The organism is Roseovarius sp. MMSF_3350 (genome assembly GCF_030733425.1).
GTDB lineage: Bacteria > Pseudomonadota > Alphaproteobacteria > Rhodobacterales > Rhodobacteraceae > Roseovarius.
Genome location: NZ_JASHIZ010000025.1, coordinates 1 through 54,991, shown reverse-complemented (window position 1 = coordinate 54,991; position 54,991 = coordinate 1). Strand labels below are relative to the sequence as shown.

General features: G+C 64.5%; 58 protein-coding genes and 1 tRNA gene (1 of these 59 cut by a window edge). 21 read left to right on the top strand and 38 right to left on the bottom strand.

Annotation, left to right across the window (positions count from 1 at the left end):
* The 5 genes from RBB31_RS18845 to RBB31_RS18825 all read right to left on the bottom strand — a co-directional run.
* Positions 1-1,450: the 5' portion of a monovalent cation/H+ antiporter subunit D gene (locus RBB31_RS18845; protein ID WP_306130804.1), read on the bottom strand. Its footprint begins 200 nt before the window's first position; only the first 1,450 of its 1,650 coding nucleotides appear in the window; the start codon lies at positions 1,448-1,450; its stop codon lies off the left edge, out of view.
* The gene (locus RBB31_RS18840) at positions 1,447-1,806 is read right to left on the bottom strand and encodes a Na+/H+ antiporter subunit C (RefSeq protein ID WP_306130803.1); all 360 of its coding nucleotides are present in this window, start codon (positions 1,804-1,806) and stop codon (positions 1,447-1,449) included. Before RBB31_RS18840 ends, RBB31_RS18845 begins: the two co-directional genes overlap by 4 nt.
* Positions 1,806-4,682, bottom strand: a complete 2,877-nt coding sequence (locus RBB31_RS18835; protein ID WP_306130802.1) for a monovalent cation/H+ antiporter subunit A — start codon at positions 4,680-4,682, stop codon at positions 1,806-1,808. Before RBB31_RS18835 ends, RBB31_RS18840 begins: the two co-directional genes overlap by 1 nt.
* 178 nt (positions 4,683-4,860) lie before the next feature.
* The gene (locus tag RBB31_RS18830) at positions 4,861-5,925 is read right to left on the bottom strand and encodes a Hint domain-containing protein (protein WP_306130801.1); all 1,065 of its coding nucleotides are present in this window, start codon (positions 5,923-5,925) and stop codon (positions 4,861-4,863) included.
* Positions 5,926-6,023: 98 nt separating this feature from the next.
* Positions 6,024-6,950 (bottom strand): lipid A-modifier LpxR family protein, encoded by a 927-nt coding sequence (locus tag RBB31_RS18825; protein WP_306130800.1) that lies wholly within the window; start codon positions 6,948-6,950, stop codon positions 6,024-6,026.
* Positions 6,951-7,286: 336 nt separating this feature from the next.
* Between RBB31_RS18825 and RBB31_RS18820 the strand changes: the two genes are divergently transcribed.
* The gene (locus RBB31_RS18820) at positions 7,287-8,069 is read left to right on the top strand and encodes an arylmalonate decarboxylase (RefSeq protein ID WP_306130799.1); all 783 of its coding nucleotides are present in this window, start codon (positions 7,287-7,289) and stop codon (positions 8,067-8,069) included.
* A gap of 105 nt (positions 8,070-8,174) precedes the next feature.
* Here the strand turns inward: RBB31_RS18820 and RBB31_RS18815 are convergent, their stop codons facing one another.
* The 9 genes from RBB31_RS18815 to RBB31_RS18775 all read right to left on the bottom strand — a co-directional run bounded on the left by RBB31_RS18815 (position 8,175) and on the right by RBB31_RS18775 (position 14,333).
* Entirely contained in the window at positions 8,175-8,762 is a 588-nt protein-coding gene (locus RBB31_RS18815; RefSeq protein WP_306130798.1) for a GNAT family N-acetyltransferase, read from the bottom strand.
* Positions 8,762-9,163, bottom strand: coding sequence for a ketosteroid isomerase-related protein (locus tag RBB31_RS18810; RefSeq protein WP_306130797.1), 402 nt, complete (start codon positions 9,161-9,163; stop codon positions 8,762-8,764). Before RBB31_RS18810 ends, RBB31_RS18815 begins: the two co-directional genes overlap by 1 nt.
* The gene (locus RBB31_RS18805) at positions 9,160-9,621 is read right to left on the bottom strand and encodes a low molecular weight phosphatase family protein (RefSeq protein WP_306130796.1); all 462 of its coding nucleotides are present in this window, start codon (positions 9,619-9,621) and stop codon (positions 9,160-9,162) included. Before RBB31_RS18805 ends, RBB31_RS18810 begins: the two co-directional genes overlap by 4 nt.
* A gap of 5 nt (positions 9,622-9,626) precedes the next feature.
* Positions 9,627-10,106: a UPF0262 family protein gene (locus RBB31_RS18800; RefSeq protein ID WP_152475813.1), complete on the bottom strand. Its 480-nt coding sequence runs from the start codon at positions 10,104-10,106 to the stop codon at positions 9,627-9,629.
* A 124-nt stretch (positions 10,107-10,230) separates the two neighbouring features.
* On the bottom strand, positions 10,231-11,535 hold the full coding sequence (gene hisD, locus RBB31_RS18795; RefSeq protein WP_306130795.1) for a histidinol dehydrogenase: 1,305 nt from the start codon (positions 11,533-11,535) through the stop codon (positions 10,231-10,233).
* A gap of 81 nt (positions 11,536-11,616) precedes the next feature.
* Positions 11,617-12,384, bottom strand: a complete 768-nt coding sequence (locus RBB31_RS18790; RefSeq protein WP_306130794.1) for a hypothetical protein — start codon at positions 12,382-12,384, stop codon at positions 11,617-11,619.
* 31 nt (positions 12,385-12,415) lie between these two features.
* A complete protein-coding gene (locus RBB31_RS18785; RefSeq protein ID WP_306130793.1) occupies positions 12,416-12,892 on the bottom strand; it encodes a DUF2948 family protein in 477 nt (158 codons plus the stop codon).
* Complete coding sequence (gene murA / locus RBB31_RS18780) at positions 12,889-14,157, bottom strand: UDP-N-acetylglucosamine 1-carboxyvinyltransferase (RefSeq protein ID WP_306130792.1); 1,269 nt, start codon at positions 14,155-14,157, stop codon at positions 12,889-12,891. The genes RBB31_RS18785 and murA overlap by 4 nt, the downstream gene beginning before the upstream one ends.
* Positions 14,158-14,162: 5 nt before the next feature.
* Positions 14,163-14,333: a hypothetical protein gene (locus RBB31_RS18775; RefSeq protein ID WP_306130791.1), complete on the bottom strand. Its 171-nt coding sequence runs from the start codon at positions 14,331-14,333 to the stop codon at positions 14,163-14,165.
* Between the two features lie 89 nt (positions 14,334-14,422).
* Here RBB31_RS18775 and RBB31_RS18770 point away from each other — a divergent pair.
* From RBB31_RS18770 to RBB31_RS18740, 7 genes are all read left to right on the top strand, one after another.
* Positions 14,423-14,497, top strand: a tRNA-Thr gene (locus tag RBB31_RS18770).
* Positions 14,498-14,765: 268 nt separating this feature from the next.
* Positions 14,766-15,812 carry a rod shape-determining protein gene (locus tag RBB31_RS18765; protein WP_057792035.1) on the top strand — a complete coding sequence of 349 codons (1,047 nt, stop codon included), beginning with the start codon at positions 14,766-14,768 and terminating at the stop codon, positions 15,810-15,812.
* A gap of 85 nt (positions 15,813-15,897) precedes the next feature.
* Positions 15,898-16,839 carry a rod shape-determining protein MreC gene (gene mreC, locus RBB31_RS18760; RefSeq protein ID WP_306130790.1) on the top strand — a complete coding sequence of 314 codons (942 nt, stop codon included), beginning with the start codon at positions 15,898-15,900 and terminating at the stop codon, positions 16,837-16,839.
* Entirely contained in the window at positions 16,832-17,371 is a 540-nt protein-coding gene (locus RBB31_RS18755; RefSeq protein WP_306130789.1) for a rod shape-determining protein MreD, read from the top strand. The genes mreC and RBB31_RS18755 overlap by 8 nt, the downstream gene beginning before the upstream one ends.
* Positions 17,368-19,311, top strand: a complete 1,944-nt coding sequence (gene mrdA, locus RBB31_RS18750; protein ID WP_306130788.1) for a penicillin-binding protein 2 — start codon at positions 17,368-17,370, stop codon at positions 19,309-19,311. The genes RBB31_RS18755 and mrdA overlap by 4 nt, the downstream gene beginning before the upstream one ends.
* Before the next feature lie 10 nt (positions 19,312-19,321).
* Positions 19,322-20,461, top strand: coding sequence for a rod shape-determining protein RodA (gene rodA / locus RBB31_RS18745; RefSeq protein ID WP_306130787.1), 1,140 nt, complete (start codon positions 19,322-19,324; stop codon positions 20,459-20,461).
* Positions 20,462-20,466: 5 nt separating this feature from the next.
* Complete coding sequence (locus RBB31_RS18740) at positions 20,467-21,402, top strand: glyoxylate/hydroxypyruvate reductase A (RefSeq protein ID WP_306130786.1); 936 nt, start codon at positions 20,467-20,469, stop codon at positions 21,400-21,402.
* Positions 21,403-21,494: 92 nt separating this feature from the next.
* On the opposite strand, the gene RBB31_RS18735 is transcribed toward RBB31_RS18740, so the two are convergent.
* Genes RBB31_RS18735 through pncA form a run of 3 tightly spaced genes read right to left on the bottom strand, consistent with a single transcriptional unit; the run spans position 21,495 to position 23,443 of the window.
* Positions 21,495-22,271, bottom strand: a complete 777-nt coding sequence (locus tag RBB31_RS18735) for an SseB family protein (protein WP_306130785.1) — start codon at positions 22,269-22,271, stop codon at positions 21,495-21,497.
* A complete protein-coding gene (locus tag RBB31_RS18730; protein WP_306130784.1) occupies positions 22,264-22,854 on the bottom strand; it encodes a uracil-DNA glycosylase family protein in 591 nt (196 codons plus the stop codon). Before RBB31_RS18730 ends, RBB31_RS18735 begins: the two co-directional genes overlap by 8 nt.
* Positions 22,847-23,443 (bottom strand): bifunctional nicotinamidase/pyrazinamidase, encoded by a 597-nt coding sequence (gene pncA, locus RBB31_RS18725; RefSeq protein ID WP_306130783.1) that lies wholly within the window; start codon positions 23,441-23,443, stop codon positions 22,847-22,849. Before pncA ends, RBB31_RS18730 begins: the two co-directional genes overlap by 8 nt.
* A 160-nt stretch (positions 23,444-23,603) precedes the next feature.
* On the opposite strand from pncA, the gene RBB31_RS18720 reads away from it, so the two are divergent.
* From RBB31_RS18720 to RBB31_RS18710, 3 genes are read left to right on the top strand one after another with little or no spacing between them, the layout of a single operon-like run.
* A complete protein-coding gene (locus tag RBB31_RS18720) occupies positions 23,604-24,152 on the top strand; it encodes an NADPH-dependent FMN reductase (protein ID WP_306130782.1) in 549 nt (182 codons plus the stop codon).
* Between the two features lie 47 nt (positions 24,153-24,199).
* Positions 24,200-25,120 (top strand): rhodanese-related sulfurtransferase, encoded by a 921-nt coding sequence (locus RBB31_RS18715; protein ID WP_306130781.1) that lies wholly within the window; start codon positions 24,200-24,202, stop codon positions 25,118-25,120.
* 51 nt (positions 25,121-25,171) lie between these two features.
* Positions 25,172-26,131, top strand: coding sequence for an SIS domain-containing protein (locus RBB31_RS18710; protein WP_306130780.1), 960 nt, complete (start codon positions 25,172-25,174; stop codon positions 26,129-26,131).
* Between the two features lie 59 nt (positions 26,132-26,190).
* On the opposite strand, the gene RBB31_RS18705 is transcribed toward RBB31_RS18710, so the two are convergent.
* From RBB31_RS18705 to RBB31_RS18680, 6 genes are all read right to left on the bottom strand, one after another.
* Positions 26,191-27,381, bottom strand: a complete 1,191-nt coding sequence (locus tag RBB31_RS18705) for a DegT/DnrJ/EryC1/StrS aminotransferase family protein (protein WP_306130779.1) — start codon at positions 27,379-27,381, stop codon at positions 26,191-26,193.
* On the bottom strand, positions 27,378-28,310 hold the full coding sequence (locus RBB31_RS18700) for a GDP-L-fucose synthase (RefSeq protein WP_306130778.1): 933 nt from the start codon (positions 28,308-28,310) through the stop codon (positions 27,378-27,380). Before RBB31_RS18700 ends, RBB31_RS18705 begins: the two co-directional genes overlap by 4 nt.
* On the bottom strand, positions 28,307-29,365 hold the full coding sequence (gene gmd / locus RBB31_RS18695; RefSeq protein ID WP_306130777.1) for a GDP-mannose 4,6-dehydratase: 1,059 nt from the start codon (positions 29,363-29,365) through the stop codon (positions 28,307-28,309). Before gmd ends, RBB31_RS18700 begins: the two co-directional genes overlap by 4 nt.
* A 157-nt stretch (positions 29,366-29,522) precedes the next feature.
* Entirely contained in the window at positions 29,523-30,263 is a 741-nt protein-coding gene (locus tag RBB31_RS18690; protein ID WP_306130776.1) for an SDR family oxidoreductase, read from the bottom strand.
* A 72-nt stretch (positions 30,264-30,335) separates the two neighbouring features.
* Positions 30,336-31,502 carry a winged helix-turn-helix domain-containing protein gene (locus RBB31_RS18685; RefSeq protein WP_306130775.1) on the bottom strand — a complete coding sequence of 389 codons (1,167 nt, stop codon included), beginning with the start codon at positions 31,500-31,502 and terminating at the stop codon, positions 30,336-30,338.
* Positions 31,499-32,278, bottom strand: a complete 780-nt coding sequence (locus RBB31_RS18680) for a hypothetical protein (RefSeq protein WP_306130774.1) — start codon at positions 32,276-32,278, stop codon at positions 31,499-31,501. The genes RBB31_RS18685 and RBB31_RS18680 overlap by 4 nt, the downstream gene beginning before the upstream one ends.
* A 259-nt stretch (positions 32,279-32,537) precedes the next feature.
* Here RBB31_RS18680 and panB point away from each other — a divergent pair, with 259 nt between their 5' ends.
* Together panB and panC are read left to right on the top strand one after the other, a co-directional pair.
* Positions 32,538-33,365: a 3-methyl-2-oxobutanoate hydroxymethyltransferase gene (gene panB / locus RBB31_RS18675; protein WP_306130773.1), complete on the top strand. Its 828-nt coding sequence runs from the start codon at positions 32,538-32,540 to the stop codon at positions 33,363-33,365.
* The gene (panC, locus tag RBB31_RS18670; RefSeq protein ID WP_306130772.1) at positions 33,362-34,204 is read left to right on the top strand and encodes a pantoate--beta-alanine ligase; all 843 of its coding nucleotides are present in this window, start codon (positions 33,362-33,364) and stop codon (positions 34,202-34,204) included. Before panB ends, panC begins: the two co-directional genes overlap by 4 nt.
* A 69-nt stretch (positions 34,205-34,273) precedes the next feature.
* On the opposite strand, the gene RBB31_RS18665 is transcribed toward panC, so the two are convergent.
* The 4 genes from RBB31_RS18665 to RBB31_RS18650 all read right to left on the bottom strand — a co-directional run bounded on the left by RBB31_RS18665 (position 34,274) and on the right by RBB31_RS18650 (position 37,314).
* Positions 34,274-34,621 (bottom strand): hypothetical protein, encoded by a 348-nt coding sequence (locus tag RBB31_RS18665; protein WP_306130771.1) that lies wholly within the window; start codon positions 34,619-34,621, stop codon positions 34,274-34,276.
* Positions 34,622-34,723: 102 nt separating this feature from the next.
* A complete protein-coding gene (locus RBB31_RS18660; RefSeq protein WP_306130770.1) occupies positions 34,724-36,010 on the bottom strand; it encodes an acetylornithine deacetylase/succinyl-diaminopimelate desuccinylase family protein in 1,287 nt (428 codons plus the stop codon).
* 181 nt (positions 36,011-36,191) lie between these two features.
* Positions 36,192-36,854 (bottom strand): phosphoglycolate phosphatase, encoded by a 663-nt coding sequence (gene gph, locus RBB31_RS18655; protein WP_306130769.1) that lies wholly within the window; start codon positions 36,852-36,854, stop codon positions 36,192-36,194.
* A 22-nt stretch (positions 36,855-36,876) separates the two neighbouring features.
* Positions 36,877-37,314 carry a DUF1330 domain-containing protein gene (locus RBB31_RS18650; protein WP_306130768.1) on the bottom strand — a complete coding sequence of 146 codons (438 nt, stop codon included), beginning with the start codon at positions 37,312-37,314 and terminating at the stop codon, positions 36,877-36,879.
* Between the two features lie 116 nt (positions 37,315-37,430).
* Between RBB31_RS18650 and RBB31_RS18645 the strand changes: the two genes are divergently transcribed.
* A complete protein-coding gene (locus RBB31_RS18645; RefSeq protein ID WP_306130767.1) occupies positions 37,431-38,030 on the top strand; it encodes a hypothetical protein in 600 nt (199 codons plus the stop codon).
* A gap of 63 nt (positions 38,031-38,093) precedes the next feature.
* Here RBB31_RS18645 and RBB31_RS18640 read toward each other — a convergent pair whose 3' ends face one another.
* Entirely contained in the window at positions 38,094-38,786 is a 693-nt protein-coding gene (locus RBB31_RS18640; protein ID WP_306130766.1) for an NAD-dependent deacylase, read from the bottom strand.
* A gap of 278 nt (positions 38,787-39,064) precedes the next feature.
* Here RBB31_RS18640 and hisD (RBB31_RS18635) point away from each other — a divergent pair, with 278 nt between their 5' ends.
* The 4 genes from hisD (RBB31_RS18635) to RBB31_RS18620 all read left to right on the top strand — a co-directional run bounded on the left by hisD (RBB31_RS18635) (position 39,065) and on the right by RBB31_RS18620 (position 42,745).
* Positions 39,065-40,372 carry a histidinol dehydrogenase gene (hisD, locus tag RBB31_RS18635; RefSeq protein WP_306130765.1) on the top strand — a complete coding sequence of 436 codons (1,308 nt, stop codon included), beginning with the start codon at positions 39,065-39,067 and terminating at the stop codon, positions 40,370-40,372.
* 6 nt (positions 40,373-40,378) lie between these two features.
* Positions 40,379-41,383 carry a D-cysteine desulfhydrase gene (locus RBB31_RS18630; protein ID WP_306130764.1) on the top strand — a complete coding sequence of 335 codons (1,005 nt, stop codon included), beginning with the start codon at positions 40,379-40,381 and terminating at the stop codon, positions 41,381-41,383.
* Positions 41,384-41,390: 7 nt separating this feature from the next.
* Complete coding sequence (locus tag RBB31_RS18625) at positions 41,391-42,071, top strand: aspartate/glutamate racemase family protein (RefSeq protein WP_306130763.1); 681 nt, start codon at positions 41,391-41,393, stop codon at positions 42,069-42,071.
* An 89-nt stretch (positions 42,072-42,160) separates the two neighbouring features.
* Positions 42,161-42,745 carry a helix-hairpin-helix domain-containing protein gene (locus tag RBB31_RS18620; protein WP_306130762.1) on the top strand — a complete coding sequence of 195 codons (585 nt, stop codon included), beginning with the start codon at positions 42,161-42,163 and terminating at the stop codon, positions 42,743-42,745.
* Between the two features lie 135 nt (positions 42,746-42,880).
* Here RBB31_RS18620 and RBB31_RS18615 read toward each other — a convergent pair whose 3' ends face one another.
* From RBB31_RS18615 to ubiA, 4 genes are all read right to left on the bottom strand, one after another.
* Positions 42,881-43,966, bottom strand: coding sequence for a TonB family protein (locus RBB31_RS18615; RefSeq protein WP_306130761.1), 1,086 nt, complete (start codon positions 43,964-43,966; stop codon positions 42,881-42,883).
* Positions 43,967-44,198: 232 nt separating this feature from the next.
* A complete protein-coding gene (locus RBB31_RS18610) occupies positions 44,199-44,522 on the bottom strand; it encodes a hypothetical protein (protein ID WP_152475849.1) in 324 nt (107 codons plus the stop codon).
* Positions 44,509-46,431 (bottom strand): OmpA family protein, encoded by a 1,923-nt coding sequence (locus RBB31_RS18605; RefSeq protein ID WP_306130760.1) that lies wholly within the window; start codon positions 46,429-46,431, stop codon positions 44,509-44,511. Before RBB31_RS18605 ends, RBB31_RS18610 begins: the two co-directional genes overlap by 14 nt.
* Before the next feature lie 63 nt (positions 46,432-46,494).
* Positions 46,495-47,460, bottom strand: coding sequence for a 4-hydroxybenzoate octaprenyltransferase (ubiA, locus tag RBB31_RS18600; RefSeq protein WP_306130759.1), 966 nt, complete (start codon positions 47,458-47,460; stop codon positions 46,495-46,497).
* An 11-nt stretch (positions 47,461-47,471) separates the two neighbouring features.
* Here ubiA and RBB31_RS18595 point away from each other — a divergent pair, with 11 nt between their 5' ends.
* The 3 genes from RBB31_RS18595 (at position 47,472) to RBB31_RS18585 (ending at position 50,143) form a co-directional block, all read left to right on the top strand.
* Entirely contained in the window at positions 47,472-48,200 is a 729-nt protein-coding gene (locus RBB31_RS18595) for a 16S rRNA (uracil(1498)-N(3))-methyltransferase (RefSeq protein ID WP_306130758.1), read from the top strand.
* The gene (locus RBB31_RS18590) at positions 48,197-48,709 is read left to right on the top strand and encodes a hypothetical protein (RefSeq protein ID WP_306130757.1); all 513 of its coding nucleotides are present in this window, start codon (positions 48,197-48,199) and stop codon (positions 48,707-48,709) included. Before RBB31_RS18595 ends, RBB31_RS18590 begins: the two co-directional genes overlap by 4 nt.
* A gap of 63 nt (positions 48,710-48,772) precedes the next feature.
* Entirely contained in the window at positions 48,773-50,143 is a 1,371-nt protein-coding gene (locus RBB31_RS18585; protein ID WP_306130756.1) for a glutamate--cysteine ligase, read from the top strand.
* 169 nt (positions 50,144-50,312) lie between these two features.
* Here the strand turns inward: RBB31_RS18585 and plsY are convergent, their stop codons facing one another.
* From plsY to RBB31_RS18555, 6 genes are all read right to left on the bottom strand, one after another.
* Complete coding sequence (plsY, locus tag RBB31_RS18580) at positions 50,313-50,918, bottom strand: glycerol-3-phosphate 1-O-acyltransferase PlsY (protein WP_306130755.1); 606 nt, start codon at positions 50,916-50,918, stop codon at positions 50,313-50,315.
* Positions 50,911-52,197 carry a dihydroorotase gene (pyrC, locus tag RBB31_RS18575; RefSeq protein ID WP_306130754.1) on the bottom strand — a complete coding sequence of 429 codons (1,287 nt, stop codon included), beginning with the start codon at positions 52,195-52,197 and terminating at the stop codon, positions 50,911-50,913. Before pyrC ends, plsY begins: the two co-directional genes overlap by 8 nt.
* Positions 52,198-52,279: 82 nt before the next feature.
* Positions 52,280-52,813, bottom strand: coding sequence for a hypothetical protein (locus tag RBB31_RS18570; protein ID WP_306130753.1), 534 nt, complete (start codon positions 52,811-52,813; stop codon positions 52,280-52,282).
* Positions 52,813-53,259 (bottom strand): hypothetical protein, encoded by a 447-nt coding sequence (locus RBB31_RS18565; protein WP_371931348.1) that lies wholly within the window; start codon positions 53,257-53,259, stop codon positions 52,813-52,815. Before RBB31_RS18565 ends, RBB31_RS18570 begins: the two co-directional genes overlap by 1 nt.
* The gene (locus RBB31_RS18560) at positions 53,256-53,813 is read right to left on the bottom strand and encodes a hypothetical protein (RefSeq protein WP_306130752.1); all 558 of its coding nucleotides are present in this window, start codon (positions 53,811-53,813) and stop codon (positions 53,256-53,258) included. The genes RBB31_RS18565 and RBB31_RS18560 overlap by 4 nt, the downstream gene beginning before the upstream one ends.
* A complete protein-coding gene (locus tag RBB31_RS18555; RefSeq protein WP_306130751.1) occupies positions 53,810-54,760 on the bottom strand; it encodes an aspartate carbamoyltransferase catalytic subunit in 951 nt (316 codons plus the stop codon). The genes RBB31_RS18560 and RBB31_RS18555 overlap by 4 nt, the downstream gene beginning before the upstream one ends.
* Between the last annotated feature and the right edge of the window lie 231 nt (positions 54,761-54,991).

Sequence of the window (54,991 nt, the reverse complement as noted above, 5' to 3'; positions counted from 1 at the left end):
CCCTGGTATAACCGTGCACCTGCCCGGCAAAGACCGTATGCGCAATCAACAGCGCCACCAGCCCGCCGACAGCGGTATAGCTCAGCGCCGACGGCGCGGCCAGCAGCGGCGCCCCCTCGGGCCGCGCGACGCTGCGGGCCTTCCAGAACACGTTGCTGCCCGCCCGGGCAAACCCGACGATGCTGATCAGGCTGGAGGCCAGCACCACGGCCCAGATCCACGCCATCTGCGCGCTGTCATAGGCTGCGTCCAGCACCAGCAGCTTGCCCAGGAACCCCGACAGCGGGGGCAGGCCCGCCATGGCAATCGCGCCGACAAAGAACAGCCCCGCCGTCAGCGCCGCCCCCGCCACCGGCGGCTGTGCCGTCAGGTTCAGGTTGTCGCGCCCCGACCGCGCCAGGTCGGTGATCAGGAACAGGATCGCGCCCGCCAGCGTCGAATGCACGATGTAATAGAGCGCCGCCGCGATCCCGTCCTCGGTGAACAGCGCAATCGCCACCATCACCATGCCCATCGACCCGATGATCGAGAACGCCACCAGCCGGTCCAGCTTCTTGGCCGCCAGCACGCCGATCATGCCGATCGCCAGCGACACCAGCGCGGCCGGCATCAGCCACACCACGTGCAGCCCCGCCGTCGCCTCAAGGTCGGGTGGGAAGATCATCGTGTAGACCCGGATGATGGCATAGGCCCCCACCTTGGTCATGATCGCAAAGAGGGCCGCCACCGGCGCCGGTGCCTCGGCATAGCTCGACGGCAGCCAGAAATGCAGCGGCACCAGCGCCGCCTTGATGGCGAATACCAGCAGCAGCAGCACGGCGGCCACCCGGATGCCCACGGTCTCTTCCGCGCCGATCTGCGTGACCCGCTGCGCGAGGTCCGCCATGTTCAGCGTCCCCGCCTCGGCATAGATCGAACCCAGCGCGAACAGAAACAGCGTCGAGCCGATGAGGTTGTAGAGCACATACTGCACCCCCGCCCGCAACCGTTCATTGCCGCCCGCATGGATCATCAGGCCGTAGGAGGCGATCAGCAGCACCTCGAAGAACACGAACAGGTTGAAAAGGTCGCCGGTCAGGAACGCGCCCATGATCCCCATCAACTGGAACTGGAACAGCGCATGGAAATGCCAGCCCCGCTCGTCCCATCTCGACCCGATGGCATAAAGCAGCACGAACAGCGCCAGCACCGAGGTCAGCAGCACCATCAGCGTCGACAGCCGGTCGCCCACCAGCACTATTCCGAACGGCGCGGCCCAGTCGCTCAGCTGATACAGGATCACGTCACCGTCCGACACGGACCACGCAAGGCTTGCCGAAATGGCGATCAGCGCCACGACACCGGCCACGGAAAAGGCCCGCTGAATACCGAAATGAAACCGTGCGGCCAGCACGATGAACGGCGCCAGCAACGCCGGCAGCACGACGGGCGCGATAATCCAATGGGTCATTGCTGGCCCTCCGCCTGCGCGTCTTCGTCTTCCTCGGGCTGGTCGTCCACATGGTCGTCATCCGCGCCCAGGAACGATCCCAGCGCGATCATCACCACCACCGCCGTCATCCCGAACGAGATCACGATCGCCGTCAGCACCAGCGCCTGCGGCAGCGGATCGGTATAGGTCTCCACCCCGTCCACCAGTACCGGCGGCGCCCCCACGGTCAGCCGCCCCGAGGCGAACAGGAACACGTTCACAGCATAGGTCAGCAGCGAAATCCCCAGGATCACCGGGAAGGTCCGCAGCCGCAGCACAAGGTAAAGCCCGCCCGCGGTCATGACACCGATGGCCGATGCAACAAGAAACTCCATCAGACAGGCCCCCCGCTTGCGCCCACCGTTTTCGGCGGGTCATCCCGAGACGGGTCGATATCCATCGGGTGTTCCGTGTCCGGCGTATGCGCCCGCCGCGCCAGCCGCGAGAAGCTCTCGAGGCTCAGCATCACCGCGCCCACCACGGCCAGGAACACGCCCAGATCGAACAGCGCCGCCGTCGCCAGCTCGAACTTCTCGAAGGGCGGAATGCGCACATAGGTGAAATCCGAGGTCAGGAACGGCTTGCCCACGAACCACGACCCGATGCCGGTCAGCCCGGCAATCAGGACGCCGGCGCCGATCACCCCGTGATAGGGGTATCTCAACCGCTGTGACGTCCAGGCAAAGCCGCTCGCCATGTACTGCATCACCACGCCGATCGACACGACCAGCCCGGCGATGAACCCGCCGCCAGGCTCGTTATGGCCGCGCAGGAAGATGTAGAAACCGACCATCATGACCACCGGCATGATCACCCGCGTCAGCACCACCATCATCATCGGATGCATGTCGCCCGCCCGCGGCTGGTCCGGCTTGCGGTTCAGCAGCCGCGCCCGCACGTTGCTGTTCAGCAGCGTCTCGGTCAGCGCATAGATCAGCAGTGCCGCGATCCCCAGCACGATGATCTCGCCATAAGTGTCGAAACCCCGGAAATCGACGAGGATCACGTTCACCACATTGGTCCCGCCGCCGCCCTTATAGGAGTTGGCCAGATGATACTCGGAAATCGGGCTGCTCACCGCATCGCGCAGAAGGTAGTGATAGGACAGCCCGAATGCCGCCAGCCCACCGACGATGCCCACGCCCGCATCGCGCACCCGGCGCAGCAGGCTGCTTTCCACCGGCGTCGTCTTGGGCAGGAAATTCAGCGCCAGAAGCAGCAGGATGATCGTCACCACCTCGACGGTGAACTGCGTCATCGCCAGATCCGGCGCGCTGAAGAAGATGAAGCCCACCGACACCATCAGCCCCACGATCCCGATCAGGATCAACGAGAAGAAGCGGTTGCGATGCAGGATCACCAGCGCCCCGGTCGCCGCCACCAGCATCAGCCATCCGGCGATGGTCACAGCCGTCGCGGGCTGCATGCTGCGCGTGGCTTCCGCCACGGTCCCGGTGGCCCACGCATAATAGCCCACCACGATGATCGCCACCGACCCCACTGCGGCATAGCGCGTGAACGATCCGTTATGAATCGGATGGATCAGCGCCCGCGCCCCCGCCGCTGCCGTCTCGACGATCCACTCGAAGATCACCTTGGCCTCGGGCCGCGGCGCCGCATCCCACAGCTTGAGCAACGGCTTGAACAGCGCCAGCACGATCAGCCCGCCCACCACGGCGGCGATCGACATGTAAAGCGCCGGCACCAGCCCGTGCCAGATCTTGATGTATTTCACCTCCAGCGGTTCGACCCCGCCAATGACGGCCTTTGCCACAAGGAACACGAAATCCTGCACCAGGAACGGCGCCACGCCGATCACCACCACCAGCACGACCAGGATCGCGGGCGGCAGCCACATGCCCGCCGGCGGATCATGCGGCTTGGCCGGGTAATCGTCGCGCACCGGCCCAAGGAAGGTGTGAGAGATAAAGCGGAAGCAATAGGCGGCCGAAAACAGCGAGCCAATCACCGCCAGCGCCGGCACGAACCACCACGTGTCGAACAGCACCGTGTGGTTGGCCTCCTCCAGCATCATTTCCTTTGACAAAAAGCCATTGAGAAGCGGAATCCCCGCCATCGACAACGCCGCCAGCGTGGCGATGACAAACGTCACCGGCATCAGCTTGCGCAACCCACCAAGCAGACGGATATCCCGCGTGTGTGCCTCGTGGTCGATGATCCCCGCCGACATGAACAGCGCCGCCTTGAACGTCGCGTGGTTCAGGATGTGGAACACCGCCGCCATCGCGCCAAACGCCGTCCCGGTGCCCAACAGCATCGTGATCAGCCCCAGGTGACTGACCGTCGAGAACGCCAGCAGCGCCTTCAGGTCATGCTTGAAGAGCGCAATGACCGCGCCCAGCACCATCGTGATCAGCCCCGCCGTGGTGACGATCACGAACCATTCCGGCGTGCCCGACAGAACCGGCCACATCCGCGCCATCAGGAAGATCCCCGCCTTCACCATGGTGGCCGAATGCAGGTAGGCGCTGACCGGCGTCGGCGCGGCCATCGCGTGCGGCAACCAGAAATGGAACGGGAACTGCGCCGACTTGGTGAAACACCCCAGCAGGATCAGGACAAGCGCCGGCACGTACATCGGATCGGCCTGGATCATCTCGCGGTTTTGCAGGATCACGCTCAGGTCGTAACTGCCCACGATCTGGCCCAGGATCAGCATCCCCCCGATCATCGCCAGGCCACCCATACCGGTCACCGCCAGCGCCATCCGCGCGCCCTGTCGACCCTCGGGCAGATGCTTCCAATAGCCGATCAGCAGGAAGGACGACAGCGAGGTCAACTCCCAGAACACCAGCAAAAGCAGGATGTTATCGCTCAGGACAATCCCCACCATCGCGCCCTGGAACAGCAGCAGATAGGTGAAGAACTCGCCCATATGGTCTTCGCGGCTCAGGTATTGCCGCCCATAGGCGATGATCAGCATCCCGATGCCCAGGATCAGGAAGGCAAAGAAGAACCCCAGCCCGTCAAGCATCAGCGTGAAGTTCAGCCCCAGCGCCGGCATCCAGTCGATTTGCGCCATCACCGTGCCGCCGGCCAGAACCGTCGGAAGGTTGGTCAAAAGCCCGATGAACGCCGCCAGCGACACCGTGAACGTGACCCCTGCACAGGACGACCGGCCCGCCGAATTCATCAAGCCCGGCAGAAGGGCGCCGAAAAACGGAAGTGCTACGATAAAGAAGAGGGACACGCGAACTCCTTGGCGTAACAGGTTCGTAAATTCCGGCCTAAACTGCATTCCAGCGACGGGAGTGCAAGAAAAAACGACACCGGGCCCTCGATATAAGGGGTGGTTATTGCATCATAAATTCGTGCATATGCAGCAAGGCACATCCCTCGGGACATCCCGCCTGCAACCTTCTGTCGCGTCAGGCCGCCTCGTGCATCAGGATCGCCGCTTCCGACGCGCTCAGGTTGCGCCGCGCGAACCCGCCATAGGTCTGCGGCTCGAATTCCAGCGTCGGATTGTACTCCAGAAGCCGCTTGCGATCGTCCTCGTCCAGCGCCTGAAGCGAGGCCGAGGCGGGATGAAAGCTCTCGGTCTGCACCCCGTTGGCCCACAGCACCTGATGGCGCGGCAACAGCAGATGCACATAGGTCACCTCCCGCGCCGCAAGGTCGATGGCGATGTTGCCGCCGTTGATCAGGTCCTTGGCCGACACCAGCACCTCGGGCGTGTTGTAAAGCGTCTGCGCGATCTCGCCCTCGACCAGCATCCGGTGCTCGGGGCTGACCAGCAGTTCCTCGTCCGGCCGCTCGACACCCAGCGCGCCCGCGCGAATGCGCACCGGCCGCAGATGCGGCATCGCAAAGAGCCGCGCCCCGGTCATCCGGCGGCTGCCGATCCACTGGATTTCCTCCGCGCCGTTGTCCTTGGTCTGCACATAGTCGCCCTCGCGCAACTCCTCGATCAACCGTGGCCCGTCCGGCGTCTCGATCCGGGTGCCCGGCGTGAAACAGATCACCCCGCCGCTTTCCACGTCCGTCGTCTGGCTGCGATGCGCGCCCAGCGCCTGATGCACCACCCACATCTCGGTATTTCTCGGCGGAATGTCGTCAAGGAACATCAGCAGTGGCGGCGCACCATGCCCCACGTCGATCACCGTGATGGTATAGCTTCGAACTCCGTTGGTCACCACGAATCCGCTGTCCATCAGCGGCTCGCGCACCTCCACCTCGTCCAGTTGCGTCGTGCCCGTGCGCGCGGCCTTCACCAGCCGCCGCACCAGCTTGGCCGCGCATTTGCGGCTCATTGCGTCCCGTTCCGTCCGCTCCAGGCGCAGAACTTCGTTAGGCCCGTCCACCCGCACCAGATCCCCGCGCCAGGACCATGCGGCCCCCACGTTCAGAGACTGGACAGGAGCGGCGTCCAAACCGTCCACTTCCGTCTGCGACCAGGATATGACGAACGCGCCCCGAAAGGTCGTTCCCATTGCCTGTATGCCTGCCTTTTGTAGTCTTTTTTAGTCTTTTTGTGCCGGCAACCTAACAGGCGCGAATCACTGTGGGAAGAAATTTCAAGGGGTTACGTTCAGAAATTGAGGCGTAGTCGCACGGAGCCCACAAGCTGGCCTTCCTTTTGCGCCTCGAATTCCTCGCCCAGCCAGGTCAGGCCATAGAACACCGTGCCACCCCGTTTGCCCTGCCAGTTGACGCCCGTGCGCACCCTTGTCCGCGCATCGGTCAGCTGAATGCCCCGGTCGCGGTTCAACAGTTCGCTGCTGTCCACATAGGCGACGTCAGCGCCGAAGACAAAGCTCGCGCCGGGCGCCTCGTTGCCCTGCACCGCGACATACCGCTGGCCGGTCACCGGGTCGCGCACCAGCAGGCCATCGCGCCCGCGCTGGCCGATCGTCATGTCAAATCCCACCCGCGCCAGCGTCTCGAACCCCCAGCGCCCTTCGACAAAGGGCCGAAGTTCGGCATTGCCACCAAGGTCGAAGCTGCGGCCGGCTTCCATCACCAGTTCGGGGGTCACGTCGTTGCTGACCTGGTTGCGGCGCACCCGGCCGGAAATGTTCCGCCCGCCCAGGTAGTCGTGAAGAAACTTCTGCAAATCGTCGAGGCCGGTCTGCGGCCCGGTCACCACCACATCCACGCCCACGGCATAGTCCATCGCACCTCGGGCGAAATGCGTGTGCAGCCCCAGCGACAGCGCGCCGCCAAAGGGCCGGTCGCCCGGCGCGGGCCTGTTCAGATTCTGGGGTGACACGATCCGCCCGTTGAAGCGCAGCTCCAGCACCTCGCCAAAGCCCGGCGGCAGACGCCCGTCCCAGCCCCGGCCCCAGATCCGGCTGGTCGAGACCGAGCCGGTCTGCCAACGGTCGTGCAGGTCGCCGAAAATGTCGTTGGTCGCCAGCCAGCCATAGCCGATCCGCTCGCGCGGGGTGGCGTCGGCGGACTGACCCGTCGCCAGCACGGCAAAAGCGGCAAAAAACGCTGCAAGGAGGCGCGTCATGTCGATCGTCCCATTCCCTTCGCCCCCCCGGGCTCTGAAGGGGTACACCGAAAGCGCCGCGCGGAGCCATTGTCGATCTCCCGAATTTCCGCACCGTGGGCTTCACGCAACAATCCCGCCACCCGTCCCGGGCCTGACCCGGGACCTCACGGTCGCAGGAGATCCCGGATCCAGTCCGGGATGAAGTCCGGTCGCGTGTCACCGCACGATCATCCGCTGACCGAACGGCCAACTTCGGCAATCCCCGAAAGAGGACGTTGCGGCGACCCCGGGAAGACCCGGGACCTGATCCATGCTACCCTCCACCCCGACACCTACCGCAAAGGCCCCTCGCGCATGACCAACGCTGCCCCCCTTTCCGACGCCGCCCGCGCGGCGGTCCTCTCCGCCCCCCGTTTCGACGAAGGCGTCCATCATCGGGCCCGCGTCGGCTTTGTCCTCATCCCCAACGAACAGACCACCGAGCACGAGATGATTCGCCACCTTCCCCCCGGCGTCGGCGCCTTCTTCGCCCGCGCTTCGATGCCGCGCGAAATCTCCACCGACAGCCTCGCGCAGGTTCGCGAAACCCTCGCCACCGCCGCCGCCCGCATCCTGCCCGACGATGGCCTCGACGTGATCTCCTTTGCCTGCACTTCGGGCACCGTCGCCGTGGGCGAGGCTGAAACCTGCGCCGAACTGGCCAGGGGCGCTCCGGGGGCGCACGCCACGTCACTCGCCGGGTCCGTCCGCAAGGCGCTCGGGGCCTTGGGGCTGCGGCGCATCGTCTTGGGCAGCCCCTACACTTCCGACCTCAACGACACCGTCGCCCGCTTCCTCGCGCGGTCCGGTATCGAGGTCCTCGCCACCCACGGCATGGGCCTCCACTACGACACCGAGATGATCCGCGTCGCGCCCGATTACATCTTCGACTTCGCTTGCGCCATCGACCGCCGCGAGGCCGACGCCGTCCTGATCAGTTGCGGCGCGTTGCGCAGCATCGAGGTGGTCGACCGGCTCGAACAGCGCTTGGGCAAGCCGGTGATCTGTTCGAACCAGGCGATGCTCTGGGACGTGCTGCGCCTCGCCGGGATAGAGGATCGCCTGACGGGTCTCGGGCAGCTTTTGCGCAACCACTAGCGCACGCCCGGTTAACCACGGTCAGTCGCGAAAATCGCACCGTCGGCGTACCGCTGAAATACCGACACGATACCGACGTTCCGTTTTCCCGGGCGATCGGCGCTATTAACCTTCGAGTCGCCGCATCCAGAATTGCAGCGGGTGATCGGTCTCATGCGGCTGGTCGATATCCTTCCAGCGATAGGTCGCAACGGCCCCCTCGACCGGGGCATATCCCCGCTTGCGCCAGAACCCGTCCAGCGGCCGATAACCCTCTGGTCTCAAAGGATGATTTTTCGGGCGCATCACGCCGCAAAAGGCGACGTAGTCGCGGCCCAGCGCCCTTGCATGGGCTTCCCGCGCATCGAAGAATGCATGCCCCAGCCCGCGGCCGCGGTACTCGGGCAGCAAAACGCTCTCGGCACAATAAAATATATCTGTCATTGCAATATCTTGACCTGAAAACGCCGCCCCGAAATCCTCGGCGTGGTCCTCCATCGGCGTCCCCGTCGAGGCCCCCACCAGCCGGTCCCCGTCGAACGCCGCCACCATTATCGCGTCCTCGCTCTGCCGATAAGGCTCCAGATAGGCCCGCTCGTAGGCGGCATTGCCATCGTAAAGGTATGGAAAATCACGAAAAACCGTGATCCGCAGCTGCGCCACCTCGTCCAGCGCCGCCGCAAGCCCCTCGCCCGTCAGCCGCTCCACCCGCATCAGGCGCTGACCTGCCGCGTCCAATCCGCAAGGTTGTAATAGGTCACGACCCGCGTGATCTTGTTGTTTTCCAACGAGAAAAACGACCCCGCCGGCAGCTTGTAGGTTTGTCCCTTTGCCTCCGGAAGCCCTTCGTCTGTCGCCAGGTAAGTCCCGTTAACCACAAACTCCGCCGCGCCTCGCGTGCCGTCTTCGGCCTCGAAAATCACCATGTTATCAAGGTGTTCCTTGTAGCAGCGGCTCATGTGCTCGCAGAACGCCGCAAACGCCGCCTTGCCCGTCCGCACCTGCCCTTCATTCACGTGGTGCGCCACGTCCTCGCTCAGGCACTCCAGCATGCCGTCCACGTCGCCTTTGTTGAACGCTTGGAAATACGCGTCGATTACATTTTTTGCAGTCATGTCAAATCCTTGGGGTTTCCCCACCTTTTCTTCAGATGCTCCACGATCTGGTCGCGCGTCTGGCGATAGGCGTTCAGCTTCGCCTCCCGCGTCTCCCCCAGCCCGGTCGGGTCCATGATCGGCCAATAAACGACGTCGAGATGGAAAACCCGTGTCAGATCAAGGGCTTTGCGCTGGCTCGCCGGGCTGAGCGCGACCACAAGGTCAAACGAGGACAGATCATCTCCCCATTGCTCCATCTCGTCGAAGCTGCGCGTGCGGTGGCGTGCCAGCTCTACGCCGATCTCGTCGCAGACGGCGATCGAGAACCCGTCGATGTCCATGTCCCCCATCACGCCCGCCGATTGGACGTAAGTGTCTGCGCCATAGAACTTTTTCATGATCCCCTCGGCCATCGGAGACCGAACCGCATTGTGATCGCAGCAAAACAGAACGGACTGAGGAAGCTCCTCGACCATTCGCGTCAGCTCCCGAAATGCAGCACGCAGATCAGCGTGAACAGGCGCCGCGCGGTATCGTTGTCCACCTTCGCCTTGCCCTCCAGCCGCTCCTCAAGCACCCGGGCGCCCTCGTTGTGAATGCCCCGGCGGGCCATGTCGATGGTTTCGATCTGGCTCGGCGGCATGTTCTTCACTGCGTCGAAATAGCTTTCGCAGATCGCCCAGTAATCCTTGACCACCTGTCTAAAGGGCGACAAAGAAAGGTGAAATTCCGCTGCGGGCGCATCATCCTCGGTGCGAATGTCGAACACCAGCCGCTTCTCGCGGATCGACAACCCAACGCGGTAAGGCCCATCTGGCGCGACCCGGTCGTCGCGGATGGGCAGGCTGAACGAGTTCTCCTCGATCAGATCGAACATCGCCACTTTCCGCTCCTGCTCGATCTCGGGCGTGGGCGGCGGCAGGTTGGCATCATCCAACTCTATATGACAGATACGGCTCATGGGTCTTCTCTTCGGCAGTCTCGATCCTGCCTACCCCACCCCCCGGGAACGAGCAATGCAGCCGAACGTCCTGTCATGGCGTTTTTGCGACGATGTGACCCGCAAGGCCCGATCAGCCAGCCGGCTAGCCTTCGTTCAGCTTGTCCAGCCGTGCCCGTACGCTCAACCCGTGCGCCTCGAGGCTCTCGGATTGCGCGAGCGTCTCCGCCGCCGGTCCGATTGCCTTCAATGCTCCGGGCGTCATTCGCGCCATGGTGGTTTTTTTCATGAAATCCAGCACGTTGAGCCCACTGGAAAAACGTGCGGAGCGTGCCGTGGGTAGAACGTGATTCGGTCCGCCGACGTAGTCGCCGATCGCTTCCGGAGTCCAGGCGCCAAGGAACATCGCGCCCGCATGCGTGATCTTGTCGGCCAAACTTTCGGCCTCGGCCACGCATAACTCGAGGTGTTCCGGCGCGATCCGGTTGGCCAGCGTCGCGGCCTCGTCCATGTCTTCGACCACGATCACCGCGCCGAAATCGCGCCAGCTTGCCCCGGCAATCGCCCGACGTTCCAGTGTTTCCAGCCGCGACGCTATCGCCGCCTCCACCGCATCAGCAAACGCGACATCATCGGAGATCAACAGGGCCTGCGCGCTCTCGTCGTGCTCCGCCTGGCTCAACATGTCCAGCGCGATCCAGTCCGGCTCGTTGTCGCGGTCGGCGATCACCAATATCTCCGACGGCCCGGCGATCATGTCGATACCCACCCTGCCGAAAACCCGCCGCTTGGCCGCCGCGACATAGGCGTTGCCCGGTCCGGCGATCTTGTCGACCGGCGCGATGGTTTCGGTGCCATAGGCCAGCGCCGCGATTGCCTGCGCCCCGCCCACGCGGTAGATCTCGTCCACCCCGGCGATCTGTGCTGCGGCCAGGACGGCGGGAATTGCCACACCATCCGGCGTCGGCACCACGATCGCCAGCCGCTTTACCCCTGCCACCTTGGCCGGGATCGCGTTCATGAGCACCGAAGACGGATAGGACGCAAGCCCGCCGGGGACGTAAAGGCCCACCGCGCTGACCGCCGACCAGCGCCAGCCCAGTGTTGCGCCGCATTCGTCCTGCCAAGAGGCATCCTCTGGCAGTTGCCGTTCGTGATAAGCCCGGATGCGCGCGGCCGCCAGTTCCAACGCCGCCATCTCGTCCCGTGGGACATCCGCCACCAGTGCCGCGATTTCCTGTGGCGAAAACCGCAACCGGTCCGGCGTCAGTTCCTGCCTGTCGAACTTTGCGGTCAGTTCGATCAGCGCCGCGTCGCCCCGCGCCCGCACATCTGCGATGATGCGCGCCACGGTTTCGTCCACATCGGGGCTGTCTTCACGTTTGGCGTTCAGCAGCGCGGTGAACCGCGCCTCGAAATCTTCGTCCTTGGTGGTCAGTCGCACCGGCATGGGCATCCTCCTGTCGCCGCGCAGACTTAGACCGACGCCTGCCGCGCCTCAAGCCCCTGCGCCACCAACGCCAATTCGGTGTTACCGCACAAGGCTCGCCGTATAGTCGGCTAGGATACGCAGGCCCGATGGCGTGGCATCCGCGATCAGCCGCCGAGCAAACCCGATGGCGCCCTCGCAGTAAAGGCCGGGATCCTCCTCGTCCGACCAAAGATAGGCCTGCATCGCGGGCGTCGTCTCGCCTTCCGCCTCGCGCCAGCCCTGCAGGAAGATCCGCCAGTCCGCTTCAGACGGTTTTTCAAAACTCTCCGGCGTGTCCCGTCCCGCCGCCATCGCCGCGAACTGCGCGGTCAGCCAGCGGCCATGCAGGTCCGGTTCTATCCGGCTCAGCTCGACACGGTCCAGCCTGCCCAACCCGCCCTTGGCGACGCGAATACACAGATCCGGCGCATCGGTCAGGCCCTTGAGAAGCGCCAGCTGCGCCCGCTGGATCTCCATCAGGGGGTCGCGCCCCGCATTGCGGACATGCATGGCGTTATCGGCCCGCAATTCGGCCACGAAGGCATCACTTTCGGCCATCAGTTCGGGGCCGAGGTCGTGCCGAGCCAAATCGGTATCCAGCGCGATCTCCTCGATCTCCTCGACATGCTCGGCATAGTCTTCGGGAAAGCCGGCTTCAATGGCGTCGTAAAGGCCGGGGAACGAGCGTTTTCGGATCTCCTCCATCAGATTGCCGTCATCCACCAGATCCCGGTGCGCGGCCTCGCCGATGGTGAGCGACTGCATGACGAAATAAATCAGAACAACACCCAGCGGAACGGCGATGATGACGAAGCGCGCGATATTCATGCCTGCCGGCCCCGCCTCTGGACGCGCAGCCTCATGCGTCGTGGTCCGGCGCCTTGCCGGACGGTGCGCGATAGGGGCGCGTGACATCGCGCAGCGTGACTTCCAGCGCCTCGATCCGGGCCCGCAAGGCGCCGTCACCTGCCAGAGTCAGCGTCACATAGCCTGCCACGTCCTCGGCGGCATCGGGCTCGAACCCGACCGAAAGCATCGACAGGATCACATCGGGATCACTGCGATCCAACCCTTGGCTGGAGACGCCCTCGACATTGTCGATCACCAGAAGCGAGCGCACCCGCTCGGCTCCGTGCCGCGCCCGCGCGCCGTCCTCCCAGCGGAACCGGTTGATCAGCAGCGCCAGTCGGCGCTCGCGGGGGCGCCAGGCCATATCCTGCAAGGTAAAGACAGCGTCCTGTACCAGGCTCGACACCACGTCGAGATCCTCGGCATCGAAGGCGCCTAGGTTTAGCGGCGCCTCACGCCCATCTTCGAAACGCGCGTCTTCGGTCATTCGCCCTGCACCCGTTCTATTTTTGCGCCGACATTGCCCAGCTTTTCCTCGACCCGCTCATAGCCGCGGTCAAGGTGATAGACGCGGTTGACCAGCGTCTCGCCTTCGGCGGCCAGGCCCGCCAGGATCAGCGAGACGCTTGCCCGCAGATCGGTCGCCATGACCGGCGCGCCCTTGAGCCGTTCGACGCCGGTCACGGTTGCGGTGCCGCCATGAACGTCGATCCGCGCGCCCATCCGCATCAGTTCCGGGGCGTGCATGAAACGGTTCTCGAAAATCTTCTCTTCCAGAACGCTGGTGCCCTCGGCTGTGCACATCAGCGCCATCATCTGCGCCTGCAAGTCGGTCGGAAAGCCCGGAAATGGCTCGGTCACCACGTCGACGGCGCGTACGCGGCCATTCTTCCGGGTGACCTTCAGGCCGGCATCGGTCTCTTCGACGGAAACACCGGCGGCGTCGAGCCTCTCGCAAAACGCCTCGACAAGGTCGATCCGCCCGCCGAGGCACTCCACCTCGCCGCCGCAGATCGCGGGGGCCAGCATGAACGTGCCCAACTCGATCCGGTCCGTCACGACCGGATGGGTTGCGCCATTCAGCCGCTCGACCCCCTGGATCGTGATCTCGCTCGTGCCTTCGCCCTCGATCTGCGCGCCCATCTTGCGCAGGCATTGCGCCAGATCGACGATCTCGGGCTCGCGCGCCGCGTTTTTCAGGACCGTGGTACCCTTCGCCAGCGTGGCCGCCATCAGGGCATTTTCCGTCGCCCCAACCGACACCAACGCAAAGTCCACCGTGCCGCCCTTCAGGCCCCCGGGCGCCTTGGCATGCACATAGCCTTCCTTCAGCTCAAGCTCCGCGCCCATCGCCTCCAGTGCCTTGAGGTGCAGGTCCACCGGCCGCGCCCCGATGGCGCATCCGCCCGGTAGCGATACCACCGCATGACCGTCCCGCGCCAGCATCGGGCCCAGCACCAATATCGAGGCTCGCATCTTGCGCACGATGTCGTAGTCGGCCACGTGACTGTCGAGGTCATGGCTCGACATCGCCAGGACTTGGCCATCCTGCAGCGTCGTCACTTCGGCGCCTAGCGATTGCAGCAGCGCGGTCATCGTCTTGATGTCCGACAGGCGCGGCGCGTTGGTCAGTGTCAGGGGCTCCTCGCTCAGAAGCGTGGCCGGCATCAGCGTCAGGCACGCGTTCTTGGCCCCGGCAATCGGGATTTGCCCTTCAAGCGGGCCATTGCCCGTCACGAGTATCGAGTCCATGCGCCCTATCCGCCTTTTTTCTTGCCTTGGCCTGCCTCTTGCCCCTCCTGTCCCGCTGCCTTGTCGCGTGCCTGGGCCTTGCGGCGCGCCAGGTTCGCCTTCAACGCCGCCTTCAGCCGATCCTCGCGGCTCTGCTTGGGTTTGGCGCCTGATTTGGGCGGGGGGTTCGTGCTCATGCCGCCTGTCTACAGCAGTCGCCAAAAAGCGTCCAGATTACGCTTGCACGAATGCACGGAACGGTCTAATCACCCCGCCACGAACCGGCGCTGCTGTAGCTCAGTGGTAGAGCGCACCCTTGGTAAGGGTGAGGTCGGGAGTTCAATCCTCCCCAGCAGCACCATGATCACCGACGAGGTGATCATCCCGGTCCTGCTCCATTCAGCACCAAAACAGGTTCTCTTGTGGCGCGCGCCTCTTCAATGCATCGTGGTTTTCTGCATATCCGGTGCCACGTTAGGTTGGCGCATGGCGATCACCCCCGGCAATTTGATGCTCAGCAGTCCCGAAACCACCCTTTCACCCGACAAACGCCCACTCTATAAGTGCGAACGGTTTCCGATGGTCGAGTCGGGGACCAGGAAACTATTAACCATAGGACGCAGGCACCCATGTCCATCTTTGACAAAATCCCCGGGCTCTTCACCGCCGACATGGCGATCGATCTCGGCACGGCCAATACGCTGGTCTACGTCAAGGGGCGGGGCGTCATTCTGTCGGAGCCATCCGTGGTGGCCTATCACGTCAAGGACGGCGTCAAGAAGGTGTTGGCCGTGGGCGAGGACGCCAAGCTGATGCTGGGCCGCACGCCAGGGTCCATCGAGGCGATCCGCCCGATGCGCGAAGGCGTCATTGCCGATTTCGACACCGCCGAGGCGATGATCAAGCATTTTATCCGCAAGGTGCACAAGCGCTCGACCTTCTCCAAGCCCAAGATCATCGTCTGCGTCCCCCACGGCGCGACACCCGTTGAAAAACGCGCGATCCGCCAGTCCGTGCTTAGCGCCGGCGCGCGGCGGGCAGGCCTGGTGGCCGAGCCAATCGCGGCGGCCATCGGTGCGGGGATGCCGATCACCGACCCCACGGGCAACATGGTCGTTGATATCGGCGGCGGCACCACCGAGGTTGCCGTCCTCAGCTTGGGCGACATCGTTTATGCCCGCTCGATCCGCGTCGGCGGTGACCGCATGGACGAGGCGATCATCAACTACCTGCGCCGGCAGCAGAACCTTCTGGTGGGTGAATCCACCGCCGAGCGCATCAAGACCTCCATCGGCACGGCCCGCATGCCCGACGACGGGCGCGGCAGTTCCATGCAGATCCGCGGCCGGGACCTGCTCAATGGCGTGCCCAAGGAAACCGAGATCAGCCAGGCGCAGGTGGCCGAGGCGCTGGCCGAACCCGTCCAGCAGATTTGCGAGGCGGTGATGACGGCGCTGGAAGCCACCCCGCCGGACCTTGCCGCCGACATCGTCGACCGTGGCGTAATGCTTACCGGCGGCGGCGCCCTCCTGGGCGACCTCGACCTCGCACTGCGCGAACAGACCGGGCTGGCGGTCTCCATTGCAGATGACAGCCTCAACTGCGTGGCGCTCGGCACCGGCAAGGCGCTGGAATTCGAAAAACAGCTGCGTCACGCCATCGACTACGACAGCTGAGGCGCCCGCTCTTTGAGGTTATGGCGCACGGTGATATCTGTGGTGTGGCAACACCGCCAAGGCCATTTGCAATCCGGGGACGCCATTGGCCCGAGACAGAGGACAAAGCAGTGACTACACCGGACCTCTGAAGCGTCTGCTTCTGGGGCTTCTGGTGGTGTGCCTAATCGGTCTGTTCCTGCTGTGGCGCATTGACAGCCCGCGCGTGGAACGGTTTCGCGCCCAGGTGATCGACCGGGTTGTGCCCAGCTTCGACTGGGCGATGGCACCGGTCACTGGCGCGGTCAACATTCTGCGCGATTTCCAGAGCTATCAGCGCATCTACCAGCAAAACCAGGAATTGCGCCGCGAATTGCAGCAGATGAAGGCGTGGAAAGAGGCCGCGCTGCAACTCGAACAGGAAAACGCACGTCTACTCGACCTCAATAACGTGCAACTCGACCCCCGACTGACCTTTGTCACCGGCGTCGTGCTGGCCGACAGCGGCTCGCCTTTCCGCCAGTCCGTGCTGATCAATGTTGGCGCTCGTGACGGTATCGTCGACGGCTGGGCCACGATGGACGGGCTGGGGCTTGTGGGCCGCATTTCGGGCGTTGGCGACAATACCGCACGTGTGATCCTGCTGACCGACACCTCCAGCCGCATACCCGTCACGATCCAGCCTTCGGGCCAGCAGGCACTGCTGATCGGCGACAACACCGCCTCGCCGCCGATCGACTTCATCGAGGATGCCGACAAGGTGCGCCCGGGCGATCGCGTCCTGACCTCGGGCGATGGCGAGGTCTTTCCGGCCGGCCTGCTGGTGGGGCAGATGGCCGAAGACCCGGGTGGACGGATGCGCGTCCGGCTGGCCGCCGACTATGAGCGGCTGGAATTCCTGCGCGTGCTGCGCAATTACGGGCATGAGCGCGTACTGGACCCAGGCAGTCTCATTCAGCCGTCCGTGCCGGTCGTGCAGGGTGCTGATCCCGATCCGGAACCGCAACTGCCCGCCGAAGCACAGACCAGCGAGGCCACCGATGGGTGACAACGCCGCGCTGCAAATGTGGACGATGCGCCTGCTTTATCTGGGGCTCGCGCTTTTCGTGATGTTCTTCAGCCTGCTGCCGCTTCAAACCCTGCCGCGCGGCTGGGCCGGGCCGGACCTGATCGTTGCGCTGACGTTTGCGTGGATCCTGCGGCGACCTGAATATGTCCCGCCTCTTCTAGTGGCCGGGGTGATCCTGTTGGGCGACCTGATGTTCCACCGCCCGCCCGGTCTCTGGGCCGCGCTGGTGCTGATCGCGGCCGAGGCGCTGCGGGCCCGGCATATCGGGCTGCGTGACCTCACCTTTGCAGTGGAATGGGTCTCGGTCGCAACCACGCTGGTGGTCATGACGCTGGCCTACCGCACCATTCTTGCCGTGCTGCTGGTCGATCAGGCGCCGCTCGGCCTCAGTTTCATCCAGCTTCTGATGACGATGATTTGTTATCCGCTGGTCGTGCTGGTCTCGCAATCTCTCTTCGGGGTGCGTAAACTGGCGCCCGGCGATATCGACGCACTCGGAGGCCGGACATGAAGCGCCCCACCCGCGACAATACCGAAAGCCAGCGCAAGATCACCCGGCGCGGCCTTCTACTGGGGGGCGGCATGGCGGGATTCGTGGGCCTTCTGGGTCTGCGCATGCGCTACCTGCAAGTCGACCAGGCCGACCAGTTCCGTCTTCTGGCCGACGAGAACCGCATCAACATCCACCTGATCCCGCCGTCCCGTGGCCGTATCTTCGACCGCGAGGGGCGTGTGATTGCCGAGAACATCCCTTCCTACCGGATCAACATCATCCGCGAACAGGCCGGCGACCTCGAGGACCTGATTGCCCGACTGTCCAAGCTCGTGCGGCTGAACCCCGAGGAACTTGAAAAGGCCCGCGAAGATCTGGCCAAGTTGCGCGGTGACACGCCGGTGACCGTGGCCGATCGCGTCAGCTGGGAGGATATCAGCCGAGTCGCCGTCAACGCCCCCGCCCTGCCCGGCGTCACCCCCGAGGTGGGCCTGTCGCGGCACTATCCGATGGGCGAGGATTACGCGCATGTCGTGGGATATGTCGGCCCGGTCAGCGACCGCGACCTGGAACGCATCGATGCGCCCGACGCGCTGCTTCTGATCCCGCGCTTCCAGATCGGCAAGATCGGCCTGGAACGCCGGCGCGAGGACACGCTGCGCGGCAAGGCCGGCACCAAGCGGGTCGAGGTCAATGCCGCGGGCCGCGTCATGCGCGAACTGGACCGGGTCGAAGGCGAGGCAGGCGCGGACATTCAGCTGACACTGGATAACGCGCTGCAATCCTATGTCACCGCCCGGCTGGAAGGCGAAAGCGCCGCCGCCGTGGTCATGGATTGCGAGACCGGCGACCTGCTGGCCTGTTCCTCGACGCCGGGCTACGACCCCAACCTCTTCGTGCGCGGGATTTCGCAAGCCGATTATTCCGCGCTACTCGACAACAAGTACCGACCGCTGCCCAACAAGACGGTGCAGGGCGTGTATCCGCCCGGCTCGACCTTCAAGATGATCACGGCGCTGGCCGCGCTCGAGGACGGACAGGTCGATCCGAACGAGACAGTTTACTGTCCGGGCTTCCTCAAGGTCTCGAACCGTCGCTTCCACTGCTGGAAGCGCGCGGGTCACGGCAATGTCGATCTGCACCGCTCGCTGCGCGAAAGTTGCGACGTCTACTATTATGACCTCGCCCTTCGTGTCGGCATCGACAAGATGGCCGAGATGGCTCGCAAACTGGGCCTCGGCGTGGAACACGACCTGCCGATGACCTCCGTGGCCGAAGGCCTGATCCCGAACAAGCTGTGGAAGGCGACGTCTCGCGGCGAGGACTGGCGGATCGGCGACACGGCCAACGCTGCAATCGGCCAGGGTTACGTGCTCAGCTCGCCCCTGCAACTGGCCGTCATGACGGCGCGGCTGGCCACGGGCCGCTCTGTTTCGCCGCGTCTCGTCCGCTCGGTCGACGGCGTCGAGGAACCGCCCAAACCCAGCGAGTCCCTCGGCCTGAACGAGAACATCCTGCGCGAAATCCGCAGCGCTATGTACGCCGTATCCAACAACCGGCGCGGCACGGCCTATGGCAGCCGCATCATCGAAGACGCGTTCCGCATGGCCGGCAAGACCGGCACAAGCCAGGTTCGCAACATCACCGCCGCCGAACGCGCCCGCGGCGTGTTTCGCAACGAGGACCTGCCGTGGGAGCGCCGCGACCATGCGCTCTACGTCAATTTCGCGCCTTACGAGACGCCGAAGATCGCCGTGGCGGTCATCGTCGAGCACGGCGGCGGCGGCTCTGCCACGGCGGCGCCGATTGCCCGCGACATCACCCTGCAGGCCCTCTACGGTGAGGACCCCCCGCTCGAGGCGTATCCGTCCAAGGACCGGGGCCGCATCAAGACGCAGCAGGAACAACTGCGCTCGCGGCTGGACCGTCGCCACGGCGAAGACAGCGACCGGGCATGAAGGGCGCGGCATGAGCTATCTTGAATATACCGTCAAGCATACGCCCTCTGGCCTGCGCAAGGTGCTCTACCTCAACTGGCCGCTCGCACTCTTGCTGACGGCAGTCGCCGCCATCGGAATCCTGATGCTCTACTCGGTGGCCGGCGGATCGTTCAATCCCTGGGCGGAACCGCAGGCGAAACGCTATGCGCTCGGGTTTGCCGCCATGTTCTTCGTGGCGATGGTGCCGATCTGGTTCTGGCGCAACATGTCGGTGCTGGCCTATACGGTGTCCGTCCTACTGCTGGTGGCGGTGGAACTGGTCGGCGTCGAAGGCAAGGGTGCGCAGCGCTGGATCGACCTGGGCTTCATGCGCCTGCAACCGTCCGAGCTGATGAAGGTCACGCTGGTCATGTTTCTGGCGGCCTATTACGACTGGCTGCCGCTGAAGAAGACCTCGCGCCCGCTTTGGGTTCTGTTGCCCGTCGTGCTGATCCTGGTCCCCGTCGCGTTGGTCCTGCGTCAGCCCGATCTCGGCACGTCGATCCTGCTGATCACCGGCGGCGGGCTGATCATGTTCCTCGCGGGCGTGCACTGGGCGTATTTCGCAGCCGTCATTGCCGGTATCGGCGGACTGATCACGGCAGTCTTCAAAAGTCGCGGCACCGACTGGCAGTTGCTTGCCGACTATCAGTACCGGCGCATCGACACCTTTCTCGACCCGTCGTCCGATCCGCTGGGCGCCGGCTATCACATCACCCAGTCCAAGATCGCGCTCGGGTCCGGCGGCTGGACAGGGCGCGGCTTCATGCAGGGCACGCAATCGCGTTTGAACTTCCTGCCCGAGAAACATACCGACTTCATCTTCACTACCCTCGCCGAAGAGTTCGGCTTCGTCGGGGCAATCTCGCTGCTCGTGCTTTACGCGCTCATCGTCGTATTCTGCGTCACCTCGGCGCTCGCGAACCGCGACCGTTTCTCGTCTCTCATGACGCTGGGGGTCGCCGTGACCTTCTTCCTGTTTTTCGCAGTCAACATGTCGATGGTGATGGGCCTTGCGCCGGTCGTCGGCGTGCCGCTGCCACTGGTCAGCTACGGCGGCTCGGCCATGCTCATCCTGATGCTGGGCTTCGGCCTGGTGCAAAGCGCCCACATTCATCGTCCCCGATAGGTCTTATGCCCCTGAACATACTTTTCGCCGCCCGCCACGAGCGTTGGACGGAGTACGAAGCCCCCCTGCACAAGGCGCTGTCCGACGCAGGTATTGATGGCTACACGCTGTCGATGGACCTGCCCGCCGATCAGGTGGACTACATCATTTACGCGCCGAACTCGCCCTTGCAGGACTTCACGCCCTACACCCGCGCGAAGGCGGTGCTCAATCTTTGGGCCGGGGTTGAAGGAATCGTTCGCAACGAAACCCTGACGCAACCTCTGACCCGCATGGTCGATGACGGGCTGGAACGCGGGATGGTGGAGTGGGTCACCGGCCACGTATTGCGTCACCACCTGGGCACCGACGCGCATGTGCTTGGCCAGGACGGTACATGGCGCCACGAAGTGCCCCCGCTGGCGAAGGACCGCCCGGTAACGATCCTCGGTCTCGGCGCTCTTGGACGGGCCTGCGCCGAGGCGCTGGTGTATCTCGGTTTCCCCGTCACGGGCTGGTCGCGCAGCCGAAAGAATATCGCCGGGATCACGTGCCTTTCAGGCGACGCGGGACTGCCCCAAGCCCTCTGCACCGCGCAGATACTGGTGCTGTTGCTGCCAGATACGCCACAGACCGAGAACGTGATCGATGCCGATGCGCTTGCGCGAATGCCTGCAGGCGCATGTCTGATCAATCCCGGCCGCGGCCCGCTGATCGACGACGACGCCCTGCTCGCGGCGCTCGACGACGGCCATATCGGTCACGCCACGCTTGATGTCTTCCGCACGGAGCCCCTGCCACCAGACCATCCCTACTGGGGCCATCCCAAGGTGACGGTCACGCCGCATATCGCCTCGGAAACCCGGCCCGACACGGCAGCGCAGGTGATCGCCGAGAACATTCGCCGCGGCGAAGCTGGCGAAGATCTGCTGCATCTTGTCGATCGTGATCTGGGGTACTGACCACGCCTGAGAGTACGGTGTCCCCCTTGGCCGAGGGGACGGAATTTTTCAAGAAATTCCGGGGCCGTTTTCTTTTAAAGAAAACGCCTCGCTCACCTAAGCTTCGGCGGCTTGTCGGGGTCGGTTCCCGGCGCCGCGCGTTGTGTCTCTTCTGCCTTGGGCAGATCGAAGCGCAAACCCACCAACGCCATCCGCGCCGCCGCCGCGTCCGTCCCGCGGAAGAACCCCACATCCAGCAACCCGGCCTCCAGCCCCGACAGCGCCAGCGCTTCCGACACGGCCCGCGCTATCGCCGGTTCCGCCCCCGGCACTGCATCCACCATACCAAGCAGATGTCCCCTCGCGTCGTTGTCATACGTCACGCCCACGAGATACGCGAGTTCCGCCAGCCCGCCCATCGCCGCCAGACGCGCGTCAATCGCCGCCACCAATGTTTCGGGCAGACCCTTGGGCGGGTGGAACGACGCCGGCTGTGCTTCGACTTCCTCGGGTCCCTCGGCCAGCGTCTCTGCCAACCAGACCATCGCCGCGTTGGGCAAGAGTGCCGCCTGAGGTCCTGACTCCAGGTTCAGGCCCAGACCAAGGCCCGCGTCGGCCAGCATGTCGGCCACCGCCCGGCCCGACAGCGCCACGTAATGCGCCTCTGCCCCGGCAAAACCCGCCAGCCGCTCCTCGGTGTCGAAGGCCAGCACAAAGGTCTGGCCCTCCACCTCGAAGGCTTGCGGGACCACGTCGTCGTCCTTGGCCTCCGCCTCGAGCAACAAGAACAATTCCGCCGCCGCCAGCGTCTGGTAATACCGCAGCCGCTCGGCCTCGCCGCCCGCTTCCATCGCCGCGTGGGCTCGATCCAGGTGTGTCTCGTCAGTCATCCAATGCGCGTCTCACCTCCTGCCGCAGGGCGGGCAGCACCTCTGCCTCGAACCACGGGTGCTTCTTCAACCATCCGCTATTGCGCCAGGACGGGTGCGGCAAGGGAAAAACCTCCGGCGCATAGTCGCGCCAGTTGCGCACCGTCTGCGTCACCGGCCCCTTCGTGCCCAAGTGATAGCGATGCGAATAACCGCCCACGATCACCTTCAGCCGCACCTCGCCCAGTGCTGCCATCACCCGGTCATGCCATGTCTGCCCGCAAATCTTGGGTGGTGGCAGGTCGGCCCCCTTTGCGTCATATCCCGGAAAGCAGAACGCCATCGGAATCACTGCCACGCGGCGCTTGTCATAGAACTCTTCCGCCGTCATGCCCAGCCAGTCGCGCAGCCGGTCACCGGACGGATCGTCAAAGGGTTTGCCAGACTGGTGCACCCGGATCCCCGGCGCCTGACCCGCGATCAGGATGCGGGCGCCGGGCCGGAACCACACCACCGGGCGCGGCGCATGGGCGGTCTTTGTCGCGGCGAAACGATCGGCGCAGATCCGGCAGGTCTCGATCTCCCGGACGATATCGTCAGGCAAGCGTCACCCCGGCGTCGCGCATTTCGTTCAACGCCGCCTCGAGCGACCCGTCAAGATCAATCCCGCGGCACAGGTCGCGCAGCACGGTCACCGGATACCCCAGCCGCGCCGCATCGACGGCCGAATAGTTCACGCAGAAATCCGTGGCCAGTCCGACCATCACCAGTTCGGTGATGCCCCGGCTGCGCAGGTATCCGTGCAGGCCAGTCGGCGTCTCGTGGTCGTTTTCATAAAATGCCGAGTAGCTGTCGATCGCCGGATTGTACCCCTTGCGAACGATCATGTCGGCCAGGTCCGTTTCCAGATCAGGATGAAACTCGGCCCCCGGCGAGCCCTGAACACAGTGATCCGGCCACAGGACCTGCGGGCCATAAGGCATCTCGGTCATCTCGAACGGTTCCTTACCCTCGTGGCTCGATGCGAAGGAAGAATGGTTCGCCGGGTGCCAGTCCTGCGTCAGGACGACCGCGCCCGCCTCCTTCATCATCGTATTGACCCCGGCCACGATCCGGTCGGCGCCGTCTACGGCCAGTGCGCCGCCGGGGCAGAAATCGTTCTGCACGTCGATCACGATCAGGGCCTTGGGCATGAGTCTCTCCTGTTGCCAATGCGAGGCGGACCCTGAAGCAGCGGCACGCAATGGTCAACGCCACGGTTATTTCTGTGCGAAAATGCATAGAACGCCTGCGAACCTTTCTGTTTCTTTCATTCCCAAACCGATTATCTGTAGCGTCAAAGGAGACCTGACCATGACCAAAGACCTCAACATCGCCACCATCAGCGGCTCGCTTCGCAAGGGCAGCCTTAGCACCTCCGTCGCCGACTCCCTGCAGGAGCTTGTTCCCGACGGCGTGACCGTCACCCGTCACGACATCGCGGACATCCCGCTTTACAACGAGGACATCAAGGACGGCGACACCTCTCCCCAGCCGGTCCGCGACCTGGCCGAGAAACTGGCCGCCGCCGATGCCATCGTCGTGGTGTCACCGGAATACAACCGCGGCACCTCGGGCGTTCTGAAGAACGTGATCGACTGGATGTCGAAAGAGCCGAACGCGCCTTTTTCCGGCAAGCCCACTCTGATCATCACCCAGTCGCCCGGCGCCACGGCGGGCCTGACGGCCCATTACAACCTGCGCCAGGTGCTGTCTGTCATAAATGCCGACGTGCAATCGGGCTTTGAGATCGCCATTGGCGGCGCGGCCGGCAAGATCGAAAACGGTAAGCTGACCGACGACAACACGCGTGAGTTCATCGCCAAGCAGCTGAAGCGTCTGGCCAAGACCGCAGCGGGCTGACCGCCCGGGTCTTGCTGAAATTCATCGAAGAGCGTAGATCGCGGCGCATGTACACCATTGCCGCGCTCTATCATTTTACCCGGTTCGACGACCCCGCCGCGATTCAGGGTCCCCTGCTCGCGCTGTGCGAGGCGGAACGGATATCGGGCTCGCTATTGCTGGCGCATGAAGGTATCAACGGCACCATCGCCGGGCCTCGCGCGGGGATCGACGCGGTGATAGCCCACATTCGCGCGCTTCCGGGGTGTGACGGCCTGGAATGGAAGGAAAGCACCGCCGCGTCGCAACCCTTCCGTCGACTCAAGGTCCGGCTGAAGAAAGAAATCGTCACGATGGGTCAACCCGATGTCGATCCGCTGGCAAAAGTCGGACACTACGTCGGCCCGGCCGACTGGAACGACCTGATCCAATCTTCAGACGTTGCCGTCATAGACACCCGCAACGATTACGAGGTGGCCATTGGAACGTTCCAAGGCGCCATCAATCCAAAGACCGAAAGTTTCCGCGACTTCCCCGCGTGGTGGGAGCAGAACAAGCATCGTTTCGCGGGCAGGCGGATCGCGATGTTCTGTACAGGCGGCATCCGTTGCGAGAAATCCACGAACTACCTGCTGGGGCAGGGTGTAGAAGACGTCTACCACCTCAAGGGCGGGATCCTGAAATACCTCGAGGAGGTCGCGCCCGAGGACAGCAAATGGAAGGGCGAATGTTTCGTCTTCGACGGGCGCGTCTCGGTGGGCCACGGCCTTCGGGAAGGACCGCACCTGCTCTGCCACGCCTGCCGCCGCCCGATCCTGCCCGAGGACACGCAGCGCCCCGAATACGATCAGGGCGTTGCCTGCCACCTTTGTGCAGCCGAGACCAGCGAGGCCGACAAGAACCGCTTCCGCGAACGCCAGAAACAAATGGCCCTGGCCGAGGCCCGTGGCACCCGCCACATCAAGATCGTACACGAGGACGATGCTTGACCGGCTACGCCCCCTCGGACAGGCTCACCGCAACATAGCAAAGCGACCCCTATGACGGACACTCCGACCCCCACCGATATCGCGCGCGACGTGCTGACCATCGAACGCGATGCGCTCGACCTGATGCGCGATACCCTGCCAGAGGCGTTCAATGCTGTGGTCGAGTGCCTGCTCAGGGTGCCGGGCCGCGTTATCGTTTCGGGCATGGGCAAGTCCGGCCACGTGGCCGCCAAGATCGCCGCCACCTTCGCCTCCACCGGCACGCCCGCGCAATACGTCCACCCGGGTGAGGCCAGCCACGGCGATCTGGGCATGGTCACGCGGCAGGACGCGGTGATCCTGATCTCGAATTCCGGCGAGACCCGCGAACTGGCCGATATCATCGCCCATTGTGCCCGCTTTTCCATACAGCTGGTTGCGCTCACCAAGAAACCCGACAGCGCGCTTGCGCGGCAGGCCGACCACGTCCTGACCCTGCCCGACGCGCCAGAGGCTTGCGGCATCGGCATGGCCCCCACCACCTCGACCACCTGCGCCATGGCGATGGGCGATGCGCTGGCCGTCGCCATGATGAAACTGCGTGGATTCGAGCGGGAAAACTTCCTCGCCTTCCACCCCGGCGGCACGCTGGGCGCGCAGTTGCTGAAGGTCTCGGCAGTGATGCACACCGGCAACGAACTCCCCCTCGTGACCGAAGACACCCCGATGGGCGAGGCCTTGGTGGAAATGACCCGCAAAAGCTTCGGCGTCGCCGCCGTGGTCTCGGGGGAGCATCTCGTCGGCATCGTCACCGATGGCGACTTGCGCCGCAACATGGACGGACTGATGACACGCACCGCCGGCGAAGTCGCGACGAAATCGCCTCTTGTTACCGCGCCGGATACGCTCCTGGTGGAAGCACTCGGCGTGATGAATGCCAACAAGCGGACGGTGCTGCTCGTGACCGATACCGAAAACCGCCTTGTGGGCCTCGTCCACATTCACGACGCCCTGCGCGCCGGCGTCGCCTGAGAAAATTTGTACGAATTTTCTCAGGTCAGATTATTCGCAGAATAATCTGGGGCGCGCCCTCAGGACCCCGTCACGGCGTCAAGTGCCGCGCGCAGAAGATCCCATTGATCGGCCAGCGGATAATGGTGATTGCCGATGAAAAGCCCATTGGTGTCGACCTCCTCGGCGTTGCGCAGAGAGCCGTGGATCACGTGATCCATATGCTTTGTGACGACCTCGTTCTTGGCGAAATTTCCCGCCACGATGGGTCGGCATTCGACACCCTGTTGGCCCAGGGACGCGATCAAATCGGCGCGTAAGAACCCCGCATCGGGCTGCACCACCATCGAAAAGCCGAACCAGCTCGATTGGCCGATTTCACGCTGGATGCGGATCTGCGGATAGCCTTGCATCAATCCACGGAATGCCTCGGCATTCTTGCGCCGCTCGCCGACGATCATCGGCAGCTTCGCAATCTGCTCCTGACCGATCGCCCCGCTCATCTCCAGCGGGCGCAGGTTATAGCCCGGCAGCACGAACCTGAAGCTTTCCTCGAACGAATCGTCGCTCTTCTCGCCGGTCACGTGGTTGAACTTGGGCAAATGCCGGGTCCAGCCGTGGCTTCGGACCGACAACATGATGTGATACAATTCCTCGTCATCGGTCACCACCAGCCCGCCTTCCATCGTGGCAATGTGATGCGAGAAGAACGACGAATAGGTGCCAGCGATCCCGAAGGTGCCCGCCTGCCGACCCCAAAACGTGGCGCCCAGGCTTTCGCAATTGTCCTCCATCACCACGATGTCGCGGTCGGCGACAATGGCCTCGATCCGGTCGAAATCGTTGGGATTGCCTAGCAGGTTCACCACCATGATCGCCCTGGTCTCGGGGCCGATGGCATCCTCAAGCGCCTTAAGGTCGTAGTTCAACGTATCGGCGTCGATATCCACGAACTTGAGCCGCAGACCGTACTGGTGCAGCGGATAGTATGTCGTCGACCAACTGACCGCAGGCACGATCACCTCTGCCCCCGCGGGCAGGTCGATCTTGGAATGGTACCGCAACGCCGCCACCATAAGTAGGTTCGCCGACGAGCCCGAGTTCACCATCACCGCGTGGGCGGATCCCATCGCCGCCGCGAATTGCTCCTCGAACGTCTTCACCTCCGGCCCCATCGAGAACATGCCCGACTGCACCACCCGGTCAATGGCCGCGTACTCCTTTTCGTCCCAGCTGGTCGTCGCCAGCGGGAAACCCTTGGCATCGCTCATGCCGCCCCCCGTTCCAACAGGTCCTGAAAATGCGCATAGGTTTGCGCGATCCCGTCCGTCAGCGAGGTACGCGCCTGCCAGCCAAACGCCTTTTGCGCGCTCACGTCCAGCAGCTTCTGCTTCATGCCGGTGGGCCGGGTCACGTCATGCACGAATGCGCCGTCCCATCCGATCACGCGGGCGGCTTCGGCGTAATATTCATTGATCGAATAGTCATATCCCAGACCGATATTCATCCGCTCCGGCAGCGCGTCGAACCGCTCGACCGCCGCCCAGATCCCATCCGCCAGATCGCCCGAGAACATGAACTCGCGCCGCGCAGTCCCGTCGCCCCAGATCTCCACGGTTTCGGCGCGACTTTCCTTCGCCTCGTGCAGCTTGCGTATAATCGCCGGCACGAGGTGAGAGACCTTCGGGTCGAACTTGTCGTTCAGCCCATACAGATTGCACGGGATCAAGGTCTTGTACGCCAGGTCGTCGCGTTCATGGCTGACAAAGGCACAAAGCCGCGCCACCGCGACCTTGGCTAGCCCGTACCCTTCGTTCGTCGGCTCAAGTTCGCCCTTGCCAAGGATGTCCTCGCACAGCGGGTTGCGCGCGTCATGCGGGTACATGCAGCTTGAGCCGAGGTTCAGCAGGCGCGGCACGCCGGCTTCCCTTGCGGCCATCACGACGTTAAACCCCATATCCATGTTCTCGGTCAGGAACGCCGCCGGGTTGGCCATGTTGGCCTGAATCCCGCCCACGCGGCCCGCCGAGTGGATGATGATGTCCGGCGCGGTCTCGCCAACGAAAGCCATCACTGCAGCCCGGTCCGTCAGGTCCAGCTCGGCGCTGGTAGGCGCCACGATCCGATGCGCCGCAGCCCGCGGATGGTCTTGGATGGCGCGGCCCACCATGCCGCGCCCGCCGGTCAGCAGTACCTTCATCCCTGCTCCTGCGCCCGCTTCTGCGCCGCTGCTTCCTCGAAATCCGACAGCGCCATCTCCTCGACCAGCGTCTCGAACGGCGTCTCCGGGGTCCAGCCCAGCTGTTGCCGCGCCTTGCTGGCGTCGCCCAGAAGTGTCTCTACCTCGGCAGGCCGGAAATAGGCCGGATCGACCCGCACGATCACGCGGCCCGTCTCGTCGCGGCCCACCTCGTCCACGCCCTCGCCTTCGAAGGTCACGCTCATGCCCAGAACCTCGGCCGCGCGTTTCACGAACTCGCGGACCGAATACTGCTGTCCCGTGGCGATCACGTAATCCTCGGGTTTGTCCTGCTGCAACATCAGGTGCATCATCTTGACGTAATCGCGCGCGTGGCCCCAGTCTCGCAGCGCGTCCATGTTGCCCAGCCGCAGGTCCTCTTGCGTGCCCAGCTTGATCCGCGCCAGCGCCCGCGTGATCTTGCGCGTGACGAAGGTCTCGCCACGAATGGGGCTCTCGTGATTAAAGAGGATGCCGTTGCAGGCATAGATGTCATAGGCCTCGCGATAGTTCACCGTGATCCAGTAGGCATAGAGCTTGGCTACCGCGTAGGGGCTGCGCGGGTAGAACGGCGTCGTCTCGCGCTGCGGGGTCTCTTGCACCAGCCCGTAAAGCTCGGAGGTCGACGCCTGGTAGAACCGTGTCTTGTCGCCCAGCCCAAGGAACCTGATCGCCTCCAGCAGGCGCAGCGCGCCCATCGCATCTGAATTAGCGGTGTATTCCGGCTCTTCGAAGGAGACCGCCACGTGGCTTTGCGCGGCAAGGTTATAAACTTCGTCCGGGCGCACCGCCTGAAGGATTCGGGTCAGCGACGAGCTGTCGGTCATGTCTCCGTGATGCAGTTGAAACTGGCCAGTCCGCCCCGGCTCGCCCTCGAACAGATGGTCGATCCGCGCCGTGTTGAACAGCGATGTGCGCCGCTTGATCCCGTGCACCTCGTAGCCTTCGGCCAGCAGGTGCTCCGACAAATACGCCCCGTCCTGTCCCGTCACGCCTGTAATCAGTGCTGTCTTCATGGGCCTGGCCCCCGCAATCCTGTCTTTCGCATGTCCGTAATGCCTCGCGCGGAAAATGAACAGGCCCAAGCCGCCGGGCGTTTTCGGAATTTGCGCAAATTCCGGAATAGAAAATGCGCATTTTCTATCCCATTTTCCGCGCGGAGAATGCCCCCGCTCAGATGCAGCGCCCGCCATCCACCTCCATGCAGACGCCGGTGATCATGCTCGCCTCGTCGCTGCACAGGAAAGCCGCGGCATTGCCCATGTCCTCGGGCGTCGAAAACCGCCCCAACGGGATCGTGCTCAGGAACTTGGCGCGCATCTCGGGCGTGTCTTCGCCCATGAAAGACTTCAACAGCGGCGTCTCGCCCGCCACCGGGTTCAGCGCATTGACCCTTATGCCTTCGGGCGCCAGCTCGACCGCCAATGCCTTGGTCGCCGTGATCATCCAGCCTTTCGATGCGTTGTACCAGTTGAGATTCGGTCGTGGGCTGACCCCGGCGGTCGAGGCGACGTTCAGGAACACGCCTGATCCCCGCGCCTTCATCCCCGGCACGAAGTTCTGTGCCGCAAGGTAGACCGACTTGCAGTTGACCGCGAACACCCGGTCGAACTCTTCCTCGGCGACATCTTCGGCGGGCTGCGGCAGATGCGTGATTCCGGCATTGTTCACCACGATGTCGGGCAGGCCGAACGTCATTTCGGCTGCCAGGGTCAGTGCTTTCATGCTGGCCCCTTCCGACACGTCGACCGGGCAGGCCGCCGCGCCCAGTTCCTCGGCCAAGGCCATTGCGTCAGGACCGTTCAGGTCGGCGATCATCACCTGTGCTCCCTCGGCGATGAACTTGCGCACGATCCCTGCGCCAAAGCCGCTTGCACCGCCGGTCACCACTGCCGTCTTTCCCTGCAACCGCATCTTCAATCTCCTTCCCGCCTTTCGGCACATGGCACTCTGCCATGGCTTGCGGCGCAAGCCCTGACTGCCGGATCACACCGGACGCGGCACACTCCAGCCTATGTTTCCGATCCCCGCCAATCGGGCGAATCGGACCAGTTCGAGCTCCAGCTTGGCCAGCCGCTTCGCCGTCCACTTCACCCGCGGCTCGGGCCAGAACCCGGTCACCTGCATCCAGCCCGCCGCACGGTCGGCCTTCAGCTCAAGTCGCCCGATGAACCGGCCCCCCTCTAGCAGCGGATAGACGTAGTACCCCCAGATGCGCTGGTCCTTCGGCACGAACATCTCGTTGCGATAAGCAAAGCCGAACAGTCGCTCCAGCCGCGCCCGGTCGCGGATCGCCGGGTCGAACGGGTTCAAAAGCCGCAGATGCGACGACACGCTCTCGGCCGTTGCCAGCCGCTCCTCGATGTCGGCCGCGCCCCAGGCCTGCCGCCAGATGCCGTCCGCGCCCTGCACTTCCAGCGGCACCAGGTCGCGGCGTTGCGACCACGCCTTCGCCTCCGGGGCAGTCATCGCCTCCCAAAACCGCTGCACCTCGCCCACCGTCGCCATCCCCAGCCGGTCGAGCGCCGCATCGCACAGCCAGTCGGCGGCCACGTCCTCGCCGGGACACTGGCGCAGCGCTTCGGGAAACACCCGTTCGCCCAGGTCATAGAACTTCACGAAGTTCTCGCGGTGACAGGTCGCCAGTTCGCCGCCGTACCACATCTGGTCCAACGCCTTCTTGTGCGGCGGCCGCGCCCACATTTCACGGCTTTCCGCCTTGGTATCGAACGCATGGGTCGACAGCGGCCCCTCTCGCGCGATGCGCTCGCGGATGCGCCGCACCTCCTCCTGCCCCAGCCCCGAGCGGTACCAGTCCGCCCGCGAGACCTTTTCCCCAAGTCGCCGGAACTGCCGCTGCCAGTAGGGCAAGACCTCCATCGGGATCAAAGAGGCGTCATGCGTGAAATGCTCGAACAACTGGCCGTTCTTCAAGAGCGGCCACAACTGTCGCTCGCGATAGTTGCGGTTGCGGCTCCACAGGATGTGGTGATGCGCACGCGTCACGTTGCGGATCGTGTCGATCTGCACGAACCCCAGGCGCCTGATCGTACCCATGACGTCCACCGGCCCGCCAGGCGCAGCGCCCAGCCCGTTGGCATGCAGCCACAGCCGCCTCGCGGCCCGGTTTCCGATCCGCAGCGCCGATGTCACGGCCGGCTCATGTACACCAGCGTGTCGCGCAGCGCGCGGCCCTCGAACTGCAGAACCGTGTTCATGAACAGCCGTCCGATAGCGCAGGCCTCGGTGTTGCTGGCCTGGCCGAGATTCATCATCGCAACCATCAAGTCCGGGGCACGGTCGGTGGCCTGAATACTTCGCGTCATGCTGGCCTGAATGCGGTCCTCGACCCGCTGGGTGGCCGCGTCGCTCAGCATGACCGGCTGGCGCCGCGCCCCGATCCGGGCCGCCTTCGCCTGGATCCCGTAATATTTCTGCAACGCGTCGGTGTTCAGCCGCGCCGCCACGCGCGAGGTCAGTTCGGCAAATCGCGCCGGACGCATCCGGTTGCTCACGGCCATGCCGCATTGCCGAATAGTCAGCGTCTCCATGATCTTGCGCTCGACGGTGTAATAGAATTTCAGATCCCGCGTCGGCAGATGACCCAGCCCGCGCTCGATCAAAGGCCACATCAGCCCGTCCGAAACCCGCACGGCAGTCGGGTCCTCGAATGCGGCAATCACCTGGTCGGCCACGTGTCCCGCAATCACCGGGTCACGGTAGAGAAGTTCCGCCTGCGCCACCGCCAACTCGAGGTTCTCGCCGCTGAATCCCAGCAGGCGCAAATCCTCGCGGATGGGCGCGATATCGGGCAACTGCCCCAACAGACGGATCACCTCCTGCCGCTCGGATTGCGTGGCCTTTTCCTGGGCCATGACAAGCCCCGTGCCGGCCAGCACAAGCCAGGCTATAACGGCAAGTAAGCGCAAGGGGTGTCTCCTATCCTGGGCGGCAGGGGTGAGCGGGACATGCCACCGTCACGTCCGGCCACCGTACTTATTCTCCGCCGGTTTGAAAGCCCCTTCCGGTCCCGATGCCCCGAAATGCCGCGCCAGTGCCGCACGCGCGCCCGATCTCATGACGCAATTGTCCCCGATTTCAGCAGCTTGACGCCCTGGGCTTCCGCGCTGGATTCGGTTTCACATACCTGTTAGGTCATCTCGCACGAAGCCAATGCCGGAGCGTCCCATGAGCGCCACAGCCCGCAAATCCGCCCCCCTTCCCGACGATATCCGCGCCATGAAAGGCGGCACGCCCATCGTTTCGCTGACGGCCTATACCACGCCCATGGCCCAACTGATGGATGCCCATTGCGACTTCGTACTGGTGGGGGATAGCGTCGGGATGGTCCTGCACGGCATGCAGAACACGCTCGCCGTGACCATGGAGATGATGATCATGCACGGCCGGGCCGTGGGCCGCGGGCTTGAATCCGCGATGCTGGTCGTCGACATGCCCTTCGGCTCCTACGAGGAAAACCCCGCACAGGCCTTCCGCAACGCATCGCGCATCATGGCGGAAACGGGCTGCGCCGCGGTCAAGCTTGAAGGGGGCGTGCACATGGCCGACACGATCGCCTTTCTGGTCGCACGTGGCGTGCCGGTCATGGCGCATATCGGCCTGACGCCGCAATCGATCAACACGCTTGGCGGCTACAAGGTGCAGGGCCGCGACGCCGGTGCCGGCCAAGTACTGCGCGATGCCCGCGCGGTGGCGGATGCCGGCGCCTTTTCGGTGGTTCTGGAAAAGCTGCCGGCAAGTCTCTCGGACGAAATTACAGAGGAAATCGCGATTCCGACCATCGGCATCGGCGCTTCGGCAGGCTGCGATGGCCAGATCCTCGTGCATTACGACATGCTGGGGCTCTTCGCCGCCTTCAAGCCGAAATTCGTCAAGCGCTACGCCAACCTGGGCGAAGAGGCGGAAAAGGCGATAGCCGCCTATGCCGAAGAGGTCCGCGCCCGCGCCTTTCCGGCCGAGGAGCATATGTTCGCGGACAAGGCGCCGGCAAAATGACGGCGCCGATCCTGCGGCAACTGGACGAGCTTCGCACCACCACCGCGCCCTGGCTGCGGGCCGGCGGCCGCATCGGTGTGGTCCCCACCATGGGCGCGCTGCATGACGGGCACCTGTCGCTGGTGGCGGCGGCGAAAATGGCTTGCGACCACGTCATCGTGACGATTTTCGTGAACCCCAGGCAGTTCAACAATCCCGAGGATCTGGCCAATTATCCCCGCACCGAGACCGAGGACGCCCGCAAACTCGCCCGCTTCGATGTCGACGCGCTTTGGGTGCCGGACGCCGACCAGGTCTATCCGGACGGCTTCGCCACCACCGTGTCGGTCTCTGGGCTGACCGACGTGATGGACGGCGCCTATCGCCCCGGCCATTTCGACGGGGTTGCCACCGTGGTGACCAAGCTGTTCACCCAGACCTCCGCCACCGATGCGTTCTTTGGCGAGAAGGACTTTCAGCAGCTTCTCATCGTGCGCCGCCTCGCCGCCGACCTCGATCTCGGCGTCACCGTGCATGGCTGCCCCACGATCCGCGACATCGACGGGCTGGCGCTCAGTTCGCGCAACCTTCTGCTGTCGGACCGGGCCCGTACCATGGCTCCGCGCCTGCACGATGAAATGGAAGAAATCGCCGCAGGGCTGTCGCGCGGTGAGGACTTCGAGCCGCTGCGCGAGGCCGCCATTGCCCGCCTGCTCACGGCCGGCTTCACGCAAGTCGATTACCTCGACCTGCGTGCCCAGTCGGATCTGCGCAGCGTCCAAGACACCGCCCAGCCTGCGCGTCTTTTCGCCGCCGCGCACCTCGCCGGTGTGCGGCTCATCGACAACATTGCGGTCTGATCCACCGCACACAGACCACCCTAATCGCGTGACTTGCGCACACCGACAGGGGCTGGGACGCGACGCCGCTCAAAATTCGTTGGGATTTCCATCCAGGATCGTGCCTGTGCCGTCCGACACGTCGCCGTTCATCCAGCTGACCCCCTCTCCGTCCAGCGACACGCCCCAGCAGTTCTCGCCCTCGCCGTAATCGAAGCACATCTTGTCATCCGACACCCGCCAGTTACCGGTGTAGTCGGCCCCACGGATCGTGCCATCGGTATCGTAGAACTCGGTGTAGGCCGTGCCATCGGACATGTCGCCCTGAACGGTATTGCCGGAGATCGCCGACGTGATTTCATCGCCGGTCGCAAGCTCGCCCGCCGCAAGCGGACCCGCTGCAAGTGCCGCCACCGCGGCCAGAACGTAACGTTTCATGAGTGTCCTCCTGTTAAGCTCCACTGTCGAACTGCGCCGAACATTTGGGAAATCAAGGGATCGCGCCGCACCGTCCCGCGCGGCGTGGGGTTTTCACGCACCTTACGCCTGCAGCAACCGGTGCAATGCCAGCGCCATCACTTGCGCGCTTTCCACCATGTCATCGATCCCTACATATTCATCCGGCTTGTGCGCCAGGTCCAGGATGCCCGGTCCATAGGCGATGCAGTTCTTCAGCCGCCCGATCCGATCGATATGCTTCTGATCGTAGGTGCCGGGGCTGACCACATACTGCGCCTCGCGCCCGAAAACCGTTTGGACCGCGCCCGCAACCGCCCCCACGACCGGCGCGTCCCGCTCGGTCATGGTGGGCTCGACGCTGTGAATGCCCTTGATCGTATAGTCGAACCCGGCCCGGCCCGCGCGCACCCGTTCCAGCACATCGCGCACCTCCTGTTCGACCTCGCCGATATCCTCCTCGATCAGGAATCGACGGTCGATCACCATTCGGCACCGGTCGGGCACGCAGGGGCTGGGCAGGCCGGTATAATCCATGTCCTGCTCCGGCTCGCCGCCATGGATCGAGTTGATGTTCAGCGTCGACTGCTTTGCCCCCTCCGGCACCACCGGCATGTCCGTGCGCTTCTGCGCCAGGACCGGGAACAGGGTTTTTTCCATCTCGGCCACGACCGCCCCCATGTGCCGCACGGCGCAATCGCCAAGGAACGGCATCGAGCCATGGGCAATCTCGCCCAACGTCTCGATTTCGGCCCACCATACGCCGCGATGGCCCAGACAGATGCGGTCCTTGTTCAGCGGCTCGGGTATGATCACGTGCTGAACCCGCTCGGGGCTGAAATACTCCTTCCCGGCCAGGTAGGCGACGCCACCGAACCCGCCCGATTCCTCGTCAGCCGTGCCGCTTATCTCGATGGCACCGGCATATTCGGGGCTAACCGCGATGAAGGCCTCGGCGGCGACGATGCTGGCCGCCAGTCCGCCTTTCATGTCACAGGCGCCCCGGCCATAGACGCGGCCCTCCTTTACTTCTCCGCCGAACGGATCGACGGTCCAGCCGCGGCCCACCTCGACCACGTCGATATGGCTGTTGAAATGCACGCATTGTCCCGGGCCGCTGCCCTCGCGCCGCGCCACGATGTTCCAGCGCGGATGCCGGTCGCTGTCGCCCACTGCACCTTCGGCGCGCACAAGTTCGGTGTGGAAACCCGCCTTCAGCAACCGCCGATCCAGCAGATCACAGATTTCGCGGTAGTGCGCTCCCGGCGGGTTCAGCGTCGGGATACGGATCAATGATTGGGTCAGCGCCACCAAGTCCTCGCGCCGCGCCGTCACCTCCGCCAGCAATCTTGCGGTGATGTCCTGGCTCATGCCACCGTCCCGCAGCGCTGGTTCCCGATGTCTATCCAGCCGGCAAGCCTGTCGCCCCGCCTCACTTCAAACCGGCGCAGGACACCGGCACGCGATATCTTCGACTGTATCCGCATCGTTCCCGCTCGCTTTGTTCGCCGCCTTGGCACAGCCTAACAGCGCCTCGGCGAATTGAAAGCGCTCACGCCGCCGCCAGCAATCGCCGCACGACGGAGGGCAGATCGCCGAACGTGCCGAACCGCGCGTCATGAGGCAGGTCCTCGGCCGGGGTTCTGCGATACCCTTGGGTATAAAGCACAAAGGGAACCTCGGCTCGCGCGGCGGTTTCGGCATCCACCTCGCTGTCGCCGACATACACGGTTCTGGCCGCCCCGACCCGCGAGATGACTTCGCGCAGCGGCGCGGGGTCGGGTTTGCGCTTTGCCAGCGTATCGCCCCCGACCACCACGGCAAAATACGAGTCCATTCCGAGATGCGCCAGCACCGCGGCGGTCGGGCCTTCCGGCTTGTTGGTGCAGATCGCCAGGGTCAATCCCTCAGCCGCCAGCGCATCGAGGCAGGCCATCACCCCCGGATAGGGTCGCGTCAGGTGCACCGCGCGTTCGTATAGGTCGAGGAATTCGCCCAGAACCTGCGCCTCGAGCGCCGCATCTCCGGCAAGGCCCCTTGCCGACAGGCACCGTTCCACAAAGACCTCCGCGCCATGGCCGACAAAGCCACGCGCCTCGGCCAGCATGAACGGCGCGATACCGTGGCGCTCCAGCACGGTGTTGGCGGCGGCATGAATGTCCGGCGCGCTGTCGATCAGCGTCCCATCCAGATCGAAAACGACCGCTCCGTTCATGAGCACTGTTTCAGCCGCATCTTCATGACTCGGCCAGCGTCATGTCCCCGAACCCGGCACCGGGAATACCCGGCCGCATCCGGATCAGGCGCGAGTCCGCGACGGCCGCTTGCCGATGCCGCACCGCCTTGCGGTACTCGGGGTCGCGCAACATGCCCACAAAGGCCGCGATACTGGGGTACTCGGCGATGAACGCGATGTCCCATGACTGCTCTGCCGGGCCAATCAGCATCAGCTCCGGCTGTCCCGCCCAGACGATCAGCCCGCCGAGGTCGCGCAGGATCGGCGCGCTCTCCCGTCCATAGGCTGCATAGGCTTCGGCCCCCGTGGCCTGCGTGCCGTCCTCGTAGGCCGCATCCTGCCGCAACCGGATCAGGTTGAGCATGTGCACCGGGCCCGGTCGCTCCATCTCTCGGAACCGCGCAAAACGCTCTTTGGTGGGGTCGACATGGCCGGTCATCCGCGCCCTCCTTTTGACCGCCACCCTGCCCGGCGCGGCCACGAAAGAAAAGCGCTGTTGAACCACGGCAACTCCCTAGCCGACCCATACCCATCAACCCGAAAGGAGCCATTTCAATGAAACGCCTTCTCACGCTGACTTTTCTTGCAGTCACCACCACCGTCCCCGCCGCATTCGCGGAAGAGGGCACTATCGTTCTTCGCGACCTTACCTCCGATATCGTTCCCACCGTCGCGCGCGCCGGCGCCGACCGCGATTTCGACGGCAACGGCCCGATCATGACGCTCGGCACCGAACTCACCATCGGCAGGGGTGGCCGCGCGGTCTTTGCCTCGGTGATCTTTTCGGCCCGCGAGCACGGTGGCGACGGCACCGCCACCTCGATCCGCACCACGCCCACCGAGGTCTGGCGCTGGCAACCCTCCGACGGTGCCCGCTTCGTCAGTCGCATCATCACCGATCCTATCGTCACCACGCGCCTGCGGCCCGTCCCCGGCTGCGCGCCCATCGGCTGTGCCACAATCGGCCCCGCCGAGGATGGCGGCCTGATCCTGATACAGCGCAACCTGCCGGGCTATCTCGATGCCGTAACCTATCTCAGCGACACGACGGGCGACGACATATCGACCGACCAGAACCCCCACGGCGACACGTCGATCCGCAACATCAGCTTCGACCCGATCGTGGTGGAGTTCTCCAGCCAACTCGGCGGCTGATCCATCGTCCGGCCTCCGCTGGCCCGCGTCCCTTTCGATACGGTCCGGGTGGGCGGAGCCGGTTCACCCTTTCAGAACTTCCTCCACCCAAAGCGGCACCACCTCGCTGGCCGGTCCGCGGCGGTGCTCCTCAAAGTCGCGCGAAGCGGTGGAGACCTCCAGGTTCAGCTCCACCGTATGCGCCCCCATCCGCCGTGCATGCTGGCCATAGGCCGCGGCGGGATACACGTTTCCGGAGGTCCCGATGGCGGCAAAGATATCCGCCTCGGCCAGCGCCGGATCGATCTGGTCCATGCCATAGGGGATCTCGCCAAACCAGACAACGTCGGGCCGTGTCTGACAGGCTCCGCAGGCGGGGCAAGCATCCTCGACCCGCATCTCGTCCGGCGCCGGCCACCGGTGGTCGCAGACATGGCACAGCGCCCGGTCCAACTGCCCGTGCATGTGCAGAACGTTGCGGCTTCCGGCGGCCTCGTGCAGACCGTCGACGTTCTGTGTGATCACCAGCACATCGCCGTCATGCTCGGCCTCCAGACGCGCCAGGGCCTGGTGGGCCGGGTTGGGCCGCGCGTCAGCGGCTTGCGACCGTCGCGCATTGTAGAATGCCTGCACCAGCGCGGGATTGCGGACAAACCCCTCGGGCGTCGCCACGTCCTCGATCCGGTGCTGCGCCCAGAGCCCGTCCTCGTCCCGGAACGTGCCCAGGCCGCTTTCGGCGGAGATCCCCGCCCCTGTCAGGATCACGATTTTGCTCATGGGTATTTGCCACCTCCGCGCCGGATGCCATGGTTCGGCTCATATATCTCCTTCAAACGTTTTGGAAACGATTCGCCCCCAGCGATCCACCAACACTGCGCCATGGTCCACGGTCGCCCCTCACAGATTATTCGTACGAATAATCGCCAGCCTCGGTCATAGTTTCGCCTTTCCCGAAATTCCCTTTCCGGCCTTGGAAAAACAGTCCGTCGAACGGGTCGCGCCCCTTGCCTGATCATCGCGATCGGCGCAATCGGGATAGCGACAGGAGATTTGCCATGCCCCTTACCTATCTCAAGACCGCCCCCGGCCAGCCGCCTCAAACCGCGGCAGACATCGCGGACACCGTTCAGGTCATGCTGGCCCGACTACGGGCCGGCGGCGCGCAGACCGCCTTGGAATATGCCCGCCAACTGGATGGATGGACCGGTGAGATCGTGGTGCCCATTGCCACCGTCGAGGCCGCCATTGCCCGCGTCCCGCAGGAGTTGAAAGATCATATCCGCTGGGCCCACGACAACATCTCGCGCTTCGCCGCCGCGCAACGCGCCACAGCCCAGGACATGCAGATCGAGCTGCGCCCTGGTCTGATCGCCGGCCAGCGCCAGATCCCTGTGCAGGCCGCGGGCTGCTACGTCCCCGGCGGGCGCTACACCCATATCGCCTCGGCGCTGATGTCCATCGCCACCGCGCGCGAGGCGGGCGTGCCCGACATCACCGCCTGCTCTCCGCCGAGAGGCGAGGAGGGCATCCCCGACGCGATGCTCTACGCCATGCACCTCGCCGGCGCCACGCGTATCCTGTGCATCGGCGGGGTGCAGGGCATCGCCGCCATGGCCTTCGGCATGTTCGGGGCGCGCGCCGCGGATATCCTCGTCGGTCCCGGCAACGCGTATGTCGCCGAGGCCAAGCGCCAGCTCTTCGGTCCCATCGGCATCGACATGTTCGCAGGCCCCACTGACAGCCTCGTGCTGGCCGACCACACCGCCGACCCCGAGGTCGTCGCCGTCGATCTCGTCAGCCAGGCCGAGCATGGCGCAAACAGCCCCGTCTGGCTCGCCACCACCGACCGCATGCTGGCCGACACGGTCCGGACCCGCGTGCCCGAGTTGATCGAGGCGCTTCCAGACCCAAACCGCGCCGCCGCGACACAGGCCTGGGCCGACATGGCCGAAATCGTTCTTTGCGACACGCCCGAGCAAATGGCGCAATATGCCGACGCCAAGGCCCCCGAACACCTTCAGGTTATGGCCGAAGATCGCGACTGGTGGCGCGAACGGCTCACAGCCTATGGCTCGCTTTTCCTGGGCGAGAACACCACCGTCAGCTTTGGCGACAAGGCGTCGGGGCCTAACCACGTGCTCCCCACATCAGGTTCGGCCCGATATACCGGCGGGCTTTCAGTGCACAAATTTCTAAAGACCGTCACTTGGCAGACGGTCTCGGACGAGGCCGTGTCCGACCTTGCCCGCGCCACCGCAGCCCTCAGCCGCGCCGAGCGGATGGAGGGCCACGCGCTGGCCGCCGATATCCGGCTGGACAAACTGGCCGGACCTGCCAAACTCACCGCGAATTCCAAAGGATAAGACCAAATGAACCTCGCCAAGTTTCCCCGCGTGCGCCTTGCGCATCTGGCCACTCCGCTCGAACACATGCCGCGCCTTTCCGAGGCATTGGGCGGCCCCGAGATCTGGATCAAGCGGGACGACTGCACCGGGCTCTCCACCGGGGGCAACAAGACGCGCAAGCTGGAATTCCTGATGGCCGAGGCGCAGGAACAGGGCGCCGAAATGGTCATGACCCAAGGTGCCACCCAGTCGAACCACGCCCGCCAGACCGCGGCCGCGGCGGCCAAGCTGGGCCTTGCCTGTCACATCCTGCTCGAGGATCGGACCGGCTACAATTACGACAACTACAAGTATAACGGCAACGTTCTGCTGGATCACCTGCACGGTGCGACGATGGAACATCGCGGCCCCGACCTCGACATGAATGCCGAGATGGAAGCCGTGGCCGACAAGTTTCGCGAAGACGGCAAGAAGGTCTACACCATCCCCGGCGGCGGCTCCAACGCCACCGGCGCGCTGGGATACGTGAACTGCGCGTTCGAGATGCTGAACCAGTTCGTTACCACCGGCCTGAATGTCGATCATATCGTTCACGCCACCGGCTCGGCCGGAACGCAAGCCGGCCTGATCACCGGTCTCAAGGCGATGAACGCGCGGATCCCGCTGCTGGGCATTGGCGTCCGCGCGCCCAAGCCCAAGCAGGAGGAGAATGTCTACAACCTCGCCGTAAAGACCGCCGAGAAACTGGGCTGCCCCGGCGTGGTCGCGCGCGAGGACGTGGTCGCAAACACCGATTACGTCGGCCCCGGCTATGGCATCCCCGCCGAGGACACGCTGGAAGCGATCGACCTTTTCGCTAAAACCGAGGCGATCCTGCTGGACCCAGTTTACTCGGCCAAGGGCGCCGCGGGCCTCATCGATCTCTGCCGCAAGGGGCACTTCAAGCAAGGTGAGCGCGTCGTCTTCCTGCATACCGGCGGGGCCATCGGCCTCACCGGATATAGCCATTGTTTCGACGTGCCGAAGTAGCCGCGCGATGAAGCCGGTCGGAATCCTGGGCGGGATGGGACCAGAGGCCACCATCCTGCTCATGCAGAAGGTCCTCGACGCCGTGCCCGCGCAGGACGATGCTGATCACATCCCCCTGATCGTGCACCAGAATTCGCAGGTTCCGTCACGGATCAAGGCGTTGATCGAAGGTCGCGGCGCCGACCCTATGCCGGTCCTCATCTCCATGGCGCAGGACCTCGAGCGCGCCGGTGCCCAGGCGCTTGCCATGCCCTGCAACACCGCGCACCACTACGCCGTCGCGGTGACCCACGCTACCAGCCTGCCGTTTCTCGACATGATCAATCTGACGGCCCGGCACCTCGCGACGGCGGGGGCCAAAACGGTCGGCATGCTCGCGTCCCCGGCCACGCGCAAGACCGGCGTGTTCGAGTCGGCCTTCGCAGCTCATAACCTCGTGCCCCTGTGGGCCGAGGAGGAAGGCGTGCTTCTCTCCATCATCCGCGCCGTCAAGGCGGGCGAAGCGCTCGACACCCTTACTCCACGGCTGGGCCATATCGCCGCCCGCATGACGGCAGAGGGTGCGGATCACCTGCTGATCGCCTGCACGGAACTCTCTTTGATGGCCCACTCCCTGCCCCCCGGCACACCGAACACGGACAGCCTCGACTGCCTCGTCAAGGCAATCGTCGATTTCGCACGGGCCTGATGACCACATTGCGACCACTTGCACCAAATGTATATACAATGTATCACTCAAACCGATACATCTAGACCGAACACTCACGGAGCATGAACATGACCGACCTCACCCGCGTCACTGGCATCGGCCCCGGCCTTGCCGCGCAACTGACCGCCGCCGGGTTGCCCGATGCCGAGGCACTCGCCAAGGCACAACCTGCCGATATCCTGGCCATTCGCGGCATCGGTGCAGGCACCGCGCCGGTTCTCATCGCCCGGGCCAGGCACCTGACGGCGCCCACGCCCGCGCCAAGCACTCCTGCCACGCCGGCCAGCCAAAAGACGTCCACACCGGCTCCGGCAGCGACAACGGATGCGCGGTCGAGTGCCGGAAAGAAGAAAAGCGCCAGAAAAGCCGGCAAGAAAAAAGAGAAAAAAGCCGAGGAGACCCCCGCGAAGGCCGAGTTAGCCAAGGCGGAAAAGGCGGCTGAAAAAATCGAGGCCAAGGCAAAAAAAGCGGCCAAAAAGGCCGAAAAGAAAGCGGCGAAAGCCGACGACAAGGCCAAGAACAAGTCCGGCAAGACTAAGGCCAAGGCGAAAAAGAGCGCCGCAAAACTGAAAACCGAGGCCAAGGCGATCAAGAAGAAAGCCGCCAAGAAAGCGAACAAGGTCCGGAAAAAGGCGCGGAAAGCGAGCAGGTAATCACACGGCCCCCCGTGTGAAAGTTCGTACGAATATTCACACAGTCCCACACTATAGCCGCTGCGGCATCGCGGTTGCGGCCCACCGGGCCGGATTGGGATGTCCAAGGCGATCCGCGACGCACCTCCTGCACGATCAGCGGTTGCGATAGACGAAGACCAGCTTTTCCGGCCGGCCACCCGGCGGGCGCGGGAAAGGCGCGGCGCTTCGGACCTGAGCCTGGGCTGCGCTGCGAATTCCGGACGCACCCGAACTATCGAGAATGCGGATCCAGCCCAGCGTACCGTCCGGGTTGATCTGGAAATAGACCCGCGCCATGCCCTTGGCCTGGTTGTCGACGCGCGGACCGCGGTTAAGCTGCATCAGAACGCGCCCGGCATAGTTCGTGGTGCCCGCATTGCCCTGCCCGCCCGAGCCGCCAAAATCGCCCGGACTGGCATTGCCGATGCGCCCCAGGGCGGTCAGATCGGTGCCGTCGCGCTTGTAGGCTGTGAGGGGCGACTCGTAGCTGGGCGCGCGGCTGGCCTGCGCCGCGGGCTCCTCCGGCACGCCAAGCTGTTCGGCAGTGGGCCGGGACGAGGGCGGCCGCAACGAGCGGGTTACGGCCGACGCCGCAAGGTCCGGCTCTTCCGCCGCGATAACGGTGTCGGGCGCGTCCGGCGTAGGGGCCAGCGCCGCCTCGTCGGTCTCCGGCGTGACCGCCTCGGGCTCGGGCGGCGTCTCGGTCTCGGCGGTCTCCTCGGCAGGGCCCGGCGCGGCATCCTGTGCGCCCTCCGGCGGTTGCGGCGTGGTCTCGGGTGCATCGGGCGCGATCATGGCGATGTCCGACGTGCTGCTGTCCTCGCCGCTGTCCTCGGCCGCCTCCTCGGCCACGGGCCCGGCTCCCTCATCAGGGCTTCCGGTTTCGCCCGCGGGACCGTCGGGAGCGATAACGTTCTCGGGGTTGTCGGAGGCCACCATAGCCTGGCTTGTCGGCATCTCATCCGGTTGAAGCGCATCAGGCGGCTGGGGCGCCTCTGCCGGCTCCGGCGCTTGCGGCTCCGGGAGCGGTTCGACGAGATCCTCGAAATTGCGTCCAGTGTCGGGCGGTAGCGGCGCCTCCTGCGTCACCGGCGGCGCCTCGGGCGCGTCCAGAACCTGCCGCCAACCAAAGCCCGCGACGTGCAGGAAAAGCGATACCAGGATCGCCGCCATGGCCACGGGTAGGGAACGTCTTATCATACGAAGGCTCGTTCGATCATCGGGCGTCCGGTCCGGCAGCTCACCATGCGGCCGCACCGGGCAGCGTCACCCGGGAAACTAGGCAATTCAGCGACAGGAACAAGCGTGACGGCTCCTCAAGGCACCGGGGACCACCCCACATTGGGGTGACCTTACGCCATGCGGTGCCAGCGCGAAACTACGCCCTACGCTATCGTGAACTTAGCGACGTCGAAGGCATTCGCTCCATGCCTCAGGCGCGGCTTTTCTCCAACGCGTTGCGCAACTCCTCGGCTTCGTGCCGTGCCTCGCGCAGCCCGTCCATCGTTGCCGACAGTTCCGCCTCGGTCTGGCTCAGCTGGTTGGTAAGTTCCGCCTCGCGCTGTTGCAGGTAGGTGATCGCCTGGTCGCGGGTTTCCTCCGCCTCGTGCAGTTCCTGCGCCATGCGTTCCAGCTCTCCCACATCCGACCCCGAGACCCGGATGAACCGATGGACCAGCCAGTTCGCGAACCAACCCATGCAGAACGCCACGAACAGAACGATCGCCGTGGCTATGATAAATTCAGTTCTGTTCATCCGTCCCAGATTCCTGCTCGGCGTCCCCACCCGCCGCACCGGTCTCGTTTAGCGCTTCTTGTTCCAACGCTTCAAGCGTTGTTTGTTCTTCTTCGATCGGTTCCGGACGGATGACGCGGAATTCGATCCGGCGGTTGGCCTCGCGGCCTTCCTCGCTGTCGTTGTCGGCGATGGGGTCGCTCTCGCCATACCCCTTGGCCCGGATGGCCGAGGTCAGAACCCGCCGCGACCGTAATTCGTTGAGAACCGATTGCGCCCGCGCCTGGCTCAGCTGCTGGTTCATCACCTCGCGGCCCTGACTGTCGGTGTGCCCCTGGATCTCCATGCGGATCTCGCCGCAGGCTTTCAGAATATTCGCGATACGGTCCATGATCTCGGCACCGTTGGCATCGACGTCTGTCTCGCCCGGCTCGAAGGTGATCTTGCTGTCGGCCTGCACCTCGGCGATCTGTGCCTCGCATTCTTCCGGTGTGGGCTTGCTCGCCACAGGGTCCAGTTCCTCTCGGTAGGCGACGTCGATGTCGAACTCCGCCGCCTCGCCAAGCTTGGCCGCGAACATCGCCGATATTTCCGCGCTCGCCGCCTCTTGCCCGGTCAGGCCCGACACGGTGATGGCCCCCGGCCCCACCGTCACGGCGCCGTTGGACAGGTAGGCCAGCGCCTCTAGCCCCGTCAGCACCCGCACCGTCCAATCCGCCGGCAGGTTCTCGGCCACCCGCGCCGTGGTGCTGACCACGTCCGAGCTGAACTTGGCCTTGGCGAAACTGTCCACCATCTCCCGCGCCTGTGCACTCTCGACGCGGCCGCGAATCTGCACCAGACCCTCGGGCGACAACGTGGCGACAAACTCCGGCGGCGCCTCCTCGGCCGCATCTATTGGCTTGGGCAGCACGGCCTTCAGCGCGAAGACATCCGGCAGGCTCGTCTCCAGACGCCCGATCACCGTGTCGTAGAGCTTCTCGTCCGTCCCCTCCGCGGCGACCAGCGCGATATCGGCATCCGAAAAGGTAACGCTGCCACCGCCCAGCTCTCCCAGCGCGCCGATCGCCAGTTCCGCCGCGCGGCCCCATTGCGGGGATGGCACACCCAGCGCCAGCGTGCACTGCGCCTTCTGCTGCAAGCCGGCCTGGCCGGCGGCGGCCAGGATACGGTCCTTCGCGGCTTCGGTATCGGCAGCGCAGGCGTCAAAGCTACCGACGCCATCCTCCAGCAGATAGCGCAGCGTGAAAGGCGTGATTACCGGCCGCGGTGCCGATATGTCCAGCGACAGGCGCACACCGTCGGGCACTCGCCGCGCCAGCTGGGTCTCCAGGTTGCGCTTGTGCTCGTTGCTGTCGGCCATGGCCACGACGCTGACCCGCCGCGCCTCGACCGAAATCTTGGTGCGTGGCATCCGCTCCAGGATACCTACGGCATAGTCCAACGATGCTTCCCACGTTTCGGGATAGGGATAATCGGCGGTTTCCAGAAGGTCTGTCACCTCCTTGCCCGGCGCGTTCTCGGACACGTCCTCGATTAGTTGCTCGCGGTCGGTCGCCGCCGGGATCAGCCCGATCAGCGACAGCCCGCTGTCATTGCTCAGGATCTCGACCGAGAACCGAGGCGGTGCGATATCGGCACTGTCGGCCACCAGCATCTGGTCGATGATCCGCGCCGATTCCACCACGCTCCCCGCGATCGACAGCGCCCGGAACCGGGTTGCCTCGGACGGCGCGGTGCCTGCAAGGAAGACCTGCAGACCGTCTGCGTCCACTTCCGCCCACGTCATGCCGCGTTCGTCCAGCGTGTCCCGCACCGCATTGCGCGAACCTTCCTCGATCACCTGCACCGAGAATCGCGCCGCGAACAGGCACAGCACGAAGGCCAGGAAGAACGTACCAAGTATGGCGAAAATGGAAGAAAGGCGCATGAACCGTTGGCTCGCCGTTGTTTACCACCCGGCCTATTTATGCCCCACGGTCCCCGAGTGCAATCAAACGAACAAGGCTGCGGCGAAAAACGGCAGGGGTAGCAGGCCCGCATCCCGGTTCGACCGGAAGAGTCGCAACAATGTGGAATCGTCCTGCATGTCGAACTGCCTGAGTTGCCAGAACATGTGCCAGCCGAATGCCCACGGACCGATCAGTGCCACCAGCACGGCCAGGGCCGAGCCGCCCACCGCCGCACCGATCACAGCGAAGGCCATCAGGCTGACAGACCCGATCAGGAACCGCTGAAGCCAGACCGGCGTGCGCTCCGCGAACAGCCTGGCGGTGGATTTCACGCCGATCAGCGCGTCGTCCTCGGCGTCCTGCTGGGCATAGATCGTGTCGTAGAACAGCGTCCAGCCGATCCCGGCGAGGTAAAGGACAACCGCCGGCCATTCCAGCCGACCGCTATGCGCCGTCCACGCCAGCAGCGCACCCCAGTTGAACGCGAGGCCAAGAAAGATCTGCGGCCACCACGTGAACCGCTTGGCAAAGGGATAGATGCACACCGGCGCCAGCGAAATGATCCCAAGGGTGATCGCCGCCATGTTGAAGGTCAAAAGGATGCAGAACGCCACCAGCGCCTGCGCCACCAGCCAAGCCAGCGCCTGCATCACGCTCACCTGCCCCGAGGGGATGGGCCGCGACGCGGTGCGCGAAACGGACCCGTCGATATGGCGGTCGGTGATATCGTTCCACGTGCACCCAGCGCCCCGCATAAGGAACGCGCCAATCCCGCAGCCCGCGAATATCCACAGGTCGTGCCAGGTGGCGCGCCCGTCATGCAGCATCGACAACAGCAGCCCCCACCAGCACGGCAACAGCAGAAGCCACGTCCCGATCGGCCGGTCCGCCCGGCTCAGCCGCAGATAGGGCCGACTCCACGCCGGGGCCGATCGATCCACCCAGTTGCCCTTGACCGCATCGGCCACCTCTCCGGTCGCATCTGGCGTCTGGTTCGGTCCGGTCATATGTTGGCCCCATGTCGACTGCAAAGATCAGGCTTTATGTAGTGCACCCTCTCGGGGAAGGGCAAACGGTTCCTCTGGATCGCGATCAGGCGCATTATCTTTTCGGGGTCATGCGGCAAGGCGCGGGCGACGCCGTCCTGCTCTTCAATGGGCACGACGGAGAGTGGCGCGCCACCGTAGCCGAGGCGGGCAAGCGCAAAGGCCTGCTGAACGTCGAGCGCCAGACCCGCCCTCAGCAAGACCCGCCCGACCTCTGGTTGCTTTTCGCCCCGATCAAGAAGGCCCGCACCGACTTCATCGTCGAGAAAGCCGCCGAGATGGGCGCGGCCCGGATCATCCCCGTCCAGACCGACTTCACCAATTCCGAACGCATCCGCCAGGACCGCCTGCAAGCCCACGCCGTCGAGGCCGCAGAGCAATGCGGCGGCACCTTCGTGCCCGAGGTAACTGACTTGCAAAAGCTCGACCGCCTGCTCGCCAACTGGCCCGAGACTCGCCAGCTTATGTTCTGCGACGAGGCGCTCGCCGGCGCAAGCGAGGTCATCCGCCAAGAAGGACGAGCGGCCCCATGGGCCATCCTCATCGGCCCCGAGGGCGGCTTTTCCGACACCGAACGCGTCCGCCTCCTCGGCTTGCCCTTCTCACATCCCACGTCCCTCGGCCCGCGCATCCTGCGCGCCGACACCGCCGCCGTCGCCGCCATGACAGTTTGGCAACAGCGCTTCGGAGACTGGGCATGAGCTTCATCCGCCCGGAAGCGGCCGCAAGCCTCACGCGCTGGCGCGAGGTGCTGATCGGTGCGGGCGTCATCGCCCTTGGTGCATGGTGGTCGCTCGGCTTTGTCGGCATCCTGTCCTGGGTCGGATACGCGCTTCTGCCGATCGGCGCGGCTCTCGGCTTCATCGGTCTGCAACGTGCCCGCTTCCGCGGCGCCAGCGGCGGGCCGGGCATCGTCCAGGTGGATGAGGGCCGCGTCACCTATTTCGGACCGCTCACCGGAGGCACCGTCGACCTGGCCGAGATGTCCCGCCTCACGCTTGACCACGCCGCCAAGCCCGCGCATTGGGGCCTTCACCAACCCGGCCAGCCTGCCCTGATGATCCCGGTAACGGCAGAAGGGGCCGATATGCTGTTCGACGCCTTCGCCACGCTGCCTGGCCTTCGGGTCCAGAAAATGCTCGCGGCGCTCTCGTCACAAGATCGCGACACCGTCACCGTCTGGTCAACCTACTCCAATCGGCTGCATTGACACCCCCGTCCATTCGGGCCAAGCCTCTCTCCCAAGTTCGCGCGCAACGCAGGAAAAGTCTTCATGTCCATCCCCCAATCCGGCGGCGGCCCGGTGGAGTCCGAGGTCCAACTGGCAGGTTATCTCGAAAGCGGCTGCAAGCCGCGCGACGCGTGGCGCATCGGCACCGAGCACGAGAAATTCGGCTATTGCAAGGATACGCTCAAGCCCATTCCCTATGACGGCGAGCGCAGCGTCCGCGCCGTGCTCGAAGGGCTGCGCGACAAGCACGGCTGGTCGCCGATCATGGAAGGCGACAACCTGATCGGCCTGGAAAAGGACGGTGCCAATGTCAGCCTTGAACCCGGCGGTCAGCTTGAACTCTCAGGCGCTCCCGTAGAGACGATCCACCACACCTGCGACGAAGTGAACGTACACCTGGCCGAGGTCAAGGACGTGGCCGACAAGGTCGGGGTCGGCTTCATCGGCCTTGGCGCCGCCCCGATCTGGCGGCACGAAGACATGCCGATGATGCCCAAGGGCCGCTACAAGCTCATGGACGCCTACATGCAGAAGGTCGGCACGATGGGCCAGACCATGATGCGCCGCACCTGCACCGTTCAGGTCAATCTCGATTTCGCGTCCGAGGCCGACATGGTGCAGAAACTGCGCGTGGCGCTCGCGCTGCAACCCGTCGCCACCGCGCTTTTCGCCAATTCGCCCTTCCTCGACGGTCGGCCCAACGGCCACAAATCCTGGCGCTCCCGCGTCTGGCGCGACCTCGACGCCGATCGCACCGGGATGCTGCCCTTCGTCTTCGAGGACGGCTTCGGCTTCGAGCGTTATGCGCAGTACGCCCTCGATGTACCGATGTATTTCGTCTACCGCGACGGACAGTATATCGATGCGCTCGGCCAGTCCTTCCGCGACTTTCTCAAGGGCGAACTGCCCGCTCTGCCCGGCGAGACGCCCACGCTCAGCGACTGGGCCGACCACCTCACGACCATCTTCCCCGAGGCGCGGATCAAGAAATTCATGGAAATGCGTGGCGCGGATGGCGGCCCGTGGCGGCGGCTCTGCGCCTTGCCCGCCTTCTGGGTGGGCCTGATGTATGACCAGTCCGCACTCGACGCGGCGTGGGACGTGGCCAAGGGCTGGGATGCCGAGACCCGCGAGACCCTACGCGTCGCCGCCAGCGAACAGGCACTCGACGCAAAGGTCGGCAACATCTCAATGCACGATCTCGCCCGCGAGGTCCTTTCCATAGCACAGTACGGCCTCAAGGCCCGCGCCCGCCCCGGCGCCGGCGGCATGGTCCCCGATGAGACCCATTTCCTGAACGCGCTCCAGGAAAGCGTAGAGTCCGGCCGCGTGCCCGCCGACGAACTGCTCGATCGCTATCACGGCGCCTGGAACGGCGACCTGACCCAAATCTACGAAGACTTCAGCTACTGATGCGGCCATTCCGCCCCGGGCTTGACCCGGGGCCTACTGCTCTAAAGAAAAGGCCGCCCCGATACGGCGTCCTTCTCGCCTATCGGCAAGCACATTTGGCCTGGGATTCTGCGCAAGGCCGCTCTTCCTCGGCAAATAGCGGCGCCTGCCGATCACCGCGCGCCCAGCGTCATTTCTGGCCGATCTTCGGCTCCGTCCCATCCTTCAACCGCCGGATATTGGCGGCGTGGCGGAGAAAGATGAACAGCGTCAGAACAATGCCCAGCACGAACAGTTCCCTGTAGCCCAGGAACACTATCCAGATCGTCGACAGCGCCGCCATGTAGATCGCCGCCATGCTGGAAATCCGGGTCACCGCCGCCGCAACCAGCCAGCTCAGGCAACAGGCCAAACCCACCGGCCAGGCAAGCGCCAGCAGGATGCCCAGGAACGTTGCCACACCCTTGCCGCCTCGGAACGAGAGCCACACCGGGTAGCAATGCCCGGCAAAGGCGGCGAGCCCCGCCAATTGCGCGGCATCCTCGCCAGCCATGGTCCGTGCCAACAGCACCGCCGCGGCGCCCTTGCCACCGTCCAGGATCAGCGTCGCCGCCGCCCCCAGCTTGTTCCCAGTGCGCAACACGTTGGTGGCGCCGATATTGCCCGAGCCGATATTGCGCAGGTTGCCAAGGCCCAGCACGCGGGCCACCACCATTCCGAACGGGATTGACCCAAGCAGGTAACCGATCACGCTCCACAGGGCGAGAACCGTCAGAGTCGAATTGAAATCAGGCATTTATGCTCTCGAAAACCACTTCCCCGGCGACATAGGTCGAAAGAACCCTACCCTGCAATCGTTGGCCGTCAAACGGGGTATTCTTCGATTTCGAGCGCAGCGTCCACCGGTCCAGCACGAAAGGCACGTTTGCATCGAAAAGTACCAGGTCCGCAGGGGCGCCCTCGGCCAGTCGCCCGGATTCCAGCCCCAGCCGCTTGGCCGGGTTCAACGCCAGCGCCCGAAAGAGCGTGGGCAGGTCCAACTCCCCGGCATGGTAGAGCCGCAGCGCCGCCGGCAGCAGGGTTTCCAGCCCCACCGCCCCACTGGCCGCTTCCTCGAAGGGCAGACGCTTGGATTCCTCATCCTGCGGCGTGTGCATCGAGCCTATGATGTCGATGCTGCCGTCGCGCACGGCCTCGACCATGGCGCGGCGATCGTCCTCGGACCGCAGCGGAGGTTTGACCTTGAAGAAGGTGCGATAGTCCGCCACGTCCAGCTCGTTCAATGTCAGGTGATGGATCGACGTGCCGGCGGTCACGTCCAGTCTCGTCGCGCGGGCGCGCTCCAATGCAGGCAGGCTTGCCGCCGTGGTGATCTGATCCGCGTGATAGCGCGCGCCCGTGGCCTCGACCAGCGCCAGGTCGCGCTCCAGTCCCATGCGCTCGGCCACCGTGCCGACACCCGGCAATCCCCTGAGCGAGGCGAACTTACCGCTCGTCGCCGCCGCCCCGGCGCTCAGCCCCGGATCCTGCACATGCCCGATGACCAGCGCGCCTAGGCTGCGCGCATAGGTCAGCGCCCGGCTGAGCACCTTGTTGTCACGCACCACGTGATCGCAATCGGTAAAGGCCACCGCACCGGCATCCATCAGAAAACCGATCTCGGTCATCTCGCGCCCTTCGCGGCCCTTGGTCAGCGCGGCCATGGGAAGCACGTTCACCGGCGCCGCCTCGTTGGCGCGGCGGGCGACGAATTCCAGTGTTTCCGGGTTGTCGATCGCAGGCAGAGTGTCAGGCCGGGTTATCATCGTCGTCACGCCACCCGCCGCCGCCGCGGCGCCGGCGCTGCGGTAACTTTCCTTGTGTCGCTCCCCCGGTTCGCAGACCTTGACGCCCAAGTCCACCATGCCCGGCGCCAGGAATTTGCCACCGCAATCCACCCGCTTGTCCGCCCGCGGCGCCGCGGCCTCGCATCCACGGGCCGTGATGCGACCATCCTCGACCAGAAGCCAGCCCTCGGTCACCTCTCCCGCCTCGGGATCGACCAGCCGGGCATTCTCGAACAGCACTTGCGTCATCTTATCCGCTCTCCCTGCGCCGGCCCTGCTTTGCGCAGCCATCCCAAGCCGGACCGGTGCCCTGACAAGCCGATGCTCCTACTCATGGCGCCCGTCCCTGCTGTACTTGCCCCATCATGCCGAACACCGCCTCTCCCTCCTTCAGGTTCTCGAAACCGATCCGGCGCGCCCTTGTGCTTTCGTGTCCCTGTTCGACTTCGGTCGCAAAGTAGATGGACGCGTATGGTCCAGGCTGGAAGTCCAGCGACGTTTCCGGGCCGATTTTGTACGATTTCAGGGACCTGCCGATCAGTGGGTGATCGACCGCAACGAATGCGCGCTTGTCGGTGAGGGTGTAGAAGGTGCACGCGCGTCGCAAATAGCCACGAAAAAAAGGTGCGAAAAACAACTGGTACAAGCCCGCCAGAAACAGCAGCAAGCCTATAATCTGCATTTCGGTCGCGCCATCCCGTGTCGCACGCATCCAGACGATTGAGAAACCCATAGACAAGGCGCCGGGCAGAAACTCTTTCGCGTTTTTCATGTCGAAAGCCAGTCCCGTTCCCGGCCGCCCTTGCCAGAGGATCCTCTCATCCGGCGAGAGAATTGCGTCCCATTCGTCTTCTCCCGCACTCATCATTGCGTCCCAGCCATCGCTCGCTCGATCCGCACCCTCACCGCGTCCCGATCCGCCCGGTATTTCATCAGGTGCTTGTCGCCGCGGGTGGTAACTAACTGCACCGCCGAGCCCAGCACCCGCACCCGCGCTATATCCCGCAACCACGCCTGCTTGCCCAAGGGGCCCAGCACGCGCCGGTCGGTCAAATCCCACCGCGCCTTCATCTCGTCCGACGCCAGGTACCCGGCGCGTACCGCGATTGCGGCCAGCCCGCCCACGGCACCAGTCCAGACATGCGGATTGCCGATGGCCCACAGGATCACCATGCCCAGCGCCATCGCGCCCGCGGCCATCCACGCGTGACCACGCCAATAAGCCGTGTGGTCGGGGTGAAAACTTTGCACAAACCGCTCTTCGAATTCAAGTTCCGTCGCCGGCACCATGACGGAACGCGTGTCGCTCACGAAGCCACCCACACAACCGCAGCCGTCAAAACGAACAGGACAAGCAGCGCGATCATCGCCACCCGGCCCGACATCGCCGCATCCGATTTCTTCTTCACCTCCGTCTCCCGCGCCTCCTCCGGCGCGGGCGCCACCTGTGCCCCGGCGCTCGGCAGCGGTTCGAACTGCACGGGGGAAGACTCCTCGCTGAATGTTGCCACCAGCCGCAGCGGCTTGCGCGGCGTCAGCACTTGGGCCTGCCCGCCGAAGGCGCCCGAGCCGACGACCAGCACCGTGCCTTTCAGACCCTCGATCAGCACATGCGCGTCTTCCAGGTCGTGCGACGAGACGCCCATCCCCTGCTCCAGGTACTGGCTCAGGCCATACCCTTCCAGGTCCTCGACCTGCATCAGGTCGACGTAATGCGGATCGAGGCTTTCGGCCCCCAGCGCCTCCTGCAAAGGCCAGCTTCCGTTGCGCCGGTTGAATGTCTCGGCCTCCGCACGGGTCAGGTCCACGTCAAAGACGCGCACCACGCCGCTCTCGCTCTCGCGAATTTCGATCCGGTCGCTCATGCCATCACCTCCTTGGGTTTCGCCCTCAGGTTTCGCGCCAGCAGATCCATCGCCGCCATCCGCACGGCCACGCCCATCTCGACCTGTTCTTGGATCACGCTGCGATTGATGTCGTCGGCGATCTCTCCGTCGATTTCCACACCCCGGTTCATCGGGCCGGGATGCATGACAATGGCATCCGCCTTGGCATGGCCCAGCTTCTCGGCATCCAAACCGTAGCGATGATAATACTCCCGCTCACTGGGAATGAACCCGCCATCCATCCGCTCGCGTTGCAGGCGCAACATCATCACCACATCCACATCGCGCAGCCCTTCGCGCATGTCCTCGAACACCTCGACACCGAATTCGGAAATCCCCGCCGGCATCAGCGTCGACGGCCCCACCAGCCGCACGCGGTTCTCCATTTTGCCCAGAAGGATGATGTTCGACCGCGCCACGCGGCTATGCGCGATATCCCCGCAGATCGCGATGCTCAGCCGATGCAGCCGGCCTTTCGCCCGCCGGATCGTCAGTGCATCCAGGAGCGCTTGGGTGGGATGCTCATGCCGCCCGTCTCCGGCGTTCAGCACCGCGCAATTCACCTTCTGCGCCAACAGGTCTACCGCTCCGGATTGCGGATGCCGCACTACCAGCAGGTCGGGATGCATCGCGTTCAGCGTCATCGCCGTGTCGATCAGCGTCTCGCCTTTCTTGATGGAACTGGCCTGCATCGCCATGTTCATCACATCCGCGCCCAGCCGCTTGCCCGCCAGCTCGAAACTGGCCTGCGTTCTGGTGGAGTTCTCGAAAAACATGTTGATTTGCGTCAGCCCCGCCAGCGCATCGGCATGCTTCTGATCGCGCCTATTGAGGTCCACGTACCGGTCCGACAGATCGAGCAGGGTAGAGATATCCGACGGCGCCAGGGGTTCGATCCCCAGAAGATGCGCGTGTTGAAAAGCCATGCCACCGCTCCGTCGTCAACTGTCTGCGCGCTTATAGGAAAGCCCGGACGCCGGGGCAAGCGTAGGGTGGGGTCCCAACCCACCACCCACAACAGCCGCGCACGCGTAGGGTGGGGTTCCACCCCACCTTAACACCATCTGACCACACACCGAATAGCAGACCATCCGGCCCGGCAAGCAACCCACCTTCCCCCGCCCCGCCACACAAGCTATCTTCCGCCCCATGACCGC

Excerpts from the sequence above, each read along its gene's own strand:
- RBB31_RS18555 (WP_306130751.1), bottom strand. The coding sequence starts at position 54,760 with ATGGCTTTTCAACACGCGCATCTTCTGGGGATCGAACCCCTGGCGCCG.
- RBB31_RS18700 (WP_306130778.1), bottom strand. The coding sequence starts at position 28,310 with ATGAAGGTACTGCTGACCGGCGGGCGCGGCATGGTGGGCCGCGCCATC.
- RBB31_RS18605 (WP_306130760.1), bottom strand. The coding sequence starts at position 46,431 with ATGCGCCTTTCTTCCATTTTCGCCATACTTGGTACGTTCTTCCTGGCC.
- gph (WP_306130769.1), bottom strand. The coding sequence starts at position 36,854 with ATGAACGGAGCGGTCGTTTTCGATCTGGATGGGACGCTGATCGACAGC.
- panB (WP_306130773.1), top strand. The coding sequence starts at position 32,538 with ATGAGCGCCACAGCCCGCAAATCCGCCCCCCTTCCCGACGATATCCGC.
- RBB31_RS18705 (WP_306130779.1), bottom strand. The coding sequence starts at position 27,381 with ATGAGCGATGCCAAGGGTTTCCCGCTGGCGACGACCAGCTGGGACGAA.
- hisD (WP_306130795.1), bottom strand. The coding sequence starts at position 11,535 with ATGCCGGTGCGACTGACCACCAAGGACGAAGATTTCGAGGCGCGGTTC.
- RBB31_RS18615 (WP_306130761.1), bottom strand. The coding sequence starts at position 43,966 with ATGATAAGACGTTCCCTACCCGTGGCCATGGCGGCGATCCTGGTATCG.
- plsY (WP_306130755.1), bottom strand. The coding sequence starts at position 50,918 with ATGCCTGATTTCAATTCGACTCTGACGGTTCTCGCCCTGTGGAGCGTG.
- RBB31_RS18585 (WP_306130756.1), top strand. The coding sequence starts at position 48,773 with ATGTCCATCCCCCAATCCGGCGGCGGCCCGGTGGAGTCCGAGGTCCAA.
- pyrC (WP_306130754.1), bottom strand. The coding sequence starts at position 52,197 with ATGACGCAAGTGCTGTTCGAGAATGCCCGGCTGGTCGATCCCGAGGCG.
- RBB31_RS18570 (WP_306130753.1), bottom strand. The coding sequence starts at position 52,813 with ATGAGTGCGGGAGAAGACGAATGGGACGCAATTCTCTCGCCGGATGAG.
- mrdA (WP_306130788.1), top strand. The coding sequence starts at position 17,368 with ATGAAGCGCCCCACCCGCGACAATACCGAAAGCCAGCGCAAGATCACC.
- RBB31_RS18690 (WP_306130776.1), bottom strand. The coding sequence starts at position 30,263 with ATGCGGTTGCAGGGAAAGACGGCAGTGGTGACCGGCGGTGCAAGCGGC.
- RBB31_RS18620 (WP_306130762.1), top strand. The coding sequence starts at position 42,161 with ATGACCGACCTCACCCGCGTCACTGGCATCGGCCCCGGCCTTGCCGCG.
- RBB31_RS18560 (WP_306130752.1), bottom strand. The coding sequence starts at position 53,813 with ATGAGCGACCGGATCGAAATTCGCGAGAGCGAGAGCGGCGTGGTGCGC.
- gmd (WP_306130777.1), bottom strand. The coding sequence starts at position 29,365 with ATGAAGACAGCACTGATTACAGGCGTGACGGGACAGGACGGGGCGTAT.
- panC (WP_306130772.1), top strand. The coding sequence starts at position 33,362 with ATGACGGCGCCGATCCTGCGGCAACTGGACGAGCTTCGCACCACCACC.
- RBB31_RS18710 (WP_306130780.1), top strand. The coding sequence starts at position 25,172 with ATGACGGACACTCCGACCCCCACCGATATCGCGCGCGACGTGCTGACC.
- RBB31_RS18810 (WP_306130797.1), bottom strand. The coding sequence starts at position 9,163 with ATGACTGCAAAAAATGTAATCGACGCGTATTTCCAAGCGTTCAACAAA.
- RBB31_RS18625 (WP_306130763.1), top strand. The coding sequence starts at position 41,391 with ATGAAGCCGGTCGGAATCCTGGGCGGGATGGGACCAGAGGCCACCATC.
- rodA (WP_306130787.1), top strand. The coding sequence starts at position 19,322 with ATGAGCTATCTTGAATATACCGTCAAGCATACGCCCTCTGGCCTGCGC.
- RBB31_RS18665 (WP_306130771.1), bottom strand. The coding sequence starts at position 34,621 with ATGAAACGTTACGTTCTGGCCGCGGTGGCGGCACTTGCAGCGGGTCCG.
- RBB31_RS18630 (WP_306130764.1), top strand. The coding sequence starts at position 40,379 with ATGAACCTCGCCAAGTTTCCCCGCGTGCGCCTTGCGCATCTGGCCACT.
- RBB31_RS18790 (WP_306130794.1), bottom strand. The coding sequence starts at position 12,384 with ATGAATATCGCGCGCTTCGTCATCATCGCCGTTCCGCTGGGTGTTGTT.
- RBB31_RS18805 (WP_306130796.1), bottom strand. The coding sequence starts at position 9,621 with ATGGTCGAGGAGCTTCCTCAGTCCGTTCTGTTTTGCTGCGATCACAAT.
- RBB31_RS18650 (WP_306130768.1), bottom strand. The coding sequence starts at position 37,314 with ATGACCGGCCATGTCGACCCCACCAAAGAGCGTTTTGCGCGGTTCCGA.
- RBB31_RS18755 (WP_306130789.1), top strand. The coding sequence starts at position 16,832 with ATGGGTGACAACGCCGCGCTGCAAATGTGGACGATGCGCCTGCTTTAT.
- RBB31_RS18720 (WP_306130782.1), top strand. The coding sequence starts at position 23,604 with ATGACCAAAGACCTCAACATCGCCACCATCAGCGGCTCGCTTCGCAAG.
- RBB31_RS18740 (WP_306130786.1), top strand. The coding sequence starts at position 20,467 with ATGCCCCTGAACATACTTTTCGCCGCCCGCCACGAGCGTTGGACGGAG.
- RBB31_RS18820 (WP_306130799.1), top strand. The coding sequence starts at position 7,287 with ATGACCAACGCTGCCCCCCTTTCCGACGCCGCCCGCGCGGCGGTCCTC.
- RBB31_RS18830 (WP_306130801.1), bottom strand. The coding sequence starts at position 5,925 with ATGGGAACGACCTTTCGGGGCGCGTTCGTCATATCCTGGTCGCAGACG.
- hisD (WP_306130765.1), top strand. The coding sequence starts at position 39,065 with ATGCCCCTTACCTATCTCAAGACCGCCCCCGGCCAGCCGCCTCAAACC.
- RBB31_RS18840 (WP_306130803.1), bottom strand. The coding sequence starts at position 1,806 with ATGGAGTTTCTTGTTGCATCGGCCATCGGTGTCATGACCGCGGGCGGG.
- RBB31_RS18765 (WP_057792035.1), top strand. The coding sequence starts at position 14,766 with ATGTCCATCTTTGACAAAATCCCCGGGCTCTTCACCGCCGACATGGCG.
- ubiA (WP_306130759.1), bottom strand. The coding sequence starts at position 47,460 with ATGACCGGACCGAACCAGACGCCAGATGCGACCGGAGAGGTGGCCGAT.
- RBB31_RS18640 (WP_306130766.1), bottom strand. The coding sequence starts at position 38,786 with ATGAGCAAAATCGTGATCCTGACAGGGGCGGGGATCTCCGCCGAAAGC.
- RBB31_RS18610 (WP_152475849.1), bottom strand. The coding sequence starts at position 44,522 with ATGAACAGAACTGAATTTATCATAGCCACGGCGATCGTTCTGTTCGTG.
- RBB31_RS18645 (WP_306130767.1), top strand. The coding sequence starts at position 37,431 with ATGAAACGCCTTCTCACGCTGACTTTTCTTGCAGTCACCACCACCGTC.
- RBB31_RS18815 (WP_306130798.1), bottom strand. The coding sequence starts at position 8,762 with ATGCGGGTGGAGCGGCTGACGGGCGAGGGGCTTGCGGCGGCGCTGGAC.
- RBB31_RS18595 (WP_306130758.1), top strand. The coding sequence starts at position 47,472 with ATGTCGACTGCAAAGATCAGGCTTTATGTAGTGCACCCTCTCGGGGAA.
- RBB31_RS18825 (WP_306130800.1), bottom strand. The coding sequence starts at position 6,950 with ATGACGCGCCTCCTTGCAGCGTTTTTTGCCGCTTTTGCCGTGCTGGCG.
- RBB31_RS18785 (WP_306130793.1), bottom strand. The coding sequence starts at position 12,892 with ATGACCGAAGACGCGCGTTTCGAAGATGGGCGTGAGGCGCCGCTAAAC.
- RBB31_RS18660 (WP_306130770.1), bottom strand. The coding sequence starts at position 36,010 with ATGAGCCAGGACATCACCGCAAGATTGCTGGCGGAGGTGACGGCGCGG.
- RBB31_RS18715 (WP_306130781.1), top strand. The coding sequence starts at position 24,200 with ATGTACACCATTGCCGCGCTCTATCATTTTACCCGGTTCGACGACCCC.
- murA (WP_306130792.1), bottom strand. The coding sequence starts at position 14,157 with ATGGACTCGATACTCGTGACGGGCAATGGCCCGCTTGAAGGGCAAATC.
- RBB31_RS18775 (WP_306130791.1), bottom strand. The coding sequence starts at position 14,333 with ATGAGCACGAACCCCCCGCCCAAATCAGGCGCCAAACCCAAGCAGAGC.
- RBB31_RS18800 (WP_152475813.1), bottom strand. The coding sequence starts at position 10,106 with ATGAGCCGTATCTGTCATATAGAGTTGGATGATGCCAACCTGCCGCCG.
- pncA (WP_306130783.1), bottom strand. The coding sequence starts at position 23,443 with ATGCCCAAGGCCCTGATCGTGATCGACGTGCAGAACGATTTCTGCCCC.
- RBB31_RS18590 (WP_306130757.1), top strand. The coding sequence starts at position 48,197 with ATGAGCTTCATCCGCCCGGAAGCGGCCGCAAGCCTCACGCGCTGGCGC.
- RBB31_RS18735 (WP_306130785.1), bottom strand. The coding sequence starts at position 22,271 with ATGACTGACGAGACACACCTGGATCGAGCCCACGCGGCGATGGAAGCG.